Here is a 57,671-nt window from a genome sequence, read left to right on the forward strand (position 1 = left end):
ACCAAGCACCCACAGGAGAGCCGGCGACACAGCGCCGGAAACCAACCACGGTCAAACACCCCCGGCCACCAGACAAGCTCAGACACCCCGTTCCGAGCTCACTCACGAAAGATCGAGGCTAGAGCAGCTCGGCCAATCGCGCGGCCTGCGTCGTCCATTGCCAGTTGTCGACCACCCAGCGCCGGCCCGCCGCACCCATCCGCGTCGCCCGGTCCGGGTCGGCGAGCAGGTCGCCGACGGCCGCCGCGATGTCGCCGACGTCCCAGCCGTCGACCACCAGGCCGGTCTCGTTCTCCAGCACGGTTTCCGGGGCCCCACCGGAGCGTCCGGCCACCACCGGCACTCCCGAGGCGGACGCTTCCAGGTAGACGATGCCCAGCCCTTCGACGTCGAGGCCCGCGCCACGGGTTCGGCACGGCATCGCGAACACGTCGGCCATCGCGTGGTGGGCGGGCAGTTCGTCGCCCGGCACACCGTCGGTGAACACCACGTCGTCGGACACCCCGAAGCTGTGCGCCAGGCGATGTAACGACGATCGGTAGGGGCCGCCGCCGACGATCACCAGCGCGGCGCCCGGGACGCGTTCCCGTATCGCGGGCAGCGCGCGGATCAACATGTCCTGGCCCTTGCGTGGCACCAGGCGGGACAGGCACACCACGACCGGCCGACTCCCCAGCCCGTAGCGGGCGCGCATCGCCGCGCGTGCCACCTCGTCCGGCGCGAACCTGTCGGTGTCGACGCCGGGCGGCAGGTGTTCGAGCGCGGCGCGCGGACCGAACGCCGACGCGAACCGCCCTCTGGTGTAGCGGCTGACGTACGTCACCGCGTCCGTACCGGTTCCGATGCGGCGCAAGGCAGTTCGCGCCAGCGGCAGCATCGACCAGCCCACCTCGTGGCCGTGTGTACTCGCGATCACCCGGCCGGCGCCGGCCTTGCGCGCCAGCGGCGCCATCAGCGCCAACGGTGCGGCCGCCCCGAACCACACGGTCTCGGCATTGTGGCGTTCGATGAGCTCTCGCATCCGCCCGGCGACGGACGGTTCGGGCAGCATCAGCGTGCCAGGGTGCCGCACCACCTCGTATTTGGCGGCCCGGTCGAACTCTTCGGCCCCCTTCCACTTCGGCGCGTACACCGTCAGCGTGTGGGCGCCCGCTTCGACCAGATGGTCCACCAGCTCCTGCAGATATGACTGGATGCCACCGCGTCGCGGCGGAAAATCGTTGGTGACCAACAGGACCCGAGTCATCGCCCGCCAGCCTCCGCCCACTGCCGCCATGCGGCCAGCAGATTGTCGACATCGGTTCCCAGGGTGTCCCGCACCGCGAGGCCGAGATCGGGATGGCCGTGTCCGCACGCCCGAAGGTAGAGCGCGCGCAGAGCGGGCTTCCCGTACGTGTCGGCCACGAATCGACTGAACCACCAGGCGCGGTCGTAGGCCAGCGAGCGCTCGGGTCCACTCAACTCGGCGTCGGTGGGAAGTCCCCGCTTGATCAACGCGGCCGCGTTCTCCGGCAGCGGTGTCGGCGGGCGAGCGACGAAGTCGGCGACCGCTTCGGTGAGCCACTGCGGCGCATCGGATGCGGTCTCGGCGCGCGCGCCGTAGTGGAAAAGCTCGTGGCGCAGGACGATTCGCAGCGCGGCGTCGTCCATTTGTGAGGCTCCGGGGGCGAACATGATGCGCTCGCCGGTGGTCGTGGCGGCGGTGTGGGCGTCGCCGCCGCCCACCGCAGCGAACTGGGCGTCCGTGCCCGCGGCCACGATGACGATCTCGCGCGGCCAGTCAGCGCCCCAGAACGCGGTGACGGCGTCGGCGGCATCGTCGAGTTGCCGCGAGATCCGGTGCAGCAGCGGCGCCGTGTGCCCGCCGAGACCGATCAGCCGCACAGTCCGACCGTCCCGCAGCGTCTGCGAGGTCGACGCCGACGTGGGTATGGTCAGCGATGCAGGCGTGGCGATCGGCGGGCCGGAGGGCGCGGATCCGGTGCCGCCCACGAGAAAGAGGGCGGTGATGAGTTCGGCGATCAACAACGCGGCGAGCGTGGTTCTGCTCTTCGCGCGCGAGCGTCGGTCCACTCCCCGCAGGCGCGGTTGCTGGACGGTCAGTAGCGGCGAACGTTGTAGATCGGCGCGTTGTCCACGGGGGCGACGCGCACCGGAGTGCCGTATGTCGACGCGTGCACCATCATTCCGTTGCCGATGTAGATGGCGGAGTGCGATGCGTCGGAGTAGTAGTTGACGACGTCACCGGGCTGCATCTGGTCGAGCGACACCGGAGATCCGCCGCTGGCCAGCGCCTGGCTGGAGTGCGGCAGTGAGATGCCGGCCTGCTGGAACGCCCACATCACGAGGCCGGAGCAGTCGAATGCGTTCGGGCCTGAGCCGCCCCACGAGTACGGCGAGCCGATGCGGCTCAGCGCGGCCTGGATGACGGTGGGGCCGTGACCGCCGGGCGCGGGAGCCATATCGCCTGGCGGTATGGCACCGGGAGGCTGCGGCGGCTGACCGACCCCGGGAGGTGCGGCCGCCAGGATCGCGGGGTCGTTCGGCTGCGGAGCACCCGGCGGGGGTGGCGGGGCCGCTGCCGGAACCGGCGGGACGGGTGGGATGGCGGCAAGCGCTTCGCGCTGCTGGGGCGTGAGGGCCTCGTACTGCGACTTGACGATCGCGATCTCGACCTGCAGCTTGCTCTGCTTGGACTGCAGGTCCGCGCGCACCGCGGCGGCCTGCTCGGCCGCGGTCTTCGCCTCGGCCGCCGACTTGGCAGACGCCGCCTCGGCAGCGGCGGCCTGCGCCCCGGCCTCGCGGTAGCTCTTCATCTGCGCCGATATCTGAGCGCCCATCACCCGCTGGATCGACATCCGCTCGATCAGGCCCTGCGGCGACGAGGCGGTCAGCAGCGCACTGAAGCCGTCCGGCCGGCCACCCATATATTGCGCGGCGGCGATGTTGTTGACCTGGGACTGGAACGACTCCAGTTTCGATTTGGCAGCTTCCAGCGCGCGGGCGTCGTCGGCGTGCTTGGCCTCGGCGGCCTTTTGAACGCCCAGCTTCTTGTCGAGATCCAGCTGCGCGGAATGCATGGCCTCGGTGGTTTGTTCGGCCTGCCGTGACAATTCATTGAGCTTCGCAAGCGCGTCGTCGGCGGGATCGGCCTGCACGTTCGCCGCGAGAAGTCCCCCGAACAGCAAAACTCCAGCTATCGCACTGATCGCGGGTCGCTTAAGGACACGAATGAACCAATGCGTGCGGTCGAGCCTCAAGATTTTGCGTCCTTACAACTGCCGAAACGAAGCCGTGTCGAGCTGCTTTAGGTCTCAGATAGGTTACGAAACGGCATCGCCCTTGTCCAACAGGAGACGTAAATTTAACAGTCGGCCCGAAAGTCGATAACGACCGCCCTCACCGGGGCGTGTCCTCACGCGACGCCGGAGTTATTGCCGCGGTGGATCGGAACGAGACGAAGCCGCGGTGCCAAGCCCACGTCAGCGAGCACCTCGAGCGCTCGGCGCTCATCGTCCAGCAAAGTTTCCGGCACGCCGAGCAACACGCTGACAACACAGTCTTCACAGCCGGGCCCCCGCACGGCGCAGTCGTCGCAGTCGATGGTGACCGTGCCCGAGTCGGGCGGTTCGTCGTATGTCATTTCGCAGTCCTCCTGCTTGATGTTGTCCGCACGGTATCGAGAGCCACCGACAAGTCATTTCCCTCGGCGTGGCAACCCATCGCCTGCCGCTGGTTGTCGGTCCAGTTCCCTACGGTCAGCGCATGGGCCAGCTGAGCTTCGCTGATGTCGATCCGCTGGCCGACCTCACATTGCGGGAGACCACCTTCGTCGTCGTCGACCTGGAGACCACGGGCGGCCGGGCCAGCGGCGAGAACCACGACGCCATCACCGAGATCGGCGCCGTCAAGGTGCGCGGCGGCGAGGTATTGGGAGAGCTGGCCACCCTGGTGGATCCCGGGCGCAGCATTCCGCCGCAGATCGTCGCGCTGACCGGCATCACCACCGCAATGGTGTGCGATGCGCCCAGGATCGAGTCGGTGCTGCCGTCGTTCCTCGAGTTCGCCCGCGGCGCCGTGCTGGTCGCCCACAACGCGGGTTTCGACATCGGGTTCCTGCGGGCGGCCGCCGAACGCGCGGACATCGCGTGGCCGCGACCGCCTGTGCTGTGCACCGTGCGCCTGGCGCGTCGGGTTCTCACCCGCGACGAGGCGCCCAGCGTGCGGCTGTCGGCGCTGGCCCGGCTGTTCGACGCGTCGACCACCCCCACCCACCGCGCCCTCGACGACGCCCGCGCGACCGTCGACGTACTGCACGGGCTCATCGAGCGCGTCGGCAACCAGGGTGTGCACACCTATCCCGAGCTGCGCGCGTACCTGCCCGACGTGTCCCCCGCCCAGCGCCGCAACCGGCAGCTCGCCGCCTCGCTTCCCCACCGGCCCGGCGTCTACCTGTTTCGTGGACCCGCGTCGGAGGTGCTCTACGTCGGGACCGCTGTCGACCTGCGTCGTCGCGTCAATCAGTACTTCAACGGTGCCGACCCGCGCACCCGGATCAAGGAGATGGCCTCGCTGGCCACCGCGGTCGACCACGTCGAGTGCGCCCATGACCTGGAGGCCGGCGTGCGGGAACTGCGGCTGCTCGCCGCGCACGCCCCGCCGTACAACCGCCGCTCGAAGTTTCCCCACCGGTGGTGGTGGGTGGTGTTGACCGACGAGCCGTTTCCGCGATTCTCCGCGGTGCGGTCACCGAAACACGACCACGCGATCGGGCCGTTTCGGTCCCGCGCCGACGCCGTGCAGACGGCGGAGCTGTTGGCCCGGTTCACCGGGGTGCGGACGTGTGCAGCGCGGCTCGGCCGGTCCGCGCTGCACGGTCCGCGGTGCCCTGAGCGCGAAGTCTCGCCGTGCCCCGCCCCGCGCGACATCGGCGCCGTCGAGTACGCCTCGGCGCCGCAACGCGCCAGGGACCTGATCGCGGGCGCCGACAGCCGGGTCCTCTCGGATGTGTTGTCGCACATCACCGATCTGGCGGACCGCGGCCGCTACGAAACCGCGGCGCGGTTGCGCGATCACGCCACCACCGCCATCGACGTGCTGTGGCGCGGTCAGCGGTTACGCGCGCTGGCCGACGTCAGCGAGTTGGTTGCGGCCCGCCCTGACGGGTCGGGCGGTTGGTCTCTCGCGGTGATCCGCCACGGGCAGCTGGCGGCCGCGGGGAACGCACCGCGAGGCGTTCCGCCGATGCCGGTGGTCGATGCGATATGCGCTGGCGCACAAGCGGTTCTGCCTTCGGAGGCGCCGCTCGGCGGTGCACTCGTCGAAGAGACCGCGCTCATTGCGCGCTGGCTCGCTCAGCCGGGCGTGCGGATCGTGCGCGCCGAATCCGGCTACGCCTCACCGGCGGGCGCTGCGGGCCGGTTCGCAGACTGGGCCTCGGCGGCGCGCTCGGCGCGGGTCGCAGCCGAACAACTCGCCGAGATCCGGTCCGACTCAGAGCTTCTGGCCGAACCCCACCCAACGCGCGAGCAACTTTTCCGCGGCACCGGAGTCGATGGTCTCGGCGGCCTTGGCCAGACCCGATTCCCACGCAGGCACCCACTTGGCGTCGCTGGCTAGCCCGGCGTGGGCCACCAGCGCCCCGGCCGCGTTGAGCACCACCGCGTCCCGCACGGCTCCCTTTGCCCCACCGAGCACTTCGCGCACCGATGCGGCGTTCGCCTCCGCGTCGCCGCCGACCAGTTCCGACAGTTCGGCGCGGGCGAACCCGAACGCCAACGGGTCGAAGGTCAACTTTTCGACGGTGCCCGCCTGAACGCGCCAGATGGTGCTCGTCGTGGTGGTCGTGAGTTCGTCGAGGCCGTCATCGCCATGCACCACCAGGACGCTGGACCGGCGCGAGGCGAACACACCCGCCATCACCTCGGCCAGCTCCGCCCATGCACAACCGATCAGACCGGCCCGCGGCGACGCCGGATTCGTCAGCGGGCCAAGCAGATTGAACACCGTCGGGACGCCGATCTCGCGACGCACCGCCCCGGCATGCCGATACGACGGGTGGAACTGCGGCGCGAAGCAGAAGCCGATGCCGACCTCGGCCACACAGCGCGCGACGTCCTCGGGGCCGAGGTCGATACGCACCCCGAGCGCCTCGAGCGTGTCGGCGCCACCCGACAGCGACGACGCGGCCCGGTTGCCGTGTTTGACCACCGGCACCCCGGCGGCGGCCACCACGATCGCCGCCATCGTGGACAGGTTCACGGTGTTGGAACCGTCGCCCCCGGTGCCGACCACGTCGACGGTCTCGATGCCGATCGTCTCGGTCGGGACGCGCCGCGCATGTTTGAGCATGGTGTCGGCCAACTCGGCGACCTCTGCGGGCGTCGGGCGCTTCATCTTCATCGACACGCCGAAGGCGGCGATCTGTGCCGGCGTGGCCGTGCCGGTCATGATCTGGTCCATCGCCCAGCTGGCTTGTCCCGGCGCAAGCGCCTGACCTGTGGTTAAGCGGCCGAGGATCTGCGGCCACGTGGGCGAGTCACCGGAAGTCACGCGCTGATTATGACTAATTGCTCACCCGGGTGGAGTTCAACAACTACAAAGCGTCATACTTGCTCCTGTGACGAGCGCTGTAGGCACCTCGGGGACCGCTATCACGTCGCGAGTTCATTCACTGAACCGACCCAACATGGTCAGTGTTGGCACGATCGTGTGGCTCTCCAGCGAGTTGATGTTCTTTGCCGGACTGTTCGCGATGTATTTCACGGCCCGCTCGCAGGCCGGTGGCGACTGGCCGCCCCATCCCACCGAGCTGAACCTGGTACAGGCGGTTCCGGTCACGCTGGTGCTGATCGCCTCGTCGTTCACCTGCCAGATGGGCGTGTTCGCCGCCGAGCGCGGAGACGTGTTCGGGCTGCGCCGCTGGTACGTCATCACCTTCCTGATGGGCCTGTTCTTCGTGCTCGGGCAGGGCTACGAGTACATCCAGCTCGTGCACGAGGGCACCACGCTGTCCAGCAGCGCTTACGGGTCGGTGTTCTACCTGGCCACCGGCTTCCACGGCCTGCACGTCATCGGCGGTCTCGTCGCCTTCGTCCTGCTGCTTGCACGCACGCGGATGAGTAAGTTCACCCCCGCTCAGGCCACGGCTGCGATCGTCGTGTCGTACTACTGGCACTTCGTCGACATCGTGTGGATCGCCCTGTTCGCCGTTATTTACTTCGTCCGATGATCGGTTCACCGATGCGTTCGATGACCGGCTCACCGATGCGTCCGAAGAGAAGGGGTTCGATGACCGAGAAGGCCACCGAAACCGGCAAAGCGACAGTGAAGCGTCGTCGCCTGCGCCGCCGACTGTCAGCAGCCATGCTCCTGCTCCTCGGGCTGGGGCTTGCCGGCGGCCTGGCCGCCACGCTGACGCCGACGCCCCAGGTCGCTGTTGCCGACGAGTCCCAGTCGGCGTTGTTGCGCACCGGCAAGGAGCTGTTCGACACGTCGTGCGTCACCTGCCACGGCGCGAACCTGCAGGGTGTGGCCGATCGCGGGCCCAGCCTCATCGGCGTCGGCGAGGCCGCCGTGTACTTCCAGGTGTCCACCGGCCGCATGCCCGCCATGCGCGGTGAGGCCCAGGCCCCGCAGAAGCCCCCGCAGTTCGACGAGGCGCAGATCGACGCGATCGGCGCGTACGTGCAGGCCAACGGCGGCGGACCCGTCGTCCCGCGCGACGAGAACGGCGCCATCGCCAACGAATCCCTGCTGGGCAATGACGTCGCCCGCGGCGGCGATCTGTTCCGGCTCAACTGCTCGTCATGCCACAACTTCACCGGCAAGGGTGGCGCATTGTCGTCCGGCAAGTACGCACCCGACCTGTCCGGGGCCAACCCGGCGCAGATCTACACCGCGATGCTGACCGGACCGCAGAACATGCCCAAGTTCTCCGACCGGCAGCTGACGCCGGAAGAGAAGAAGGACATCGTCGCCTACGTCCGGATGGCCACCACGGCCCCTGACCCCGGCGGCTACGGCCTTGGCGGCTTCGGACCGACGTCCGAGGGCATGGCGATCTGGATTATCGGCATAGTGGCCGTGGTCGTCGTGGCCCTGTGGATCGGAGCACGAGCATGAGCGACGGTGAAGTGAAGGGAACCGACACCCCGGGCCAGCAGGGCGTGCCTGGACAGCCGACCGACGCCGAACTCGCCGCGATGTCGCGTGAGGAGCTCCTGGAACTCGGCGGCAAGCTCGACGGTGTCGAGATCGTCTACAAGGACGACCGGTGGCCCGTCGCCGGCACCAAGGCCGAGAAGCGCGCCGAGCGGCTCGTCGCGTACTGGCTTATGCTGGGCGGCCTTTCGGGCCTGGCCCTGCTCGTGGTCTTCATCTTCTGGCCGTGGGAGTACAGGAGCGGAGCCGACCCCGACCATCTCTGGTACGACCTCGCCACACCGCTGTACGGGTTGACGTTCGGGCTCTCGATCCTGGCCATCGGCGTCGGGGCGGTGCTGTATCAGAAGAAGTTCATCCCCCAGGAGATTTCGATCCAGGAGCGCCATGACGGCAGCTCCCCCGAGATCCAGCGGAAAACGGTCGTCGCGAACCTCTCCGATGCGCTGGAGTCATCGACCATCAAGCGGCGCAAGCTGATTGGTCTGTCGCTCGGGGCGGGGCTCGGCGCGTTCGGTCTCGGCACGCTGGTGGCGTTCGCGGGTGGCCTCGTCAAGAACCCGTGGAAGCCGGTCGTGCAGACCGCCGAGGGCAAGAAGGCCGTGCTGTGGACCTCCGGATGGACTCCGCGCTACCCCGGCGAGACCATCTACCTCGCCCGTGCCACCGGCAACGGCACCTACGCCAAGATGCGCCCCGAGGACATCGATGCCGGTGGCATGGAAACGGTCTTCCCGTGGCGGGAGTCCGACGGCGACGGCACGACCGTCGAGTCACACCACCGGCTCTCCGAGATCACGATGGGCGTGCGTAACCCCGTCATGCTGATCCGTATCAAGCCGGTCGACATGCCGCGGGTGGTCAAGCGGAAGAACCAGGAGAGCTTCAACTTCGGCGACCTGTTCGCGTACACCAAGGTGTGCTCGCACCTCGGTTGCCCGTCGTCGCTCTACGAGCAGCAGACCTACCGCATCCTCTGCCCGTGCCACCAGTCGCAGTTCGATGCGCTGCATTTTGCGAAACCCATATTCGGTCCGGCTGCGCGCGCGCTGGCGCAGTTGCCCATCACCATTGATCAGGATGGATACCTGGTCGCCAACGGCGACTTCATCCAGCCCGTCGGCCCGGCATTCTGGGAGCAAACAAATTGAGTCCGAAACTGCCAAAACCCCCGAGCCTGGCCGAGATTGCGGCGGGTCAGGGCAACGCAATCGATTCGCGCTACCACCCGTCGGCGGCGGTACGCCGGCAGCTGAACAAGGTGTTCCCCACCCACTGGTCGTTCCTGCTGGGTGAGATCGCGCTGTACAGCTTCATCGTGCTGTTGATCACCGGCGTGTATCTCAGCTTGTTCTTCGACCCGTCGATGGCCGAGATCGTCTACGACGGCGTGTATCAGCCGTTGCGCGGCATCGAGATGTCCAAGGCGTACGCGTCCACCCTCGACATCAGCTTCGAGGTGCGCGGCGGCCTGTTCGTCCGCCAGGTCCACCACTGGGCGGCACTGTTGTTCGCCGCGTCGATCATGGTGCACCTCGCCCGCATCTTCTTCACGGGCGCGTTCCGCCGCCCACGCGAGGCGAACTGGGTCATCGGCTCCCTGCTGCTGATTCTGGCGATGTTCGAGGGCTACTTCGGCTACTCGCTGCCCGACGACCTGCTCTCGGGTATCGGCCTGCGGGCGGCGTTGAGCTCCATCACGCTGGGCATGCCGGTGATCGGCACATGGCTGCACTGGGCGCTGTTCGGCGGTGACTTCCCCTGCGGCGGCGTGGGATACCAGTGCGCCCAGGACGGCTACTGGCTCCCCCGGATGTACTCACTGCACATCCTGCTTATTCCGGGAATCATCCTGGCGCTCATCGGTATTCACCTCGCGCTGGTGTGGTTCCAGAAGCACACCCAGTTCCCCGGCCCCGGACGTACCGAGACCAACGTCGTCGGTGTGCGGGTCATGCCGGTGTTCGCCGTCAAGTCGGGCGCGTTCTTCGCGATGACGACCGGCATCCTCGGCCTGATGGGCGGTCTGCTGCAGATCAACCCAATTTGGCAACTGGGACCGTACAAGCCGTCACACGTGTCGGCAGGCAGCCAGCCGGACTTCTACATGATGTGGACAGAAGGCCTGGCCCGTATCTTCCCCGCCTGGGAGTTGTACTTCCTCGGCCACACCGTGCCTGCACCGGTCTGGGTCGCGCTGATCATGGGCCTGGTGTTCATGCTGCTGCCCGCGTGGCCGTTCCTGGAGAAGAAGTTCACCGGCGACGACGCACACCACAATCTGCTGCAGCGTCCGCGAGATGCACCGGTGCGCACCGCAATCGGCGCCATGGCGATCGCGTTCTACATGGTGCTGACGCTGTCGGCGATGAACGACGTCATCGCGCTGAAGTTCCACATCTCGCTGAACGCGACGACGTGGATCGGACGTATCGGCATGGTCATCGTGCCGGCGATCGTCTACTACATCGCCTACCGGTGGGCCATCGGACTGCAGCGCAGCGACCGCGCGGTGCTCGAGCACGGCATCGAGACCGGCATCATCAAGCGACTGCCGCACGGTGCCTACATCGAGCTGCACCAGCCGCTCGGCCCGGTCGACGAGCACGGTCACCCAATTCCGTTGGAATACCAGGGTGCAGCGGTGCCCAAGCGGATGAACAAGCTCGGCTCCGCGGGCGCTCCCGGCTCGGGCAGCTTCCTCACCGCCGACCCGCTGTCGGAGCACGAGGCACTCGCCGAGGCCGCGCATTCCGCGGAACGCAAGGCGCTCACCGCGCTGCGCGAGCACCAGGACCGCAACGTCACCTCAAACGGCGAGACGAACGGGCATCACTGAGCGAAGCCGGACGCCGCCCCACCGGGGCGGCTCCGGCTTACGCATATCCGCCTTCACGTTCGTTTCCAGTGGTCGTTGTGCGTCCGACCCGTTCTCGCGGTGGGACACAGCGGGTTACGCCCGAACGTAGAACATCACCGGCCGGCCAAGGAGATCGCCCTGCCGGCGCCCGAAAGCAGCTCTCGCCACGCCTTCCCGCCGTACAAGCCTCTCTGCTACGCGGCACCCGGCCCGTCTTAGAGGCTTTCCTGGTCTTCCAGCAGGGTGCGCAACTCACGTAGGAAGAACCATGGGATGGCCGGCATCGCCACTGTGACGAGTCCCGCCAAGACCAGGAAAACCCATGCGGCAGTGTCGCTTTCGACGGCCAACAGATAGGTCGCCACGCCGACCGCCACCACGGCGATGCCGATCGCGCACGCGATCAACACGGCGCAGCGCAGCCATACCTGGTCGATGGCCGCCACCAGCGGGGCGGGCAGCGACGTGCTGTGCGTGACCGCTGCCGCATAGCCGGGCCCGGAGTGGATGCGGCCCGACGTCGTCTCCGAGATCCGCAACTTCTCGGTCGGCAACTGGTCACCGTGGCCGCTCTCCTGCCATCGCCCCGGCGCCTGCCGTGGCGCAGGGCGGCCGGCTGCTTCGGCATCGGCCATCGCGTCACGGCGCGCCCGAATCAAAAGGGGCACTGCGCCGATGATCACCGCGGCGGACACCGCGATCACGACGTAGAGCAACCAGGGAGTGCCCGCCTCACCCGACGACTCCTGATGGGCGGTGCCCAGATCGACCAAGGCCACGATGGCCGCGGCGATGGCACCCAGCGCCGCGAGCCAGATCGCCGCGCAGGCGCCGAGGAGGATGCGGTCGGTGCGATCGAGCTCGCCGGGATCCAGGCCAGGGCGCACCCTCAGTCCCCCCAAGGTATCGGTGCCGTAGGGCATCTAGCAGGCCGTCTGTGCGGAGTTGTTGGTGTTGGAGGACAGCACGGTGCCATCGCTGGTGGTGATCGAGCAGTTCAGCCTGCTCACCAGGAACAGGCTGGACGCCTGCACCGAACCCACTTCGGACTGCGAGATGGGCGTCACCGTCAGCGACCACGGGATGTAGACGTTGCGCTGTGTCCGGCTCCGGCCCGACGCGTCGATGTAGGTGACCGTGATGATGTCGCCGGGCGCCTTCGTCCCGGTCACCGAGTAGGTCACCTGACGTGGGCCGGCGCGCGTCGTGGTCGGTGGGGGCGGCGGCGGGGTCTCCGGCGGCGGAGGCGGCGCCTCCGTGGGTGGCGGCGGAGGCGGCTCCGGCTCCTGCGTGACCGTCACGGTCTCCGGCGGCGGCGGGGGTGGTTCCTCCGTGGTCGGAGGCGGCGGAGGCGGCGGTGGCGGCGTCGTCGTGGTGATCTCGTCCTGCACCGGTGGCGGTGGGGGCGGAGTGCTCGTCGTGGTGTCCGGCTTCGCCAGGTTGCTGGTGTCGGAGCGGGTCACCAGGACCGACACGGAGACCACCAGCGCGATGGCGGCGATGATGGCGACCACCCCGACGACCCACGGCCACCGCGGCGGCTCGGGCTGTACATAGTTGTCGCGGTCGTAGGGCTCGTACTTGTCGTAGTCGTACAGACCGGCGTCCGCGGGCACGTAGGGACCGCTGGTGAAGTGCTCGGATTCCGGTGCCGAGTAGGCCTGCGAGAAGGTGCCGGGTTCGCTGCTCTCCGGCCCGCCGAGGCTGTCGCCCGGTTCCTGACCCGGCAGATCGGCCCCTTCAGGGCCCGGGGGGTTCGGCCCGCTCATTTACGCCTATCCTTCTTGACTCCATGCCCCGGCAACACTACCTAAACACCTGGTCCGGATGAATATCGGCGCACGTGTTGCGGGCGAAGTAGTGCCCCTATTGTGACCTTGCGCCGGGCCGTGTCGCCAACGGCAGGCGTCAGTGCTTCTCGGGGCCGGTGTAGTACTCGAACACCAGGCCGCCGACCGTCGTCAGGACGAAGCAGCCACCGGCCACGATGAGCCACGGGAGCCAGAGGGCCACGCCGACCGCGGTGACCGACGCCGACAGCGCGATGAAGATCGGCCACCAGCTGTGCGGGCTGAAAAAGCCCAGCTCGCCGGCGCCGTCACTGATCTCGGCGTCCTCGTAGTCCTCGGGGCGGGTGTCCAGGCGCCGGGCCACGAACCGGAAGAACGTGCCCGTGATCAACGTCAGACCCGCGGTGAGGACCAAGGCCGTCGTACCGGCCCACTCCACGCCGCCGTACTGGAACATCTGTGTCAGCACGGCGTAGACCACCGCAGACAGGATGAAGAACGCGGTCAGGAACTCGAACAACCTGGCTTCGATATGCATGTGGTGTCCCTACTTGCTGGCCTGCGTTACCTGGGGCGCCTGCTCGCCGCGCCGGGTGTCGAACGGCTTCGTGGTGACGGCCAGCGGCGGCTGGTTGATGGCCTGCAGCGCCTCTGCGTTGGTCTTGCCGTCGATGCGCTGCTCCAGATACGCCTTGAAGTCGTTGGGCGACACCACTCGCAGCTCGAAGTTCATCATCGCGTGATACGTGCCACACATCTCCGTGCACCGTCCGACGAACGCGCCGTTCTGGTTGATCTCGGTGATCTGGAAGCGGTTGTCGGAGTTGTTCGGCTCGGGGTTCGGCAGCACGTCGCGCTTGAACAGGAACTCCGGCACCCAAAATCCGTGAATGACGTCTGCTGAGGCGATCTGGAATTCGATGCGCTTACCCGACGGCACCACCAGGACCGGGATCTCGGTGGACGTGCCGAGCGTCTCGACCTTGTCGAAGTTCAGGTACGAGCGGTCCTCGGGGTTCTTGCCCGCGATGGCCCCGAACTCGCCGCCGTGCTCACCCTCGACGCCCTCCGGCCCGGATGCCACGGCCTCTTTGCGCTCGGGGTCGGCGCCCTCGAAGCTGAACGTGCCGTCGGCGTAGTTCACGTTCTGGTAGCCGAACTTCCAGTTCCACTGGAATGCGGTGACGTCGATGGTCACCTCGGGATTGGGCTCCTTGTGCAGCATCTTCTCCTGCACCACGACGGTGAAGTAGAAGAGCACGGAGATGATCAGGAACGGCACGACCGTGAGAACCAGCTCCAGCGGCATGTTGTAGCCGAACTGGCGCGGCAGCTCCGTGTCGCCCTTCTTGTGGCGGTGAAACGCCGAGGTCCAGAAGATCAGGCCCCACACGATCGCACCAACGACCAGCGAGGCGATCACCGAGCCGATCCACAGCTCACGGTTTAGATGCGCCTCCGGGGTGATGCCGCGGGGCCAGCCCAGGCCCAGTACCTCGGACCAGTCACACCCGCTGAGCAGCACCGTCATGCTGCCGAGTACGACTGATAACGCCACCACCTTCACACCGCGAGGTGTCACGCTGGCGCCTCCTAGAAGTCGGAACAGAAAGCCGAATACTACGCAGCGTAGACCACCCCCGGACGCAGGTCGCGACACACTCCCACATACGGGTGTTCCTGCCCTCCGCGACCGCCCTCCGCGACGAATTGGGCATACTGGCGCGGTGTGCGGACTACTGGCTCTGGTTACCGACCCGTCCGCTGAGAACTCCACGGATCTCGTAGCGGCGGTGTCGGGCGCGTCGCACCTGATGCGCCACCGCGGGCCCGATGAACCGGGCACGTGGGCGGACGACACGGTGCGCCCGACCACGGTGCTGGGGTTCAACCGGCTGTCCATCATCGACATCGCACACAGCCACCAGCCGCTGCGCTGGGGCCCGCCGGAGTCCCCCGACCGCTACGCCCTGGTGTTCAACGGCGAGATCTACAACTACCTCGAGCTGCGCGAGCAACTTCGCGTCGACCATGGCGCCGTGTTCGCCACCGACGGTGACGGCGAGGCGATCGTCGCCGCCTACCACTACTGGGGCACCGCGGCGCTGACCCGGCTGCGCGGCATGTTCGCGTTCGCCTTGTGGGACACCGTCGAGGGTGAATTGTTCTGCGCCCGTGACCCTTTCGGCATCAAGCCGCTCTACATGGCCACCGGCGCCGGCGGCACCGTCTTCGGCAGCGAGAAGAAGTGCCTGCTGGATCTCGCGGCGATCGTCGGGATCGACCTCGGCATCGACGAACGCGCGGTGCAGCACTACACGGTGCTGCAGTACGTGCCCGAACCCGAGACCCTGCACCGCGGCATCCGTAGGCTCGAATCCGGCAGTTACGCGCGGGTGCGGCCAGGAAAACCGCCCGAGGTGACGCGGTATTTCACACCGCGGTTCGCCGCCGTGCCCTTCCCCGCCCGATCGGACACCGCCGGTGAACGCGCCCGCTACGACGAGATCACCGCGGTATTGGAAGACTCGGTGGCCAAGCACATGCGCGCCGACGTCACCGTGGGCGCGTTCCTGTCCGGCGGCATCGACTCGACCGCGATCGCGGCGCTCGCCATGCGGCACAACCCGCGGTTGATCACGTTCACCACCGGCTTCGAACGCGAGGGCTACTCCGAGGTCGACGTGGCCGTCGCATCGGCCGAAGCCATCGGCGCGCGGCACGTGACGAAGGTGGTCAGCCAGGCGGAGTTCGTCGACGCGCTGCCCGAAATCGTCTGGTATCTCGACGAACCCGTTGCCGACCCGGCGTTGGTCCCGCTCTTCTTCATCGCCCGCGAAGCCCGTAAGCATGTCAAGGTGGTGCTCTCCGGTGAGGGCGCCGACGAACTCTTCGGCGGCTACACGATCTACCGGGAGCCGTTGTCCCTGCGCCCCTTTGACTATCTGCCTCGGCCGGTGCGGCGTTCGCTGGGCCGGGCGTCCCGGCCGCTGCCCGAAGGTCTGCGCGGCAAGAGCCTGCTGCACCGCGGATCGCTGACCCTCGAGGAGCGCTACTACGGCAATGCGCGCAGCTTCTCCGACGCACAGCTGCGCGCGGTACTGCCCGGCTTCCGCCAGGAATGGACCCACACCGACGTCACTGCGCCGGTCTACGCCGCCTCTCAGGGCTGGGACCCCGTGGCCCGGATGCAGCACATCGACCTGTTCACCTGGCTGCGCGGAGACATCCTGGTCAAGGCCGACAAGATGACGATGGCCAACTCGCTGGAGCTGCGTGTGCCGTTCCTGGATCCCGAAGTGTTCGCGGTGGCGTCACGTCTTCCGCTGGACCAGAAGATCACCAGGACCACGACGAAGTTCGCGCTGCGCCGCGCGTTGGAGCCCATCGTGCCCGCGCACGTGCTCAACCGGCCGAAGCTGGGCTTCCCGGTTCCGATCCGTCACTGGCTGCAGGCCGGCGAACTCCAGGATTGGGCGTACCGGACGGTCGCCAACTCGCAGGCGGGCGAGCTGATCGATCTCACCGCGGTCACCCGGATGCTCGACGAACACCGAAGCGGCGTAAGCGATCACAGCCGACGGCTGTGGACGGTACTGATCTTCATGCTGTGGCACGCCATCTTCGTCGAGCGCAGCGTGACCCCACAGATCAGCGAGCCGACGTACCCCGTCCAGCTGTAATCACTTGAGCGCGTTGGCGATTTCCGCGCCCGCCTCGGCACCGTAGGCGTCGGTCAGCCGCTGCACCGCCTCCTCGCGGTCCCAGCTCCACTCCTGCGGTCCGGGTGCCTCGAAGACGAGAACGGCGACCAGCGACGCCAGCTGAGCCGAGCGCTCGTAACTCAATCCTGCGCTGCGGCCCGTGAGGAAACCTGCGCGGAATGCGTCGCCGATACCGGTCGGGTCGGCCTGATGCTTCTCCGGGACGACGTCGACGTGGATGAACGTGCCGTCCTTGCTGACCAGGTCGACGCCCTTGGGGCCCAACGTCGTGACACGCAGCCCGATCTGGCTCATCACCTGCGCCTCGGACCAACCGGACTTCTGCAGCAGCAGGTCCCACTCGTAGTCATTGGTGAACAGATATGTCGCGCCGTCGATGAGCTTGCGGATCTCCTCACCCGACAGCCGGGCCAGCTGCTGGCTGGGGTCGGCGGCGAACGCCAGGCCGAGCTTGCGGCACTCCTCGGTGTGCAGGAACATCGCCTCGGGGTCGTTGGCGCCGACGATCACCAATTCCGGTGTGCCAACCCGCTTTACGACATCGGCGAGGCTGATGGTGCGCGCCTCCGACATGGCTCCGGGATAGAAGGAGGCGATCTGCGCCATGGCGTCGTCGGTGGTGCACACGAACCGGGCCGTGTATGCGGAATCGGAGACGAGCACGCTCTCGGTGTCCACGCCCGCCGACTCGAGCCACGAGCGGTAGTCGTCGAAATCCTTTCCGACGGCGCCGACCAGCGTCACGTCTCCACCGAGAACTCCGATCGCGTAGGCCATGTTGCCCGCGACGCCTCCACGATGGATGACCAGATCGTCGACCAGAAAGCTCAGCGACACCTTCTGCAGGTGTTCGGGCAGCAGTTGTTCGGAGAATTTTCCGGGGAACCGCATCAGATGGTCGGTCGCAATTGATCCGGTCACCGCAATCGTCACGGAACGTCACCCTTCATTATTTAAGCCGTCTAGGTAAATCTTACCGATCGGGCCACGCGCGCGAGGTGCGCTAACCTGCGTACGAGTACCCGCTGGGTCACTGTAGACAGACCACTTCTGACACACACTTTTGGGGAGCAAATACATGTCCGGTCCGTACCCGCCCGAATATGGCGCCGGACCGGTCGCCCCGCAAATGTATCCGGAGACAGGTCCGCAGCCGTTCCCGCAAGAGCCCTACCCGCAGACCTATCCGGGGATGCTCCCGCCGCCGGTGCCGTACCCGAAAAAGCGACGCTGGCCCTTGCTCGTGGGCCTGCTCGCGATCGTGGCGGTCGCGGCGGTAGTGGCGGGGATCGTGTTCGCCACTCGCGGCAACGATGGCACCTCGGCCGGATCGGCCACGCTGACCGACGCGTCGGCCAAGGCGGCGATCCAGGAGTACCTGGACGCGATGACGAACGGCGACGACGAGACGGTCGCCCGGCACACGTTGTGCGGCCTGTTCGATGCGGTCAAGGAACGCCGCTCCGATATGGCGCTGGCCAACCTGGCCAGTGACGCCTTTCGCCAGCAGTACGGGCGCGCGGAAGTGACCTCGATCGACAAGATCGTGATGTGGTCGCCGAATCAGGCGCAGGTGCTGTTCACCATGCAGGTCGAGCCGTCGAACAGCTCACGCCGCGGTCAGCCGCGACCCAAGGGCGAACAGCAGGCCGTCGCGCAACTGCTCACGCAGGGTGACGAGGTGCTGGTCTGCTCGTATCTGCCGCGGACCGCGGGTCAGTACTGACTCAGTTGAACGAATCGCCGCAGGCGCAGGACCCGGTGGCGTTCGGGTTGTCGATCGTGAAGCCCTGCTTCTCGATGGTGTCGACGAAATCGATGACGGCGCCCTCGACATACGGTGCGCTCATCCGGTCGATCGTCAACGTCACGCCACCGAACTCGGCGGTCACGTCGCCGTCCAGAGTGCGGTCGTCGAAGAACAGGTTGTAGCGCAGTCCGGCGCAGCCACCCGGCTGCACGGCGATACGCAGGGCCAGATCGTCACGGCCCTCTTGATCGAGCAACGCCTTGGCCTTGGCGGCGGCGGCATCGGTCAGCCTCGCGCCATGGGTGGCGGTTGCCGTCTCATTTTGCAGGGCCGACTCTCCCTGAACAGTCATTACGTCTCCTGTATGGCCTCATCAACGTGCGGCGTACTACGTCAACGGTACCTTGTCCCGGCCCTATTCCCGAGTTTGTCCCCAGGTCCCGGCGGGGCCGCCGACGGCCGGAAGTAACCTGACAGGCGTGAACTTGCTGGGCCGAAAGAAAGACACCGCGCGGACACCGGATTCGGATGTGGCCGAAGACACCGCCGAGACCGGCCGCGAGGGCGCTGAGAACGCGGCTGGAGAGGCTCGGACCACCGCCCCCAAGGGCCGGCCGACTCCCAAGCGCAAGGAGGCCGCCCGCAAGCGCGGCCCGGTGGCGCCTGCCCCGATGACTGCTGCGGAGGCGCGCAAACGTCGCAAGGAGATGCGCTCGAAGCTGACCCGCGAGGAGCGCAAGGCCGACAAGCTGGCCCGCCGCGCGGAGATGTCGGAACGCCGCGAGAAGATGATGGCCGGCGAGGACGCCTACCTGCTGCCGCGGGACAAAGGACCGGTTCGCCGCTACGTCCGCGACATCGTCGACTCCCGCCGTAACGTCCTGGGCCTGTTCATGCCCGCGGCGCTGGTGCTGATCTTCGTGATGCTCTCGGTGCCGTCGGTCGCGGTGCAACAGCTCATCTCCCCCGCGATGCTGGTGCTGGTCCTCATCATGGTGATCGACGGGTTCATCCTGGGTCGCAAGGTCAATCGCATGGTCGATGCGAAGTTCCCCGACAACACCGAAACCGGTTGGAAGCTGGGCTTTTACGCATCCAGCCGCGCATCGCAGCTGCGTCGGATGCGCGCACCCCGGCCGCAGGTGGAACGCGGCGCCAAGGTCGACTGACCCCAGTGCGCATCCTGGTGCTCGGCGGCATCCGGTCAGGCAAGTCCCAATGGGCGGAGACGGCGATCGCCGAATTGGTAGACGACACGGCAGCTGTCCGTTATCTCGCCACCGGCCCGGTCCCAGACGCCGACGCCGAGTGGTCGGCGCGGGTGGAGGCGCATCGTCGACGCCGGCCCGCCGGCTGGACCACCGTCGAAACCGCAGACGTCGCAACGCAGTTGCGCGCTGATGGCACCACGGCAACCGTCGTCGACGACGTCGGCGCCTGGCTGACCGCGGCGATGGATCGGGCCGGCGCATGGACCGGCGGTTCCGTATCGGCGGACGTCGATGACCTGGTCGAGGCTGTGGCGTCGTTCGGTTCCCCGCTGGCGCTCGTCTCGCCCGAGGTCGGGCTCACGGTGGTACCCGCGACGGAGTCGGGTCGACGGTTCGCCGACGAACTCGGCACGCTCAACCAACGGCTGGCCGCGGTGTGCGATCGTGTGGTGCTCGTCATCGCAGGCCAGCCCGTCACCGTCAAGGACGCCGCCCGGTGACCGACTTCGCACCCGTCTCCCCGCCCGACCCGGATGTCGCGGTCGCGGCCCGGGCCCGTCACGACCGGCTGACGAAACCGTCGCGGTCACTGGGCAGACTCGAGGACCTGTCGGTATGGGTGGCGTCGTGTCAGGGCGTCTGTCCGCCGCGCCAGTTCGAGCGGGCGCGGGTCGTGGTGTTCGCCGGCGATCACGGCGTCGCGGCCGCGGGGGTCTCCGCATATCCGGCGGAGGTCACCGCCGCCATGGTGGCCAATTTCGATGCCGGCGGCGCCGCCATCAACGTCCTCGCCGAGGCGGCGGGCGCGACCGTGCGGGTGATCGACATCGCCGTGGACGTCGACGAACCCCTCACCCCGTCGATCGGCACCCACAAGGTCCGCCGCAGCAGCGGCGACATCTCCGTCGAGGACGCGCTTAACGACGACGAGGTCGCCGCGGCCATCGACGCGGGACGCCGAATCGCCGACGAGGAGGTCGATTCGGGCGCGGACCTCCTGATCGCCGGTGACATGGGTATCGGAAACACCACGCCCGCAACGACTCTGATCGCCGCACTGACGGATTCGGAGCCGGTGGCCGTGATCGGTCGCGGCACCGGCGTCGACGACGCGGGCTGGGCCCGCAAGACCGCCGCGATCAGGGACGCACTGTTCCGCAGCCGCGCCGCGTCGGGCGATCCCGTTGCGCTGCTGCGGATCTGCGGCGGCGCCGACCTCGCGGCGATCGCGGGGTTCTGCGCGCAGGCTGCGGTGCGGCACACACCGCTGCTTCTCGACGGCGTGGTGGTGACGGCGGCGGCACTGGTGGCCGAGCAACTCGCGCCGGGTGCCCGGCAGTGGTGGCAGGCCGGCCATCGGTCTACGGAACCGGCGCATGCACAGGCGCTGAGCTGGCTGGACCTCGAGCCCATCGTCGATCTGCAGATGCGACTCGGCGAGGGCACCGGCGCGGCGATAGCGCTGCCGATCGTGCGTGCCGCGGTGGCCACCCTGTCGTCGATGGCGACGTTCGACGAGGCCGGTGTCCCCCACCCCACCGAAGAACGGTGACCCCGCGGTGATCCGCTCGCTGGCCGCGGCGTTGGCGTTCGGGACCGTGCTGCCGGTGCGCTCGTCTGCACCGTTGGGACGGGGCGCGTTGACGGCACTTCCGCTGGTCGGGCTGGCGCTCGGGGCCGCGGCGGCCGCGACCCTGTGGGCTTCTCAGTGGGCATTCGGGCCGTCGAATCCGTTGGGTGGCGTGCTCGCGGTCGCCGTGTTGCTGCTCGCCACCCGCGGCCTGCACGCCGACGGACTGTCGGACACCGTCGACGGACTGGGCTGCTACGGCCCGCCGGCACGCGCGCTGGAGGTGATGCGCGACGGGTCGGCGGGCCCGTTCGGCGTCGCGGCGCTGGTGGTCGCGCTGCTGGCGCAGTCGTTCGCGTTCACGGGCGGCACCGCGATCGGCGTCATCGTCGCGGTGGCGGCGGGGCGGGTGGCGGCGGTGCTGGCGTGTCGCCGCTCGGTACCCGCGGCGGCAGGCAGCTCGCTCGGGGCGGGCGTCGCGGGCACCCAGCCGATCGCAGTCGTGGCGGTGTGGGTGATCGCGGTCGCAGGCGTAGCGGTGGCGGCGGGGCCGAGGCCGTGGCAGGGACCGCTGGCGGTGCTCGTCGCGTTGGCTTGCGGTGCCGCGCTGGTCGCGCACTGTGTGCGCCGGTTCGGTGGTATCACCGGGGATGCGCTTGGCGCGGCGGTCGAGATCACGACGACGGTGGCGGCGGTCGGTTTGGCGATCGGGCCCCACTGAAGGGCGCCTGACCTGGGCGGGAACGTCCCAAGAATCTGACAAGGATTCGTCAAGCGCGGTGTTGGAGTCTCTTCTCACCCACCAGGGAGACCCACCACCGAAAGGATCCCGAAATGCCGACCTACCGCCACCTCACCGCTGTCATCGGCGCCGCCGCCGTCGCTTCCAGCCTGGGCATCGCTGCTCTGGTCAGCACGAGCATCGCGGGCGCCACCACCACCGACGACATGTTCGTCAGCGTGCTGGAAGACGAAGGCATCCAGCCGCCCTCGACCAAGGAAGCGGTCAGCCTCGCCGCCGACGTTTGCAAGATGTTCGACAAAGGCCAGTCGCTCTACGACGCGGTCGGCTCCGTCGCCTCGACCACGAAGCTGACCGAGGAGGACTCGGCGTTCTTCGTCGGTGCGTCCGTCGCCACCTACTGCCCCGAGCACGACCCATCGCTCGGCTGACACACACATCAATAGCCGGGGACCCCACCGCTGCGGTGGGGTCCTCGTGCATTTCAGTTCAGCCGCGCCATCCAGCCGTGCGTGTCGGCGAACGTACCGCGCTGAATTCCCGTCAACGTGTCACGCAGGGCCATGGTGATTTCGCCGGGGCCGCCGTCGGCGATGGTGAATTCGCCCTCGGCGTGTTTGACGTGGGCGACCGGGGTGATGACCGCCGCGGTGCCGCAGGCGAACACCTCGGTGATCTCGCCTGCTGCCGCCTTCTTCTGCCACTCGTCGACGTCGATCTTGCGTTCCTCGACCGTGAATCCGGCGTCAGTGGCCAACTGCAACAAGGAATCTCGGGTGACGCCCGGCAGGATCGAACCACTGAGTTCCGGCGTCACCAACCGTGCCGATCCGCCGCTGCCGAACACGAAGAACAGGTTCATGCCGCCCATCTCCTCGACGTAGCGGCGTTCGGCGGCGTCGAGCCACACCACTTGATCGCACCCGTTGTCCGCGGCCTGTTTCTGCGCCAGCAGTGAGGCGGCGTAGTTGCCGCCGAACTTGGCCGCGCCGGTGCCACCCGGGCAGGCGCGCACGTACTCGGTCGACAGCCACACACTCACCGGCTTGATGCCGCCCTTGAAGTACGCGCCCGCCGGCGAGGCGATCACGAGATAGCGGTATTCGGTGGCTGGCCGAACACCGAGCCCCGGTTCGGTCGCGAATATGAAGGGCCGCAGGTACAGCGACTCCTCGCCGCCGGCAGGCGGCACCCACGGCTCGTCGACCGCGATTAACTGGCGCAGCGACTCGATGAAGTCTTCCTCGGAGAGCTCGGGGATGGCGAGGCGCCTGGCCGAGGTGCGCAGTCGGGCGGCGTTGGCCTCCGGCCGGAACGACACGATCGACCCGTCGGCCCAGCGGTAGGCCTTGAGGCCCTCGAAGACCTCCTGCGCGTAGTGCAGCACGATCGCCGACGGGTCGAGTTCGATAGGGCCGTACGGGACCACCTGTGCGTTGTGCCAGCCCTTGCCCTCGACGTAGTCGATCGACACCATGTGGTCCGTGTGGAACTGGCCGAACCCGGGGTTCGCCAGGATGCCAGCCCGTACCTCGTCGCTCGCCGGATTCGCGTTGCGCGTGGCGGTGAATTCGAGGGGGCCGTCAGTCATGAGGCGATTGTATCTCCGCTGACTACCGAGTTTTCGCCTCCACGAACGGTGGCTTGACCACCTCACATTCGAGCGGGCGACCCCGAACGTCGACCGAAACGTGCTGTCCGTCGGCGACATCTGCGGCGCTGTCGATCAGAGCCAATGCGATTCCGACTTTCAACCCAGGCGAGAAGGTGCCGGACGTCGTCACACCGACCGGGGTATCGCCGTCGAGCACGGTGAGATCGGCACGCAGCACCCCACGACCGACGGCCTTGAGCCCGCGCAGCAGCCGCTTCGGCCCCGCCTCCTTCTCGGCCAGCAGCGCGTCGCGACCCCAGAATGCGTCCTTCTTCCAGCCGATCGCCCAGCCGCACCGCGCCTGCAGAGGTGATATCTCAAGCGACAGCTCGTGGCCGTGCAGCGGATAACCCATCTCGGTGCGCAGCGTGTCGCGGGCACCCAGACCCGCCAGCTCTCCCCCGGCCGAACCGACCGCGTCCACGAGCGCGTCGAACACCACACCGGCCTGATCCCACGGCGGCAGCAGTTCGTAGCCGTGCTCACCGGTGTAACCGGTGCGACACACCCGAACTGGGACACCGCTGAACTCGGCGTCGACATATCCCATGTAGTCCATGCCCGTCGGCAGTCCGAGCGCGCCGAGCACCTCAGGCGACTTCGGCCCCTGCACTGCCAGCACCGCGTATGACCGGTGCTCGTCGGTGATGGTGAGACCGGCCGGTGCATGTTCTTTCAGCGCGGCGACCACTGCGGCGGTGTTGGCGGCGTTGGGGACGAGAAAGATCTCGTCGTCGGAGACGTAGTAGGCGATCAGATCGTCGATCACGCCGCCAGATTCGGTGCAGCACAACGTGTATTGCGCCTTGCCCGGACCAATGCGACGGAGGTCGTTGGTCAGCGCGGAGTTCACGTACTCGGCGGCGCCGGGGCCGCGCACCAGCGCCTTGCCCAGGTGGCTGACGTCGAACAGCCCGACGGTGGTGCGCGTCGCGTTGTGCTCGGTGACGGTGCCCGCATAGGAGACGGGCATTAGCCAGCCGCCGAATTCGGCGAAACTGGCGCCAAGCTGGCGATGACGTTCCTCTAATGGGCCGGAAAGGACTTCGCTCACGGCAGTCCACAGTACGGCTGCGACTGGCACACTCACACCTGTGGTCGATTTCGACGCGCTAGAAGCCGCTGGAATCGCCAACGCGCGCGGGCGGGCGGGGCTGATCGAATACCTCGTCGGTTTGGGCTTCACCGTCGAGGAGATGGTCGAGGCCGAACGCCAGGGCCGGTTGTTCGGCCTGGCCGGCGACGCGCTGCAGGGGCCGGGGCGTCCGATCTACAGCATGCGTACGGCGGCGGAGAAGCTCGGCGTGACACTGACCGAGCTGGTGACCGTCTGGAAAGCGATGGGGCTGACGGCCACCGACCCGGACACGATTTCGCTGAGTCAGTTGGACATCGACGGGCTCGCGAAGTGGGTGGCCATCAAGGAACTCGTCGGTGACGACCCGGCGCTCGGGTTCCTGCGGATCATGGGCAATGCGCTGGCCCGCATTGCCGAGGCGGCCGGGACGATGGTGCGGATGTCACAACCCGATGTGCTGATGGCCATCAGCGGCGACGAGCTCACCACCGCGAAGGCGTATCGGTCCGTCACGGAGATCACCCACACCTTCGGTGTGTTGATGGACGTGGTGTTCAGGCACCACACCATCAGCGCCCGAACCCATTTCGAGAATGTCATCACCGACGCGTCGGCCACCGTGATATGCGGGGTGGGATTCGCGGACCTCACCGGCTTCACGCAACTGACGCAGGTGCTGAACCCCACCGACCTGTTCGAACTGCTCACCGATTTCGGCGGCTCGGTGTCGGACCTGGTGCACGCCGACGGCGGCCGTCTGGTGAAGTTCATCGGCGACGAGGTGATGTGGGTGACCACGACGCCCGACCTATTGGTCAAGGTGGCGATGGATCTGGTGGAGCATCCGCGGGCCCGCGAGACCGGCCTGAACGTACGCGCGGGGCTGGGCTACGGTCCGGTGTTGGCCATCGGCGGCGACTATTTCGGGACTCCGGTGAACCTGGCCGCCCGTCTGGTCGCGGCGGCGGCGCCCGGCCAGATCCTGGCGTCCACCGATGTCCGCGACGAGCTGTCGGCCTGGCCCGCGATCCCGCAGGAACCATTGATACTCAAGGGGTTCGACAAGCCGGTCGCAGCCTACGACCTGCACCTTTCCCGGTGAGCGATATGGTTATCGCTCGTGAGCCCAGCTAGCACCGGTTACCAGGCCCCCACCGTCACCGTCAGCTCGTCGCTGCCCAAGCGCAAGGTCGACGGCTCCGTACTGATCGTCGCCGTGGTCAGCGGGGAGGGGGACGACGCCAAGGCGACTGTCGTCGGCAACCCGTTCCTCGATGCCGAGGCCGTCGGCGAGATCGAGGTGGCGCTGGAGGCGCTGGGCGCCAAGGGCGGGCCTGACCAGGTCACCCGGGTGATCGCACCGTCGCTGCCGGTGGGCAGCGTGCTGGCGGTCGGGCTGGGTAAGGACCGCGAGAGCTGGCCGTCGGAGGTGATCCGCCGCGCCGCCGGGGTGGCCGCGCGGTCCCTCAACGGCACCGAGGCGGTGATCACCACGCTGTCGGACATCGATCTCGCCGCCGCGATCGAAGGCCTGATCCTCGGCGCCTACCGGTTCAGTGACTTCCGCAGCGAGAAGACCGCGCCCAAGGACAACGGGTTGCGCACCATCACCGCCCTGACGGCCGACACGAAGACGAAGACCAAAGAGGCGGCGACGCGTGCGACGGACATCGCGACAGCCGTGGCGACCGCGCGCGACTTCGTGAACACGCCGCCCAGTCACCTCTATCCCGCCGAATTCGCCGACCGTGCAAAGGCTTTGGGTGAGTCCGCCGGTCTCCAGGTCGAGGTGCTCGACGAGAAAGCGTTGGCCAAGGGCGGCTACGGCGGGATCACCGGCGTCGGCAAGGGGTCATCGCGCCCGCCCCGGCTGGTCCGGCTGGCGTACCGCGGCGGTAAGAGCAGGAAAGCCAAGACGGTCGCGCTGGTCGGCAAGGGCATCACGTTCGACACGGGTGGCATCTCGATCAAGCCGGCCGCCAACATGCACCACATGACCTCGGATATGGGCGGGGCGGCCGCGGTCATCGCGACCGTGGTTCTGGCGGCCAGGCAGAAGCTGCCGATCGACGTCATCGCCACGGTACCGATGGCGGAGAACATGCCGTCGGCGACGGCGCAGCGGCCCGGCGACGTGCTCACCCAGTACGGCGGCATCACCGTCGAGGTGCTCAACACCGACGCGGAGGGCAGGCTGATCCTGGCCGACGCAATCGTGCGGGCCTGCGAGGACAGCCCCGACTACCTGATCGAGACGTCGACGCTGACCGGCGCCCAGACCGTGGCACTCGGCTCGCGCACGCCGGGCGTGATGGGTAGCGACGAGTTCCGCGACCGGGTGGCCGCGCGCTCGCAGGAGGTGGGCGAGAACGGGTGGCCGATGCCGCTGCCGGAGGAACTCAAGGACGACCTCAAGTCCACCGTGGCCGACCTGGCGAACGTCAGCGGATCGCGCTTCGCCGGAATGCTGGTCGCAGGCACATATCTGCGCGAGTTCGTCGCCGACGGCGTCCAGTGGGCACACATCGACATCGCGGCGCCGGCGTACAACACCGGTGGGCCGTGGGGTTACACGGTCAAGGGCGGCACCGGGGTGCCGACGCGGACGATGTTCGCGGTGCTGGAGGACATCTCGCAGAACGGCTAGCCCGGCCTGCGCGGGTGCCACGGGTGTCGTGGGCGTGGGCGTCCCAGACGCGGTCGGCGTCCCAAACGCGGTCGGCGTCCCAGGCCAACATGCCTTCGTGCCAGCCTCTTAGCGACTTTGTCGCTCAATTACTACCGTCGAGGCCGACTTCAGCGACAAAGTCGCTACGAGGCTGGCACAACGTACATATCCCCCCCGGCCGGGTCGCGCCCCGCGAGATCGGCTGGCTACAGCACCTTTCCACGGGCGGTACTGCGCATCGCCTGCGGGAACAGGTGCGCCGCGCCGTAGACGAAGTACGCCTCGGGTGCCACCGGGCGAACGGCCTTGTTCTTCTTGACCGACGACAGAATCGCCTTGGCCACCTTGTCGGGGCCGTACCGCCGTGCAGCGAAAGCCTTTTCGATCTGCGCTCGGCGGGCATCGACCTTGTCGGCCTTGTCGGCAGGCACGTCGAACCTCGTCGTACGCACGATGTCGGTGTCGATCACACCGGGACAGATCGTCGTCAATCCAACACCGGCCTGGTCCAACTCGGCACGCAGGCAATCGCTGAACATGAATACCGCCGCCTTGCTCGTCGCGTAGGCGTTCATCGATTGCTGCGGCGAGTAGGCGGCCATCGACGACACATTGACGATATGTCCACCCGCGCCCCGCTCGACGAGTCGACGGCCAAAGGACCTGCAGCCGTTGACGACTCCACCGAAATTGATGTCGAGCACCCTGTCGTACTCCTCGGCCGGCGTATCGAGGAACATCCCGGTGTGGCCGACGCCCGCATTGTTGACGACGATGTCCGGCACGCCGTGCTCGGCACAGATCTGTTCGGCGAACCGCTCGACCGCCTCCGCGTCGGCGACATCGAGGGTGTACGCGTGAGCGACGCCGCCGCGTGCGGCGATCGCCGCCGCGGTCTCCTTGACCCCCGCCTCGTTCACGTCGCTCACCACGACCTCGGCGCCCTCTTGAGCGAAAGCCAGAGCCGTCGCGCGGCCGATGCCGCTACCCGCTCCCGTGACGGAAACCAATGTGTCGCCGAAGTATTCGCGCTTTCGCCCGACCTGCGCACGCAGCAGACCGCGGGCCGCGGGCTTTCCCTCGAGATGGTCGACCAGTTCCCGCACCGAATCCGCGATCATCGGTGCATGCGACATCGGCGCCCAGTGACCGGATTTGATGTCACGACGCCACAACCGGGGCACCCACGTCTTGATCTTGTCGTAGATGAACGGCCGCACGAATTGATCTCGGGTATTGACGATGACCTGCACCGGCACATCGACATAGTGATCTTTGCGCGCCGACCGCAGAGTGCGGAAATAGTTGGCGCCGTACACCTTCAAACTGTTGACGGCATCGGACTTGTAGGTTGCCGAGTGGTGGATCCGGTCGGCGGGAATGCCGTCGCGCACCGTCAGCGTGCGCTTGACGCCGTCGGCGATGAAGAGACGCACCGCGAGCGGCGCCAGCACGGGTATCGAGAAGAAGATCATGTACGAGAGCCGCAAGAGTTGGCTCAGCCCGCGGAGAAACTGGCGCGGACGATACGGCCGCATGAGGCTACCGATGATGAATCGGTTCATGTGATCGGCGCTCGGCCCCGAAATCGACGTGAACGACGCGACGTGATCGCTTGCGTTCGAACGGGACAGGTACTCCCACATGCCAGCCGAACCCCAGTCGTGTGCGAGCACATGCACCCGCTCGCCCGGCGTCACCGCGTCGATCACCGCGGCAAAGTCATCGGCGTAGGAGGCCATCGTGTACGACGAAACGGACTTGGGCACCGATGAGCGCCCCACCCCACGGTTGTCGTAGCGCACGATGTGGAACCGGTCGGCCAACAACGGAACGACGCCGTCCCACAGCGCATGGGAATCGGGCCAGCCGTGCACCAGAACCAGCGGAGGCCCGTCGGGGTTGCCCTCCTCGTACACCGCGATCCGGACTCCGTCGCTGCTGTCGACCAGCCGCTCGGTAACCTCCGCCGTCGCTGCCATGGCGCCTCCGCAAGTTAGTGGGACCGCTGGTACCGTATCAGCCTTCTTCCAGCTCCTGGCGGGCCGCACGTTTGCGTTCGAGCCGGCGGCGCGCGTCGTAGTCACGCATCCGCTGGGGATATCCGACCTTCTGGACGTCGTAGACCGGGATCTTGAGGTTCTCCGACAGCCGGCGAGCCCCGGCTTCTCCCCCTGCGCGCCGCCTGGTCCATTCGCCGTCGTGGGCGACCAGCACGACCGTGAGGTCGGTGACGGTGGTTCGCGGTTCGACGAAGGCCTCGACGCCGTGGTGGTCGGCCACCCATTGGCGGAGGTACCTCAGATCCGCGGCCGGGTCGTTCCCGCCGCTGTTCCGTTTGCGCGCACCGCGCGTGAACCTGTCGAACAAACCCACCGTGGGTGTTATCCCTTCTTCCCCCTCGGCTAACTCTTTCGATAGTGCCAGAGCAACGGGTCGTCGAGTCCGCGACGAACTGTTGGTACGAACGTGACAGGATGGGAACAGTTACATCGACCACCTGCGACAGACCGTTCGAGGGAGCCCAACCACATGGCCATCTCCGTTCAGATGCCCGCACTCGGCGAGAGCGTTACAGAGGGGACTGTGACCCGCTGGCTCAAGCAAGAGGGAGACACTGTCGAACAGGATGAGCCACTGCTCGAGGTCTCCACCGACAAGGTCGACACCGAGATCCCCTCGCCCGCGGCCGGTGTGCTGCAGAAAATCGTCGCCCAGGAGGACGACACCGTCGAGGTCGGCGGCGAGCTGGCGATCATCGGTGAGGCGGGTGAGTCCAGCGGAGGCGACTCCGGGGCGGACGAGGAGCCGGCCGAAGAACCCGCCGAGGAACCGGTCGAAGAGGAGAAGCCCGCCGAGGAACCTGCCGCGCAGGAGGCACCCGCCGCCGAGGAGCAGGAAGCAGCGCCCGAACCCGCCGCCAAGCCGGCGGCCAAGTCGTCGGGCTCGGCGACCCCGGTGCTGATGCCCGAGCTGGGCGAATCGGTGACCGAGGGCACGGTGACCCGGTGGCTGAAGAAGGTCGGCGACTCGGTCGAGGTGGACGAGCCGCTGGTCGAGGTATCGACGGACAAGGTCGACACCGAGATCCCGTCGCCGGTGGCCGGAACGCTGGTGTCGATCACCGCCGAGGAGGACGACACCGTCGAGGTCGGTGGCGAGCTGGCCAAGATCGGCGACGCGGACGCCGCTGCCGAGGCCGCACCGGCGCCCGAACCCGAACCGGAGCCGGAGCCGGAGAAGAAGCCCGAGCCGAAACCCGAACCCGCCCAGGAAGCTAAGCCGGAACCCGAACCCAAGCCAGAACCCAAACCGGAACCCAAACCGGAACCCAAACCCGAGCCCAAGCCGGAACCGAAAGCCGAGCCGGCCGCGGAGGCACCGTCGGGTGACGGATCGCCGTACGTCACCCCGCTGGTGCGAAAGCTCGCCGCGGAGAACGACATCGACCTGGCGTCGGTGAAGGGCACCGGCGTCGGCGGACGGATCCGCAAGCAGGACGTCCTCGCAGCGGCCGAGGCCAAGAAGGCTCCGGCTGCCGCGCCTGCGGCCCAGGCACCGTCGAGCGCACCCGCGCCGAAGGAGGCGCCCGCACCCGCGCCCGCCCTGGCGCATCTGCGCGGCACCACCCAGAAGGCCAACCGGATCCGTCAGCTCACCGCGAAGAAGACCCGCGAATCCCTGCAGGCCACAGCGCAATTGACGCAAACCCACGAGGTCGACATGACCAAGATCGTGGCGCTGCGTGCGCGCGCGAAGAACGAGTTCGCGGAGCGGGAAGGCGTCAACCTGACGTACTTGCCGTTCATCGCCCGCGCGGTGATCGACGCGTTGAAGGCCCATCCGAACATCAACGCCAGCTACAACGAAGAGACCAAGGAGATCACCTACTACGACGCCGAACACCTCGGGTTCGCCGTCGACACGGAGCAGGGTCTGCTCTCCCCCGTGGTCAAGAACGCCGGCGATCTGTCGCTGGCCGGGCTGGCACGCGCGATCGTCGACATCGCGGAGCGCGCGCGCTCGGGCAACCTCAAGCCCGACGAGCTGTCCGGCGGCACGTTCACCATCACCAACATCGGCAGCCAGGGCGCACTGTTCGACACGCCGATCCTGGTGCCGCCGCAGGCGGCGATGCTGGGCACCGGCGCGATCGTCAAGCGGCCTCGGGTGATCGTCGACGATTCCGGCAACGAGTCGATCGGTGTGCGGTCCATCTGCTACCTGCCGCTGACCTACGACCACCGCCTGATCGACGGTGCCGATGCCGGACGTTTCCTGACCACCGTCAAGCGCCGCCTCGAGGAAGGCGCATTCGAGGCCGACCTGGGCCTGTAAAGCACAAGGAAGGACTGGCGCCCGTCGTGTCCGACGCCGTCATCGCGATCGCCGGATCATCCGGTCTGATCGGCTCCGCACTGGTCTATGCCCTCAGAGCCACCGACCGGCGAGTGTTGCGAATCGTGCGCCGCGCGCCGTCCAACGCCGACGAGCTGTTCTGGAACCCCGACACCGGCGAGTTCGACCCAAGCGCGTTGGAAGGGGTCGACGCCGTGGTGAACCTGTGCGGCGTCAACGTCGGGGAGAAGCGATGGTCGGGTGCGTTCAAGCAGAGCCTGCGCGACAGCCGGATCGGGCCGACCGAAGTGCTGTCCTCGGCAGTCGTCGACGCCGGTGTTCCCGTGCTGATCAACGCCAGCGCGGTCGGCTACTACGGCGACACCGGCAGCCGCGTCGTCGACGAGGCCGCTCCTCCGGGGACCGGCTTTTTGGCGCAGCTCTGCCGGGACTGGGAGGCCGCGACCGCACCGGCCGAGAGCGACGGCGCCCGCGTGGTGCTGCTGCGCACCGGCCTGGTGCTGACCGAGGCCGGCGGTGTGCTCGGCCGCCTGAAGAGGCTGTTCTCCCTTGGCCTCGGCGCGCGGCTGGGCAGCGGACGCCAGTACATGCCGTGGATCAGCCTGGAGGACCAGGTGCGCGCGGTGCTCTTCGCGATCACGCACGACGAGTTGGCGGGCCCGGTGAACGTGACCGGCCCGGCGCCGGTCACCAATGCGGAGTTCACCGCCGCGATGGGCCGCGCCGTGAATCGGCCGACACCGCTGATGGTGCCCGGCTTCGCGCTGCGGGCCGCGTTCGGCGAATTCGCCGACGAGGGCCTGCTCGGCGGTCAGCGCGCGATCCCCGCCGCCCTGGAACGGGCCGGGTTCGAGTTCCACCACAACACAATCGGCGAGGCGCTGGCATTCGCGACCGCGCCCAAAGCCAGCTAGCGCGTAACGTCACAGATATGGCGCCAGTGTCCATTCGGTCGGTGAACACACCTGTCGACGTACGCCGCCTGGGCACCCTCGACTACGAGCAGGCCTGGCAGCTACAGCGCGAACTGGCCGAAAAACGCATCGCCGGTGGCCCCGACACCCTGCTGCTGCTCGAACACCCGCCGGTGTACACCGCGGGCAAGCGCACACTGCCCAGCGAAAGGCCGGGCGCGCCCGACATCCCCGTCATCGACACCGACCGCGGCGGCAAGATCACCTGGCACGGCCCGGGACAGCTGGTCGGCTATCCCGTGATCGGACTGGCCGAACCTTTGGATGTGGTGAATTTCGTTCGGCGCCTTGAGGAATCGCTTATCAAGGTATGCGCGGACCTCGGCGTGGAGACCCGTAGGGTCGAGGGCCGCTCCGGGGTGTGGGTGCCTGCCGACTCACGCGGCCCGGCGCGCAAGGTGGCCGCGATCGGCATCCGGGTGTCGCGGGCGACGACGCTGCACGGGTTCGCGATCAACTGCGACTGCGACCTCTCGGCGTTCTCCGCGATCGTGCCGTGCGGCATCTCCGACGCCGGGGTCACGTCGTTGACCGCCGAACTGGGCCGATCGGTGAGCGTCTCCGACGTCATCGAACCGGTGGCCGCAGCTGTCTGTGACGCTCTCGACGGCCGCCTGTCGGTAGCATTGACGCAGTGACAGTCGCGCCTGAAGGTCGGAAACTGCTGCGTCTCGAGGTCCGTAATGCCGAGACGCCGATCGAGCGCAAGCCACCGTGGATCAAGACCAGGGCCAAGATGGGCCCCGAGTACCAGGAACTCAAGGCCTTGGTGCGGCGTGAAGGTCTGCACACCGTCTGCGAAGAGGCCGGTTGCCCGAACATCTTCGAATGCTGGGAGGACCGCGAGGCCACCTTCCTCATCGGCGGCGAACAGTGCACCCGTCGTTGCGACTTCTGCCAGATCGACACCGGCAAGCCCGCCGAACTCGACCGTGACGAGCCGCGCCGTGTCGCGGAAAGCGTGCAGGCGATGGGGCTGCGCTATTCGACGGTGACCGGAGTCGCCCGCGACGACCTTCCCGACGGCGGCGCGTGGCTGTACGCCGAGACGGTGCGTGCGATCAAGGAACTCAACCCCAACACCGGAGTCGAGTTGCTGATCCCCGACTTCAACGCCGACCCGAAGCTGTTGGCCGAGGTTTTCGCCTCACGCCCAGAAGTGTTGGCGCACAACGTCGAAACGGTGCCGCGCATCTTCAAACGGATCCGGCCCGCGTTCCGTTATGAACGCAGCCTCTCGGTGCTGACCGCCGCTCGCGCCGACGGTCTGGTCACCAAGTCCAACCTCATTCTCGGCATGGGCGAAACGCCCGACGAGGTTCGCGCCGCGCTGACCGATCTGCACGCCGCGGGCTGCGACCTCGTCACCATCACGCAGTATCTGCGGCCGTCGGTGCGACACCATCCGGTGGAGCGCTGGGTCAAGCCCGAGGAGTTCGTCGAGCACGAACGCTTCGCCCAGGAACTCGGCTTCGCCGGTGTGCTGGCGGGGCCGCTGGTGCGCTCGTCGTACCGGGCGGGGCGACTGTACGCGCAGGCGGTCCGTTCGCGGCAGCCGGAAGCCGACGCAGCCGCAATTTCCGACTCCGTATCCTGAACCAATGGCGAAATCCCGCAACCCTGCCGAGGTCAAGGCCGCCAAGGCTGAGGCAAAGGCGGCCCGCAAGGCGGCATCCAAGGAGCGACGCAGCCAGCTCTGGCAGGCGTTCCAGATACAGCGCAAAGAGGACAAGCGGCTGCTGCCCTACATGATCGGCGCGTTCGTGCTGATCGTGGCGGGCTCGGTGGCGCTCGGAATCTTCGCGGGCGGCTTCACCACATACATGATGATTCCGCTGGGCGTGGTCCTGGGCGCGCTGGTGGCGTTCATCATCTTCGGCCGTCGCGCCCAGAAGTCGGTGTACCGCAAGGCCGAGGGCCAGACCGGCGCCGCGGCGTGGGCGCTGGAGAACCTGCGCGGTAAGTGGCGCGTCACCCCCGGCGTCGCGGCCACCGGCCACTTCGACGCGGTGCACCGGGTGATCGGCCGTCCCGGCGTGATCTTCGTGGGTGAGGGATCGCCCAGCCGGGTCAAGCCGCTGCTGGCCCAGGAGAAGAAGCGCACCGCGCGGCTGGTCGGCGACACCCCGATCTACGACATCGTCATCGGCAACGGCGAGGGCGAGGTTCCGCTGGCCAAGCTGGAACGCCACCTGAACAAGCTGCCGGCCAACATCACCGTCAAGCAGATGGACGCGGTCGAATCGAAGCTGGCCGCGCTCGGCACCAAGATCGGCCCCGCGGCGATGCCGAAGGGTCCGTTGCCCACCCAGGCCAAGATGCGCGGCGTCCAACGCACCGTACGCCGCAGATAACGGCACTCGGTGTGCACTGCATGCGAATGGGCGCCTCATTTCGCCGCATTCGGTAACCGCACGCACCTCACGCGTCGCACGCTGCTGACGGCGGCCGCGATCACGGCCGCGGTGACGGCCGCCAGTGCCTGTTCGATGCAGCCCGACCCCGGGACGCCGGACACCTCCGCCGGCCTCGCCGACGAGCCCGACCGCGCCGACTTCGTGTTCCGCAACGGCCCGATCTACACGGTCTCCCCCGCGACACCGTGGGCCGAAGCCGTCGCCGTCACGGGGAACACGATCACGTACGTGGGCGACGAGGCGGGGGCGATGGCACTCGCCGGACCGTCGACCAAGGTCATCGACCTGGGCGGTCGGCTGCTGATGCCCGGGTTCGTCGAGGGCCACATCCATCCGTTCCTCGGCGCGTTCCTGACCACCGGCGTCGACCTGCAGGTCCCCACGGGCGCCGACGCGCTGGCCGCGATCGAGAAGTACGCCAAGGAGAATCCCGACGGTCCCGTCCGCGGATTCGGTTGGCGGGTGGACATGTTCGGCCCGGAGGGGCCCACCCGCGCCGACCTGGACCGCGTCCTGCCCGACCGGCCCGGCTTCTTCTTCGCCATCGACGGCCACAGCCTGTGGGCCAACAGCAAGGCACTCGAGATCGCCGGGGTCAGCCGCGAATCCGAAGACCCCATCCCCGGGTTCAGCTATTACGTCCGCGACGAGAACGGTGAACCCACCGGCTACGTGCTCGAGGTGGACGCCGTCCTCGGCATCGTCAACGTCATCGAGCCGATCGGCCCCGACACCATGGAAACCCTGCTGCGCGCCTGGCTGCCCAAGGCGTCCGAGGCGGGGATCACGTCGGTCTTCGACGCCGGGGTGCCGCCCATCGGCAACGACCAGGGCGCGTTGATCAGCCTGTACACCGACGTCGAGAAGGCCGGCGATCTGCCGTTCCGGGTCGTCGCGTCCTACAGCGTGAAGTCGCCACCGGTCGACGACGCGGTCGCGAAGCTGACCGGCATCCGCGACCGGATCTCGACCGAACTGGTCCAGGTCGGTGTGGTGAAGATCATCGGCGATGGCACCCAGGAGGGCTACACGGCCTGGTTGATCGAGCCCTACGCCGACAAACCCGACTCCATCGGCGGGTCACCGTTCACCGAAGACCAATGGCGCCAACTCATCCGGGAGGTCGACGCCGCGGGGTTCGACGTGCACGTGCACGCATGCGGTGAGCGCACCGCCCGCACCGCGCTGGACTCGATCGAGGCGGCTATCGCCGCGAACCCGGCCCGGGACCGGCGACACACGGTGGCGCATCTGGTCTACGTCGAGGACCCCGACGCCCGACGGTTCGGCGAGCTCGGCGTCATCGCCCAGTTCTCGGCGAACTGGATCTCGGCTGACCCCGATACCGTCGAGAACCTGGCCGCGCGGTACGGCCGGCCGCGGCAGGACCTCCTTTATCGCACCCAGGACGTCCTCAAGTCGGGCGGACGGATCTCGCTGGGCACCGACTGGCCGGCGGCGGGCTACTTCTCCACCTACAAGCCGCTGGACTCGATCCAGATCGGGGTGACGCGCCAACTCATCGGGTCAGCGGACGAGCCGGTGCTGGCGCCCGCCGATCAGCGGTTGTCGGTCGCCGAGGCGGTGCATGCGAACACCCTCGGAGCCGCCTACCAGATCCGACTTGACGACAAGGTGGGCTCGCTGGAGACCGGCAAGCTCGCCGACATGATCGTCCTGGACAAGAACATCCTGGAGATCGATCCGCACGAGATCCACCAGGCGAAGGTGACGATGACCATGATGAACGGCCAGATTCGCCACGAGGCCTGACGGATCAGCGTCTGACGACGGCCGTGTTGGTGAAGCGGTCCTGATAGCCACGCAGATCGCTGTCGGTGAACAGAGCCGGGATGACGAAGAACACCAGAATCCCCCGCACCGTCGCGCGGCCAAGGCCCACGTGCATGCGGTTGTCCACGGAGGCCACGCGCAATCCCAGTGCCAGCTGACCGGGCGTGAATCCGAACAGCCGTACCGAAATGATGCCGAGCACCAGCCAGACCACCGCGATCGACGTCGAACCCAGCGGGGTGTAGAGGAAGTTCTCCTGGCTCATCAGGCCAAGCGCGACGACCAGCCCGACGAGGCCGTACGCGATGAACCAGTCGATCAACAGCGCCGCGATACGCCTGCCGAACCCGGCAATCGAGCCAGGGCCGGACGGGGGAAGGCCGAGGCGTTGACCGGGATAATCGTTGGGTCCTGATTGGCCACCGGGTTCGGACCCCGACAGCCAGGACCCCAGTGGGCGGGCCATACTGTCAGGATATGCGGGGCCCGATTGCGTAACTTCGGCGCAACATGCGGTTGACGGTGGTGCAACATCGTGTCCTTAGCGTCAACGCGCGGGTTACCAGATATAAGGAGAGTTATCAGTGGCAGAAAAGACGGCCGACGACGTCATTAAGTTGATCAAGGATGAGGAAGTCGAGTACGTCGACATCCGGTTCTGCGATCTGCCCGGCGTGGTCCAGCACTTCTCGATCCCGGCATCCGCATTCGACGAGAGTGTCTTCGAAGACGGTTTGGCGTTCGACGGTTCCTCGGTGCGTGGCTTCCAGTCGATCCACGAGTCCGACATGATGCTCTTGCCCGACCCGGAGACCGCGCGCATCGACCCGTTCCGCTCGGCGAAGACGGTCAACATCAACTTCTTCGTGCACGATCCGTTCACCCGCGAGGCCTACTCGCGCGACCCGCGCAACGTGGCCCGCAAGGCGGAGAACTACCTCGCCAGCACCGGCATCGCCGACACCGCCTACTTCGGTGCCGAGGCCGAGTTCTACATCTTCGACTCGGTGAGCTTCGACTCGAAGATGAACGGCACGTTCTACGAGATCGACTCCGAAGCCGGCTGGTGGAACACCGGCGAGCCGGTCGAGGCCGACGGCAGCGCCAACCGTGGTTACAAGGTGCGCCCCAAGGGCGGGTACTTCCCCGTCGCACCGTATGACCACTTCGTCGACCTGCGCGACCAGATCACCACGAACCTGCAGAACGCCGGCTTCGAGATCGAGCGCGGCCACCATGAGGTGGGTACGGCCGGCCAGGCGGAGATCAACTACAAGTTCAACACGCTGTTGCACGCGGCCGATGACCTGCTGCTGTTCAAGTACATCGTGAAGAACACCGCATGGGCGGCGGGCAAGACGGTGACGTTCATGCCCAAGCCCCTGTTCGGCGACAACGGCTCCGGCATGCACGCCCATCAATCGCTGTGGAAGGACGGCGAGCCGCTGTTCCACGACGAGTCCGGATACGCCGGCCTGTCGGACACCGCGCGCCACTACATCGGCGGCATCCTGCACCACGCGCCGTCGCTGCTGGCGTTCACCAACCCGACGGTGAATTCCTACAAGCGCCTGGTGCCGGGCTACGAGGCCCCGATCAACCTGGTGTACAGCCAGCGCAACCGGTCGGCCGCGGTGCGTATCCCGATCACCGGCAACAACCCGAAGGCCAAGCGCCTCGAGTTCCGTGCGCCGGACAGCTCGGGTAACCCGTACCTGGCGTTCGCGGCCATGATGATGGCCGGGCTCGACGGCATCAAGAAGAAGATCGAGCCGCTGGCCCCGGTCGACAAGGACCTCTACGAGTTGCCGCCGGACGAGGCCGCCAACATCCCGCAGGCCCCGACCTCGCTGTCCGCGGTGATCGACAAGCTCGAGGAGGATCACGAATACCTCACCGAGGGTGGCGTTTTCACCGAGGACCTGATCGAGACCTGGATCTCCTACAAGCGGGAGAACGAGATCATGCCGGTGCAGATCCGTCCTCACCCCTACGAGGTTGCGCTGTATTTCGACGTGTAACGAGTGATTTCGGCGTAGTTGGTAACAGTCAGTGTGGCCAACTACGCCTCGATCGCTGATCGCCGCCCGGTGATCGTTTGACGATGACCCAGAACCTCGACGCGAGGCCAGCTGGTTTGTCTTCTCCCGACACAGTCGGACTCTTCACTGCGCATCGCAGCGTTGATCGCCTCCGGCCAGACGGCGGTTTCCCACGTCTGGGAGTTTGCGTTCTGCTGGTGGCCGCCCTGGGTTGCTCGATGTGGTCTCATGAATGAGGCCGTCGGCCCTCCATCGGATCGCGTTCAGCCCTAGGAGTTTGCGGTGAGAGTCTTGGTGACGGGTGGAGCAGGATACATTGGAGCACACGTAGTCAGGGCGCTGCAGCAGGCGGGGCATAACGTCGCCGCCCTCGACGACCTCTCCACCGGAAGTCGTAGCCGCCTCGCTTCCGACATTGCGCTGTTCGTTGGTTCTGTGCTCGATGACGGCTTCGTCGAATCGTCATTGCGTGCACATTCCGCGGAGGCCGTCGTGCACATCGCAGCAAAGAAGGCCGTGGAAGAGTCCATTGCCGATCCACTGAAGTACTACAACGAAAACGTAATCGGCATGCATAGGGTGCTGTCCGCAATGGTCGCCGCCGGAACAACGCGCATTCTGTTCTCCTCTAGCGCAGCGGTTTACGGAGTCGTTTCGGACAGTCCGGTGATCGAGACCTCGCCGACCGTTCCATCGTCGCCGTACGGTTGGACGAAATTGATGGGCGAGCAGATGATTCGCGACGTCGCGGCGGCGCATCGGATCAGCTGGTCGGCGCTGCGATATTTCAATGTGGCCGGTACCGCCGAACCGAGGATGGCCGACCGAGGCGAGAACAATTTGATTCCAAGGGTATTCAGGGCGATCACCTCGGGTGTGCGTCCCAAGATCTACGGCAATACCTATCCGACTCCAGACGGAACGTGCATCCGCGACTACGTCCATGTCGAGGACGTCGCGGATGCGCACGTAGCCGTCATCAACCATATGGTGACCACCGACTTAGCCGACACATATAACGTCGGTACCGGTACCGGCACTAGCGTCCTCGAGGTCATGACCGCGACACGACAGGTGACAGGCATCGAATTCTCGTGCGACATCACCGCGCCGAGGCCTGGTGACCCCGCCCAAGTAGTTGCCGACCCGGGGCTGATACGTGACGAACTAGGTTGGGAATCAAGACATGATCTAGCCAGCGCCGTCGAGAGCGCTTGGCGCGCATGGTCAGATGCGGACTAGCTGAGCTTCCAAGAGGCGCTCCGCCAGCTCGCCGGCGCGCCTCACGTGCGCTTCGTCCATACCCCTCCAAACGCGACGAACAGTGGTCAGGTCAGCGCGCCGGAGGTCAGCAACCGGAAGCGGGCGAACGACAGGTCGCTGCCAATGCCCAGCCTCGGCAGGGCTAGCGGATCGCTGTCGCGGTCGGCGAAGCCCTCGACGGTCGACAGCGCCCACCGCACGCCGCGGCGGCGCAGCGCCTGCTTGGCGCGGTCGTCGAAATCCTGTACGCGGCCGTTGGGATAGGCGAAAACTCTTGGCGCGCGGCCGGTCTCCTCCTGCAGCGCATCGCAGGAGTCGTCAATCTCGCGCTGTACCTTCTCGTCCGGGCACCGCGCGAGGATCGGGTGGGTCACGGTGTGCGGGTACAGGGTGACCCGCCCGTCGGCAGCAAGCGCGCGGGCCTGCGACCAGGAGAGCATCTCAAACGGCCCGGGATCGTTGTCGGCCTGCTGCCCGAGGGTGCCGATCAGCCACTCGGTCCGCTCGATCCGCTGGTTGTCGGGCAGTGCTTTGAGCCGATTCACCGCCGCGGCGTACACCTTTCCGCGGCGGGCGGCGCTGCCGAGAGGGTGTGCGCCCAAGCCCAGGGTGGTCAGATCAACCTCGGTGTGTTCCGTGCGGGCGAACGCCAGCCACAACCGGTCGGGCCACAGCGTCTCACAGGTGCCCATCGGCCCGGTGGCCAAGAAAACTGCTGCCGGTAGCCCGAGGCTGCGCAGGATGGGCGCGGCCTGTGTGGCGAGGTTACGGGTTCCGTCGTCGAACGTCAGCGTTGCTGCCCGGTCCGGAAGAGTCCCCGTTTCAAGCTGCCCCAGCGCCTCCTCGAGCGGAAGGACCCGATAAACCTGTCGGACGTACTCGAGTTGCCGGCGAAAGGCGGTGGCATCGAGAACATGCCAGCATGGCGGTATCAACGTTGTGGGCTCGACACCGTGATACATCAGAATCGCCAGCTGACCTCGACGGTGCCGCCGCGCGATTGCCGGCACTCCAGTCGCGCACAGCAGCCGCGCCACCGCTTCTTTTGCCAACGTCATCCCCTTCGGCCAGAGATGTCGAAATCTGCAAAACATACCAAACGCCACCTGCGCACATACGCGTGCGATAGACAGGGATTTGGCGTATCCGCCATCCGGGGAGATGCAACCAGATGACCCATGAACAGAGTTCGACGCCCGATTCCGACCTGCCGATCCGCGTGATGATGGTGCTCGACTCGTTCAGCTTCGGGGGCGCAGAGAACCTGGTCGCCGAACTGGGCCGGCACGCGTCTGCTTCACTGGATATCTCGGTCGCCAGCCTACAACCTGCTGGCCAGGGCAGTAACCAGCTGCTGGACCGCCTTACCGAGTCGGGCCTGAAACCGACGTTTCTGGGTATGCGCCGGCTGCTTGACCCGGTGGGCTTCATGCGGGTCGTTCGCGCGATTCGGCAGGCGCCCGTCGACGTCGTGCACGCGCATCTTGGCTACGCCGCGATCGTCGTTCCAATAGCCGCGCGCCTGGCCGGCAAGCCGGCCGTCGCCACCCTGCACGTCAATCCTCCGCACCGGCTGCGGGGTGGTGAGTGGCTCAAGGAGCGGCTGTCCATCCGGGTGCCCGCGCGTCTGGGGCGGCTTGTCCTGATCTCCCAGCACGCCCGCGAGGAGTTCGCCCAACGACACGGCCCGGCACGCGACACCTGGCGAGTGATCCCCAACGGCGTCGACACGACGAGCTATGCGCCGCGGCCGAGGGCCCAATCGGTCGATGCCCCGGTGTGGGCGTGCGTCGCCGCGATGCGTCCGGACAAGAACCATGTCGGTCTGGTGCGGGCCTGGGCAGCCGTGGTGGCCGCACACCCGCGCGCGACCTTGCTCATCGTCGGGGACGGCCCGAGCCGGGAGGCCACAGAAGCCGCGATCGAAGAGCTCGGCCTGATCGCCAACGTGCGCATGCTGGGACGCCGCGAGGACGTGGTCGACATCCTGCACGGCGTGGACGGGGTGGTATCGGCATCCATCGACGAGGCGCTGCCCACGGCATTGATCGAAGCTGCCGCGTGCGGACTGCCAGTAGTGGCGGCCGACGCCGGCGGCACCCGCGAGATCGTGATCGATGGGGTTACCGGGCGGCTGGTGCCGATCAGCGACGACGAGGCGCTGACCGCGGCGCTACTGGACGTGATCGACCACCCGGAGCGAGCCGAGGAGTTCGGCAGGGCGGGACGCGATCTCATCGAGAACCGGTATGCGTTGTCGACATGGGTCGACAACCTGACGGACCTGTATGCCGAAGTGATTGCCGAGCGGGGGAAGCGCCGATACCCGCGGCGACGGTGCGCGGGGGTGGCGGGGATGACAAAACGCGATGGTCCGGGACGATCCTGCCCTACTTAGAGGATGACTCCCTCCGGCACGGCTCAGCGTCAAACCCATCCGCCCGGCGGTTTGACGACAGCCAACGGCCTGACTATTCGCGCCGATAAATCTGCGCGACCCCACTCGATGTTGGCGTGGTAAAGAACGGCCGGGTCATCCACATTGTGCTGGTAGATCCCCCAATGGGGATATGCGAGGGGGCCGTCGTCGTTGTAGTAGCCGATTGCAGTGTCAACATCAACGATCCGTTTGCCGTCCAACCATACATCCAGGTGACCGTCTCTACCAAGCAGGCCCGCTACCACCACATTGTGCGCGACGCCATCGGTGGGGCGACTCTTCGAATAGTGGATCACATTGCGGCTGGGGTCGTCGTCGGATCGTGTCGACACGATGAAATCGCCGTCCCGCAACTCGATGGCGAATAGTGGTGAGCGACCCGCTACGGTGTCCACGGAATGCCATTGGTGAATGATGTGGTGGTAGGGACTGGGAATTTCGCCGTCGGCGTCGAACGGTAGGTGGTCGGGCCCGACCACGAAGGAGAATGAGGACCATAGGGTTTCGCCGGAATTGTATTTCTCACCTTTCGAAACGAGTTCAGATCGGCGATTATTATTCGCTTCATCACCACTCCAGCCGAAATCATTATTACGCACCTCAAACCGATAGACGTCGCGGGCTGGAATGGAAAAGGCATAGTCCTTTTCCACCGCTGATACGCTCATCGGCTGCGAATCAATGACCAAATTTTCCGTAGCATTACGCGGAAGCCCTGTGCCAGAATTCACACTGACCTCCGCAGGGGTCCCCATGGGAGGGTTGCTAGGCATTACAGTCGCGACAAGGGCGAGTGCGAACACCCCTATCGTAGGGGCCAGCGCCCGACCAGCGAGGATTTTTCCCCTCACCCGCTTGATGGTAGTTCCAGTCTGGGAAATTGCCCAGACGGATTCGCGCAAGAATGGCAACGAGCGGTCATGCAACTGCTTGGCTACGCTAAGCGCTTGACGTCTACGGTTCGGACCGCTTTCAGCGAGTACTCAGCAGCTGTACCTCGGGTGTCGATTACCAAATCCCATTCACCACTCTCCGCTTCCGCTTGATCCACGAGAAGTTGCCGTATGAACGGTGAATTGGACAACACTCCTAGGTTCTGCCCCATGAGGTTCTCTGGCGCAACGTGTGGATCAAAAATCGACAACTGATATCCGGCCGTGATCAGCATGCGGGCCAGGTCGACATTCGGGCTTTCGCGTAAGTCGTCAGTATTGTCCTTAAAGGCGATCCCGACCATCAATACACGCGATCCATGGTTCAGCCCGCGGGTCGCGTACTCGAATATAAACGACTTGTGAGCTTCATTTGACGCGGTAAGAGAGTCGATGAGATGGGTGAATCCGCCCGACATCCGGGAGATGTGCTGCAACGCCCGAACGTCTTTCGGCAGGCATGACCCACCGAAGGCGCCTCCTGGTCTGAGATAGAGCGGTGAGATATTCAGCTTGGTATCCGAGATAAAGATCTTATGAATTTCGGATGCACTGATGCCCAATTGGATACACAAGCGCCCGATCTCGTTGGCAAAGGCCGTCTTGACCGCGTGGAATGTATTGTCGACGAACTTCGTGATCTCGCTCTCCCGGTACTTCACATAGAAGACAGGCGCATCGATGGTTTCATTGACCCTGTCGAGCACGACACAACGACCCCCAGTCGCTGTTCCAATCACGATCTTGGGAGGGTGGAAGAAATCCTCGACAGCGGACGACTCGCGCAGGAATTCTGGGTTGTATACGAGCTCGATGCGTGAAGTCTCCTCGTCGAGCACACTTGTGATAATCGGCCGTATCAGTTCCTCGATGGTCCCCGGACGGATTGTCGACCGATACGCAACGGTGAGCTTGCTGCCCGGGTGTGCCTTCACTAGATCGGCTAGTTGGCGCGAGACTTCGGCGATGTGGGTCATGTTGTGCGATCCGTCCGCTGCGCTCGGCGTTCCCACGCAAACGATGACGAGTTCGCACTCGGCGACTTCCGGGACGAGAGTTGTAGAGGCCGTGATCAACCCATCGGTGCGCGCGCGCGAAACCAGGTCGTCCACCCCCGGCTCGGTAATCGGTGAGCGACCGTCGAGAATCGCCTTCACCTTCGTCTCATTCGGATCTATGCCGATCACGTCATGCCCCTGGCTTGCCAGGCACGCGGCAGCAGTGGTGCCGACGTACCCAAGGCCCAAGACGGCGATCTTCACGGCTCCCCCTCACCCAGGTCGCGTCGAGGATAGCGCCGGTCGTTTCCACCAAGGTGCCGTACGAGCAGAAAGGCGGTGTACGAGTCGGGTCTTGATCGTTTGACCACAATCGAATTCGAAGCAATCATGACCACACCGGCCAATCGGGCGGGGTGACCGAGACTGTCACCTGATCGTCCAGCGGACCCAGCCTGAGAGGAGGCATCGTGGGCGACGGCCAATTGCCGAAAGTGATGGACTGCGAATCCGCACCGCAATCCCTGCGAATCGCGTTGGTCTACAGCCGCATTCCGTTCCCCATGATGCGGGGCGATCAGATGACCGTGGCGCACCTCATCAGCTTTCTTGCTCAGCGCGGCCACGCCGTCGACCTGTACACCCTAGCCGTCGACGGTCAGTTGGACGAAAAGCAGGCGCAGTGGTTGAAGCAAGCATGCCGCAAGATTCACATCTATCCTCAGCCTTGGTACGCGAAGCTGGCCGGGCTCACGCTCGGATCATTCTCTCTGTTGCCTCTCCAGGTGAGCATGTTCCGCAATCACAGCCTGAAGCGTGATCTTGCCCGGGCAATCGAATCCGGCAACTACGACATCGTGTACTGCTATTACCCTCGCACGGCGCCGGCGATTCCCACCGCCGTGAAGACGATGCCGGCCACCGCGTCGTTCCTTGCGCTCCAACTGTCGCAGACGCTCAACACGAAACGGATGGCCGATAATGAGCGCAGTCTGCTGATGCGGTGGGTCTATCGCCTTGAGACCGTCGTGATGGGGCGATACGAGGCCAGAGTTTGGCAGGATTTCAACAAGGTGGTCCTCATCGGACCTGCCGACGTCACGGCGATCAAGGAGCAATGTCGCAAACACGGTCAACCGGAAATCGACAACTGGATCTACGGAGCGCACGGTACCGACACCAGCAAGTTTGTCGCCGCTCGTCCGAACGAGGTCGTGCCGGGCCGCGTGATCTTTTCCGGGTCAATGCTTTACCCGCCAAACATCCAGGCAGTCCTCTGGTTCGTCCAGAACGTGTGGCCGACAGTACGCGCTGAAGTACCTGATGCGACCTTCGTGATCCAAGGCCGTGATCCAGCACCGGCGTTGCTGAAGTTGGACGGAAGAAAAGGCATTTGGGTGACCGGCACGGTACCTGACGTGGGTGTGCTCATTCGATCGGCACAGGTCTGCGTCAACCCGATGCGCGCCGCCGGTGGCATGCAGAACAAGTTGATCGAGTACATGGCATCTGGCAAAGCCGTAGTCGCCTCGTCCGTGGCGAACGAGGGTATCCGGGCGCCCCAGGAGACGGTGGTCATCGCCGATGATCCAGATCCGTTCGCTGATGCTGTGATTCGACTATTGAGAGATCCCGAGTCAGCTGAGAGGTTGGGCACTGCAGCACGCCAGTATGTGCTTTCCGAATGGACCTGGGAGAAGCACTTCTTGGATCTGGAACTCGCGTTCTACGCAGCGTGCGCTGAACCGCCGGACCTGCTTGACACAAGAAGCAGCAATCTATGAGCACGACATCCTAGAAGCACGCTGCACACTGTCGGCGGCGGACAGACGGACCACGAAAGGCGTCGGCACAATGTCCAAGCGACCCATCCTACTGGTGGAATTCTCGCCGTCCGGTGGGCTATTCCAGTTCGCCATGCAACTTGGAGACGCGCTCGCGGCCACGGGGGAGCAGGTTGAGTTACTAACCGGTCCCGAACCCGAGCTGTCCGCGACCCAACCCGGGTTCACAGTGCGTCCGGTATTGCCGACGTGGCACCCTAAGGACGGTGCGGATGGTGCACCGACATCACGGGTGCTTCGCGTCACTCGAAGGGGTTGGCGGGCTGCGAAGTTGATGCTCGCCTGGGTGGTCCTGGGCTGGTATCTGGTCCGGATTCGACCTCTCGCGGTGCTTTGGTCGCATTGGCGATTCAGCTTCGAGCCGCTGTTCGTCGTCTTGATCGCTGCCGTTCTTCGCAACGTGACGCTGGGAATAGTCGCACACGAGCCACTCCCACGTTCGGACGCGAAGAACACCAGTCGACCGAAATCCGGGAGGTTCTTCTCGTTCGCCTTCGGTGCGGCGTGGCGTCGAATGGATGTCGCCTTCACGCTGGGGCCCCAAACCAGGAATCTGGTGCTGGAGCACTGGCGTCCTCGCGGGGAGGTGGTAGTGATCCCGCACGGCGACGAGAGAGTGCTGGGCGTAGGGCCAGCCGCTGCCCGAGTCGCCGATACCGCTCCGGTCGCGTTGTTCTTCGGTACGTGGTCCACCCGCAAAGGAATCCATGTGCTTCTTGAAGCTTTTGCGCTGGTGCTCAAGAGCCTGCCCGAAGCTCGCCTGATCCTCGCTGGAGCGGTCGACGCCGCAGTTGACCTTGATGCTTTGCTGGCCCGCGCCGATGAGATCGGAAACATCGACGCTCGCCCTGGTTACGTTGCGGTCGATGAAGTCTCAAGCCTCTTTTCCAGCGTGCGCCTCGTCGTGACGCCCTATCTCCAGGCTGCCCAAAGTGGTGTCGCACATCTGGCGTACACCTTCGCCCGACCGGTGGTGGCGACTGCGATCGGGGACATTCCGCAGGTGGTCAAAGACGGCAAGACGGGTCTCTTGGTGCGCCCGAATAATCGTGAGGAACTGGCCGACGCGATGCTGGTGCTTCTGCGTGACGCGCAGCGCGCGGACGACATGGGCGCTGCCGGGCAGCGGAGCGTCGCCGGAGCTTGGGAAACGGCCGCGATGCGGGTGTCCGAGGCACTCGGCCGCTGTCGCCCATCGGTTCCGGAATCGAAATAGTGGCATCCTAGAAGCGCTGGCATGATCGCGCAGGTGACGCGGATACGGCGATCTGGTCGCAAACCTGATGCCCCATCCATCAGCCTGCCGTGTCAAGGACTGGGGCGCGTGCCGACTCGCGGGCCTGGGTTTGCGGATTCCGAAAAGGCTCGCTCGCACGAAATACCCGGGCCGAGTCGTTCGGCGCGGTCAACGATCTGGACGGGGACCGGGTGGGTGGTTCCGGCGCCCGATCGGGGGCTGCCAGACTTGCCGGGTGGAATCGACCGTAGATGCTTGGGTGATGGCATGCTTGCGGGCCCTGCCCCTGATCGATGTGTTCAGGTTCGGTGGCGCTGAATCGCTGCTCGCGGTTGTTCGGGGGCGTCGGTGAGCGCCGCTCGGATCGATTACCTGGTCTCCCGGTTTCCCCAGCCCTCCGAGACGTTCATCGTTCGCGAACTCGACGCTTTGGCGTCGAGCACGCCTTACACGTTCGGGCTGCGATCGCTGTTTCCGGCGCACGCCTCGGCGGTACACGCCATAGCGCGCAAGTGGGTCGCGCAACTACGTCGCCCATCAGCGGCTGAGGCGTTGCTAGGGCTCGGATGGGCGACGGCGCGCAACCCACGAGTCCTCGCGTCCGTGATTGCCACGGTCACGTGGGAATACGTCGCACATCCGAGCCGGCTCGCGCGAGCCCTGGTAACGGTTGCCCTTGCCTGTGCGCATGCCAGGGAACTGCAACGTTCGAAGGTTGCAGTGCACCTCCACGCTCACTACGCGACGTATCCGGCGCTTGCCGCGTGGGTTTGTCACCGACTTCTCGGGGTCGGCTACAGCTTCACCGCCCACGCCCACGATCTTTACATCGACCAGTCCATGCTGGCCATCAAGATTGCAGAGGCGGACTTCGCCGTCACGATCTCGGAGTACAACCGCCGATTCCTGGATCGTTTCGCCCCCGGTGCGGCCGTGACCGTCGTGCACTGCGGCATCGACCTGGACAAGTATCCGTTCCGTGAGCGGGAGATGCCGGCAGAGGGACCCATACGTGCGCTGTGCGTCGCGTATTTGGGAGAAAAGAAGGGACATCAGGTGCTGTTCCGTGCGCTTGCGATCGGAGGGCCCGGTGTCGACCGAATCCAGCTGGATCTCATTGGCTCGGGTCCGCTCCGTGACTGTCTTGGCAGGCTGGCGGAAGAACTCGGGATCAACGATCGGATCACGTTCCACGGCAGCCGCACCGAAACCGAGGTCCGCGACGCTCTCGCTGTGGCGGACATGTTTATCCTGCCCAGCGTGATTGCAACCGACGGACAAATGGAAGGGTTGCCGGTTGCCCTCATGGAGGCATTGGCCTGCGGGCTACCGTCAGTTTCCACGGCGCTTTCCGGGATCCCAGAAATCGTCATCGATGGCGAGACGGGATTGCTGGCTATTCCGGGAGATGCCAAAAGTCTCCGCGATGCAATGGAGTCGATCATCGGTGACCCCTCCGCCGCGAAGCAATATGCTCGGGCTGGAAGGAAGCTGGTGGAGCAACAGTTCGATCTTCGTACCGCGACGGCGGCGCTGTCTCAGCTTTTCGAACAGCACTCGACGTGGGGCGCGGACCCCATTGAAGGTCCGGCGAGCGGCTAGCGAAGAGGTCGTCTGAACATGAAGTTGTTTGCGTATGAAGAGGTTCGAGGCTGTTGCTGCAGTTGATCTCGCTCGAGGTCGAATTCTGCGATCGGATGCATTGCCCCGTGTTGCCGAAACTGCACGTCCGCGTAACCCAGGTCAGCTAACCATGCGAGAATCCGCGAGAGACCGCCCGGATTATGGCGTTCCTCGATCTCGATGTAGACGCACGCGCTGCTTCTGCGGAGAGTTTCTTCCGCACCGTGCAGAAGCGGTTCCTCGTGACCTTCCACGTCGACCTTGAAGAACCCGACGTCGGCAAGCCCGAAGGAGTCGAGGGTAGTCACTGGCACTTGAATGGTTTCGACTTCCACGTCGAGGTTTCTCAGGCTGGCTTCGCCGTGGGCGCGAGGCACGTGAAGCTCCGCGACTCCGACCCAGTCGGAAAGGGCCACATTATGCACGGTAAGGCCTTTGATTCCGCTGGCGGCGAGTCGCTTTGCCAGGCGCGGCTGCGGCTCAAACGCCACCAGTTCGCTCGCCGAGCGCGCGATCCAGTATGAATAGACGCCGACGTTAGCGCCGGCATCGATCGCGATCTTCCCTTTGGGCACAAGCGCCGACAATTCCTGGCCCGGCGCGTAGAACCCCCCGAGACCACGCCTGCTCCTCGCGACACGTAGCAGCAATTCGCTCCGAGCTGGCAGGTAACCGGCTGCGCGGCGAGCGACATCCCGTAGCAACGTGACTCTCCCCCAACCAACCCGTAATAGCCTGAGTGATGATAGCCGGATCGGGCGCGAGAGCCCACGAGCGTAGTCATTGAGGCCGGCCTCGCGATCCGCCTCGATTCGGCTTGCCGATCGGGTTCGGTGCGGCACCTGCGCCGTCGACTATGATCAGCTCCCGCACGTGGTCACGGCCGCCCCGGCATACTTCGGCCCAACCGGCTCGGCCTGTGACAACAACACCGGACGACGGCGAAAGAGACACCATGATCAAGCGGCGCTTCGTCATTCTTCTTTTCGCTCTGATCGGCGCTGGTCTCGGGGCAGCAGTGGGAGCGCTTGCGGCGCCGACGTCGCAGCGCTACACGGCGTCGGTCAACATTGCGCTGACTCCCCGACCGGATTTGACGACCGCGGAATCATCCAGTTTCTGGGAAGTTCTGACCCGCGGCCAAGTCAGTCGAACGGCAGCTATCGTCTACGAAGACTCTCGCTGGCTAACATCAGCGGCCGAGGCCGCAAATGTCCGGCCGAGCGAACTTACCCTCAGCGCCAATGCGTTACCGGAGACCTCGGCACTTTCCGTCAGTGTGACAGCGAACTCGTCGGCTGCCGCCGAGGCGGCGCTGAGCGACGTGTTGACTACTGCGTCCGCGGAAGTAGCGTCGGTGACCGCACCATTCCTGGCGAAGGCGCTGTCGCCGACGGAGGGCAGTGCGCGTCTGGTTCCCGTTCCCGGCAGGGCACAGTTCGCGGCGGCAGGTGCACTCGCAGGGCTTCTGGGCGGCGGTAGTGTTGGATGGTATTTCCTGCGGCGACGCGGTGGTTCGCGGCTCGCCGACGATCAGCCTACTGACATCGTCGAGACCGACGCCGTCGACCAAGGCTATGCCGCCCACCAACATGATCCCCTCGGCCAGAATGATGCTGCCGTCGGGAATCGCGCTAAACATTCGGCATGACGAGTTTGAACCGGACCGCTGCGCCCGCGAACGAACTTCCCGGGTTCATCCTGGCGGCAGCGGTCGCGACTTTCGGTGCACTTGTCATTTTGGGACCGCGGAACCCGGTGCTTTTGCTTGCGGCGCCGATCGGCGGGATCGGATTGATCTTCGCGGCTCGGCGTCCGCTTCTGGCGGTGACCATCATGGTTGTCGTCGAGGTCACCAATGTGTCCGGGGTGCTGGCCCCACGCTTGGGAATCCCGTTTTTTCCAGCATCCTTGCTGATGGGCCTGATGGCAGTCGCCTTCGCGCTACGCGATCCAAAAGCCAGGAGTCGACTCAACGGGTGGACGATGGCGTGCGCCGGCTTCCTGGTCGTGTTTCTGGCCACCCAGGCGGTAGCCACGATCGGCAGCGTGGATATGTCGGCATCACTGACCACCATGCGCAGGGCAATAATCGACTGTCTTTTCGTCATGTTGATGTTGCTACTCGTTCAGCTGACCGCACGGCCATGGGTGCTAGCCGTAGCCTTCGTCGTGCCGCTGGCTTTGCTGAGTTCACTGACTGTCATCAATGAGCTGATCTTCGGCGGCACCATGCCGTTCGGCGGTTTCGCCGCCGTGGCTGCTGTGACGGCAGCGGACCAGAATTTCGCTACGCTGCGCTACGGTGGTCCGTTGCCGGACTCGAACTTCTGGGGTCGTTACCTGGTCATGGCATTACCCCTGGCGGCTGCTCTACTGACCAGGGCGCTGCGCTCCGGGCGGCGGTACGCAGTGGCGATGTGGATGCCGGTGCTCGCAGCCCTTTTCGCTGGAATCTATCTGACCCAGTCCCGCGGGACGTACGCGACCGCCGGCATCGCGATGGCCGTGTGGTTTCTCGCCTGCGAGCGATCGGTTCGACGGCGCGGCATGGCGGTGCTGCCGCTGGCCCTACTGGCTTTCGCGGTGCCGGGCGTCGGAGATCGGCTGGTACAGACAGTCGTTGACCTTTCGCAGGCCCAGGAGTATTACAACATCGACTCTTCGACACTGAACCGAGTCGCGGCCGTCGAGATGGCTTGGAAGATGTTCGAGGACCGCCCGTATTTCGGATTCGGTCCCGGCTCATTCGTCAGTGAGACGATCAATTACGCCGGGGGGGTGTCCACCGCTACCCGGGGTTCGGCCGGCGCCCCGCACAACATGTACGCCGAATTTGCCGGCGAGTCCGGCATTTTCGGGTTACTTGGCTTGGCGGTGCTCATCCTGGGATTTCTGACCGTGGTGGTACTGCGGATCATCGCAAAGCCCGCCTCGAGCGACCGGGTGCTGGCCGCGGCGGTGTGCGCGGCGATCATCGCATATTCAGTAGCCAGCATCGCGTTGCACATGGCGTATTTCCGCGCCTTCGGAGTGGTGCTGGCCCTAGCGGCAGGACTTGCGCCGGCGTTGCCGTTGTCGGTTGATGTGGTGCCCCGATTCCTGCGTGGTGTCGCTGTCTGGCTACTGGCGGGGATACTCGGATGCTTCGCATTCTGGCTGTGCCTATCGGTGAGCAGCTCCCCGAGCGTCACCGCGACCCAACGGGCGACGTTGGTCCCGGAAGGGCCTATCGACGGCTGGTACGCGTATGCGCTGGACATCCGCTCTCGGATGGAGCTTCTGCCCACATTCGCGACCATATTGCAGGACACAGCCTCGCCGGTCAGCGTCACCGCCGACCCGGTGCGGGGAGTGCTGAAGCTCACCACTACCGCAGACACAGCGAGTGCCGCCCGCGACGAGATCCAACTCGCCGCCGCACATGCCGGATCAGCGTTGAATGCCTCAATCGGTTACCTGCAATACTCTTTGCGGACGGTCGGTGGCATGCAGATCGTCCCTTCCCAGAAGCGCGCGCCATTCGCTCCGGTGGTGGCCGGCGCCGTCGGCGCCAGCACCGGACTGGGGGCTGGGCTGGCACTGTCCCGCATGTTGGCAAGGCTGCCAAAGTACACCCCGTCCGGCCGATCGCCAACCGAGGATCTGGTAAAGGTGTGACGCGCAAGTCCATCGTGCCGACCGTCGAATCCTGGTAGTCCGGAGCGCCGAAATGACGAAGTCACCTACGCACCGAGTGCTCAGCGCTTCACTGCCCGTGCGCACACTTCCACTGCGAAGCGTGGGTCGTGATGATTCAACTGTCGTCTTGTGAACTCGTGGGCCGCGAGGCCTCGAATCTCACCTGCAGCAGTCAGCGAGTTCCCGTAGGCCCGCGTAACGATGTTCTCGTCTTCGAAAGCGCCGGCAAGTGCGAACCGAAGTCCCTCCTGCGTGAAGCGAAATAGTTCGCCGTACTCCGGACAGCACATGCTCACCTGCGGCACTGCAATCAGCACGATCCCACCCGGTCGGAGAATGCGGTGCAGCTCTGCAATCGCCTTCTCGAAGCCAGGGATTACGTGCAGCACGTGAGTGCAGATTATGCAGTCGAATTGGTCGCTGGGGATGTCGTTTGCCGTTGTAAGATCGGCTTGTATCGTGGTATGTGGATTACCCGCCTCAAGGTTCAGTATGTCAATTTTCGTGATCCGAGAATCTTCGCCAAACCTAGACGTATAGTCATTTGCGGAAAATTCGAGACAATTGCCCCGGATATCTTCGGAGAACTCGGGAAGAAAAAGCTCCTCAAGGTAGTACCGGGCAATTTCCTGGCCACGATCTCGCCCCCACCAAAAACTTAATGGCTGCACACCAACTGACAGGCGTACTCTCGCATAGGGCGAGACAAGCCCACGAAATATCTTCTTGCCGGAGTCTTTGACAGCTCGCGGAGATTTATCGAGGAGACGCTTTGCGATCTGTTTCACTTGGTTGAATCCCATCTATCAAGTCGACTTGCCAAGGGGCCCATCTGTCAAGCTGTCAGATGCGCGCACGAGAACCAACTGAATTTGCCAATTAGCCTCGTTTTCTCCTCCCCATCATGGGCCGTTACCGAATTCAGATATTGATCCTCGCAATCGCGAAGCCACGTAGGCGCCGTGCCGTCCATCTATGCGCCAGCCTTCCGCTGCCCGGAAATCGCCTTTTTCACAATCGCGCCAAGTTCTCTGATTGTCTCGCGCGCGAAAAGCGACAGCATGATGGATGCTCCGAGAACGCCCGCACAGGCGGTCAAGGCCAGACTCAATAAGCCGGGCGGCAGAAAAATGTTCGGCCAAACTCCTAGGGCAACGATTCCTAGCGCGGCGATGAACCCGGGCCGGAGCGCCCGAATCGCCGGCCCGAGCGTCAGGCCGACCAAGCGTGCAGCGAGAATCGTCAGAAGCGTGCCGAAAATGAATTCGCTAACGACGAGAACTCCCGCTATGTAGGTGAGGCCGCGGCTTGACACCGCCACCATTGCCGACAAAATCAACGCTGTCTCGGGAACAAGCACGAACAGCAGTGTGCGCGGGCTGCCTAGTGCCGGAAATACATCCGACACACCATATCGCACCGAGCCCAAACCCAGGGCGACGCCTACGAGAACCATCGGTGCAGCCGCAGGTAGCCAATTCTCGCCGAAGACAAGCACTATTATGTTTTCGGCAGACAGGGCAATCAAAGTTCCAGTCGAAAATCCCCACAATGTGATCACCCGCAACGAACGTACGACGGCCGACCGCAATGTTGCGGCGTCAACGGCTCGAGCGGCTGAATATGCTGGAAACACGACGGAGGAAAATACCCAATACACATTGTCGAGCAACAACTGTGGGACTTTGTAGGCGATTGTGTAAAAGCCGAGCGCGGTTGCGCCCAGCGCGCCCAGAACGACGAAGTAGTCACCGTAGCCTGCGAGCGCGTAGACGATAGCGACACCGAACATGTTGACCGAATACGCCAGGATCGACTTCAGGATTGGAAGGTCGAATACGAATCTGGGCAGGAAGCGAAGCAGGCCCCACGCCACGGGTACGCGAACGATCTCACCTGCGACGTAGCCGACTGCGAGTGCCCAAACGTCGAAGCCAGCCACCGCGAGCGAAATGGAAACGGCGGCGCGCACCGCGGCTGGCACCAGCTCTATCCAGATGCGACGTCGGAAATCCAGGTTCCGCTCGAGCACCTTTGTCGGCACCAGGGCACACGCTGTGACGATCACCGATAGTGACAACAGTCTGAATACGTTCGCTTGATCGGAGACTCCGAAAAAGTTTGCGAGAAACGGGGCAAAGATCACCCCGACGACACCGAAGACAACGGCAAGCACGACGTTCAACGTCCAGGCGACTTGGACGCGGCGTCCGATACCTTCGCCCTGCTCGTAGATTACCGAGGCGCCAACACCAAGATCCGCCAACACCTGCAGGTATGCGATGTAAGCCAATCCAGCCGCGATGACACCGAACGCCTCGGGCGTCAGCACCCTAGCCAGTACAAGCGTGCTACCAAAGGTGATCGCCTTTCCGCTGCCGAAGCTGAGCAGGGCCCAAAGGAAACCACGCACGCTGCGCCCAGTCAGGCTCGGCGCAGCGGCGGATTCGTAGTCGCCGTCCGAATCCTTACCGTCGGGCAGGCGCATCACGAATAACCAGCACTCAACGACCGGTCCGGCGACCGGCGCGTCAGGCTCGCTGAGTTGAGCATGCTGTCAACGTGGCGTCGATTACCGTGCCATAGGGTTTCCTCGTCAGGACTGCACGTCATCATCGCCCGCCGGCTGGCCGCTGCCCGACCGCGACCTTCGACCGCCCATCCAGAATGCAACGATGCCGACCGCGACCGCTCCGCCGACCCCGACCAAAGCCCACCACGGCGAGATGCCATCGGAACTGCCAGAGGACTCCTGCGCCGTCGACGACATCGATGGCCCGTAGACACTGAAAGCTCCGCTATCTGGAACTATCTCCGGCTCTCGGCCGGCAACAGCGACCAGCGCATTTCCACGCAGGCTCGACCATCGCGCGGGGTCGCTGGCCAGCCACCTCAGCAACTCGTCGAGTTGCGCGGCCGCGCCATTGGACGTCGCTATCAGCAGGGAGCGTTGGCCGTCGAACACTGTTTGCAGGGATCCGAACTGAATCCCTGGGTCAAGGCTGAGAGTCGTGTCCGCCGTATTCTCGCCACCATCAATCGCACCCGTCAGTTTCAGGCGCCCGTCCTCGGAGCTCACCGGCAGCGAAATCGACGACTCTGTCCAGCCGTCCGCACTGATGAGGACAGCCGGATCGTCGCTGTTCATCGCCTGCCCAAGAGATGACACGTCAAACGAGAGCGGCACCGCGCTGAGCCGCTGGAGTCCCACCGCAATCTGCGTCGCGCGGGCAGTGTCGGCGAACCTGTTCGCACCAATGCCGACCAGCATTCGTGGCATCAAAGCCTGTGGCAGGGATTGAAAACCGGACGGGATCGGCGGCTGGGCTGGAGCTTTCTCCACCACGGTGTTGCCACTGATCTCCAGCCTAATCGCTCTGAAATCGCCACAGTATCCGGTTTCGCCACTGGTCTCGACTCTCACGTCCAGGTTGGTGAAACGCTGCACGAGGCGGTCGGGAACCTCCACCCACTGATCGATTACACCGTTTGATTCAGTCGGCCAGGATCCGACGATTTCTCCTCCGACGGAGGCCGTCATCTGTGAACCCAAGGCGGCTGGAACCGGCGTGTACGTCCCCAACAAATGCACCCGGATCCCCTGCGTGGGATGACCGAACCGGGTCTGGTCCAATCCGATGCTCACCCTCGGAGCCACACCCACTGCAGAAAGTTTCGACGCGCCCAACTCGGTCAGCGTCGCGAGGTTGCCTGGCAGTGGGGGAATAACGGACGGTAGATCGCCCGGAATCACCTTCGTACTCAGCGCCATTTTCACAGAGCCGTGGGTAAGCAGCCGGGCGTTATTGGTGAGCTTGTCCGCCGGCCCGGAGATGAGTAGGTCAGGCGGTCCCGCACCTACTAACGCAACACCTTCGTCCGGACCCTCTTTGATGATGATTCGGCGTTCAAATGGTAGCGAGGGGCTGCCGGGAATGGTCGCGTCGTCGGCCAGCGGCACGAGGACTACCTGCGGGTTCTGGCTCCGATAGCGTGCCGACAGGGCGGCTGCGAGCTGCACCGCCGCTTCAGATTCGTCTTCTGATGGCGTAGCAGGCACCCCGATTGTCAGGGTGCGCAACAGGGGCGGAAGAAAGTCGGCGACCGTGGTCGGGGCGAATGCCTCTCCGGCGTAACTGACCGAACCATTGACGAATCTGACCGGGTTCTCTGTATCTAGACAGTATCCGTCTTCGGCGAGCGCGGTCAGTGTCAGATTCACAGATGCAGACTCGTCGACAATCTGGACACCATTAAGGGGAATGACGAGCGGGGCAAGGTCTGTCAGTGGCAACCCGATCTGTCCGATGAGACGGTCATCCTGCGTAACGGTCAAGGTTCCGGACCTCATATTGAACGGAAGATCGACGGTGACATTCAGCGATGTCGGGTATAAGCCCGCTGGCACGGGGATGTACAAGGAGAGGGTGGCCGTGGTCCCGTAGAACACCAGCATGCCATCCTCACCCAGATCGTTCAGCGGCAGAGTAAGGGCAGCGCCGGGATCAGGGGCCGGTGGTGGCTGGGCGTTGACCACTGGCGCCGAACAGATGGGAATTGCAATGACCGCGGTGAGCGCTGCGAGCCGTCCGAGCAATCGGGCACCCAGGGCCGGAATCGTGGGCAGTTGAGTTCTCCTCGTCATCGCATGACGCCAGAAACGTCGCCGGAGGCACTTTACAAGAATTTTCAAGAATTGCCGTGCGATCGTGATTCGCCGCAAAGCCAATCGTCACTATTGGAACTATTGGACGACGCTAGCGCCCTTCGAACGAGTTATGACCCTTATCTGCTACCACCGGGTCTCGTTCACACGTAGTAATGTCACGCGAATCCGACGTCGGCCCGGACGGCAG

General features: G+C 65.6%; 50 protein-coding genes and 1 pseudogene. 28 read left to right on the forward strand and 23 right to left on the reverse strand.

Annotation, left to right across the window (positions count from 1 at the left end):
- Positions 1-118: 118 nt before the first annotated feature.
- From H7J93_RS25885 to H7J93_RS25900, 4 genes are all read right to left on the reverse strand, one after another.
- Positions 119-1,246: a glycosyltransferase family 4 protein gene (locus tag H7J93_RS25885; RefSeq protein ID WP_267309140.1), complete on the reverse strand. Its 1,128-nt coding sequence runs from the start codon at positions 1,244-1,246 to the stop codon at positions 119-121.
- Positions 1,243-2,073, reverse strand: a complete 831-nt coding sequence (locus tag H7J93_RS25890; protein ID WP_267309141.1) for an eCIS core domain-containing protein — start codon at positions 2,071-2,073, stop codon at positions 1,243-1,245. The genes H7J93_RS25885 and H7J93_RS25890 overlap by 4 nt, the downstream gene beginning before the upstream one ends.
- 26 nt (positions 2,074-2,099) lie before the next feature.
- Positions 2,100-3,260 (reverse strand): peptidoglycan hydrolase RipC, encoded by a 1,161-nt coding sequence (gene ripC, locus H7J93_RS25895; RefSeq protein ID WP_267309142.1) that lies wholly within the window; start codon positions 3,258-3,260, stop codon positions 2,100-2,102.
- A gap of 155 nt (positions 3,261-3,415) precedes the next feature.
- On the reverse strand, positions 3,416-3,643 hold the full coding sequence (locus H7J93_RS25900) for a hypothetical protein (protein ID WP_267309143.1): 228 nt from the start codon (positions 3,641-3,643) through the stop codon (positions 3,416-3,418).
- Between the two features lie 122 nt (positions 3,644-3,765).
- On the opposite strand from H7J93_RS25900, the pseudogene H7J93_RS25905 reads away from it, so the two are divergent.
- Positions 3,766-5,556: pseudogene (locus tag H7J93_RS25905) on the forward strand (DEDD exonuclease domain-containing protein); the annotation flags it as partial.
- On the opposite strand, the gene trpD reads toward H7J93_RS25905, so the two are convergent.
- Positions 5,494-6,570 carry an anthranilate phosphoribosyltransferase gene (gene trpD, locus H7J93_RS25910; RefSeq protein WP_267309208.1) on the reverse strand — a complete coding sequence of 359 codons (1,077 nt, stop codon included), beginning with the start codon at positions 6,568-6,570 and terminating at the stop codon, positions 5,494-5,496. The pseudogene H7J93_RS25905 and the gene trpD overlap by 63 nt on opposite strands.
- Before the next feature lie 49 nt (positions 6,571-6,619).
- On the opposite strand from trpD, the gene ctaE reads away from it, so the two are divergent.
- The 4 genes from ctaE to qcrB are packed head-to-tail and all read left to right on the forward strand — an operon-like array spanning position 6,620 to position 11,002.
- On the forward strand, positions 6,620-7,231 hold the full coding sequence (gene ctaE, locus H7J93_RS25915) for an aa3-type cytochrome oxidase subunit III (protein WP_267309144.1): 612 nt from the start codon (positions 6,620-6,622) through the stop codon (positions 7,229-7,231).
- A 59-nt stretch (positions 7,232-7,290) separates the two neighbouring features.
- Positions 7,291-8,124 (forward strand): cytochrome bc1 complex diheme cytochrome c subunit, encoded by an 834-nt coding sequence (gene qcrC, locus H7J93_RS25920; protein WP_267309145.1) that lies wholly within the window; start codon positions 7,291-7,293, stop codon positions 8,122-8,124.
- On the forward strand, positions 8,121-9,314 hold the full coding sequence (gene qcrA, locus H7J93_RS25925) for a cytochrome bc1 complex Rieske iron-sulfur subunit (RefSeq protein ID WP_267309146.1): 1,194 nt from the start codon (positions 8,121-8,123) through the stop codon (positions 9,312-9,314). The genes qcrC and qcrA overlap by 4 nt, the downstream gene beginning before the upstream one ends.
- Positions 9,311-11,002, forward strand: a complete 1,692-nt coding sequence (gene qcrB / locus H7J93_RS25930; RefSeq protein WP_267309147.1) for a cytochrome bc1 complex cytochrome b subunit — start codon at positions 9,311-9,313, stop codon at positions 11,000-11,002. Before qcrA ends, qcrB begins: the two co-directional genes overlap by 4 nt.
- 236 nt (positions 11,003-11,238) lie before the next feature.
- Here the strand turns inward: qcrB and H7J93_RS25935 are convergent, their stop codons facing one another.
- The 4 genes from H7J93_RS25935 to ctaC all read right to left on the reverse strand — a co-directional run bounded on the left by H7J93_RS25935 (position 11,239) and on the right by ctaC (position 14,422).
- Complete coding sequence (locus H7J93_RS25935; RefSeq protein WP_267309148.1) at positions 11,239-11,946, reverse strand: DUF2561 family protein; 708 nt, start codon at positions 11,944-11,946, stop codon at positions 11,239-11,241.
- On the reverse strand, positions 11,947-12,792 hold the full coding sequence (locus H7J93_RS25940) for an MmpS family transport accessory protein (RefSeq protein WP_267309149.1): 846 nt from the start codon (positions 12,790-12,792) through the stop codon (positions 11,947-11,949).
- 139 nt (positions 12,793-12,931) lie between these two features.
- Positions 12,932-13,351 carry a cytochrome c oxidase subunit 4 gene (locus H7J93_RS25945; protein ID WP_267309150.1) on the reverse strand — a complete coding sequence of 140 codons (420 nt, stop codon included), beginning with the start codon at positions 13,349-13,351 and terminating at the stop codon, positions 12,932-12,934.
- A 9-nt stretch (positions 13,352-13,360) separates the two neighbouring features.
- Positions 13,361-14,422, reverse strand: a complete 1,062-nt coding sequence (ctaC, locus tag H7J93_RS25950) for an aa3-type cytochrome oxidase subunit II (protein WP_443677674.1) — start codon at positions 14,420-14,422, stop codon at positions 13,361-13,363.
- A gap of 118 nt (positions 14,423-14,540) precedes the next feature.
- Here ctaC and asnB point away from each other — a divergent pair, with 118 nt between their 5' ends.
- Positions 14,541-16,496: an asparagine synthase (glutamine-hydrolyzing) gene (asnB, locus tag H7J93_RS25955; RefSeq protein ID WP_267309151.1), complete on the forward strand. Its 1,956-nt coding sequence runs from the start codon at positions 14,541-14,543 to the stop codon at positions 16,494-16,496.
- Here the strand turns inward: asnB and H7J93_RS25960 are convergent, their stop codons facing one another.
- Positions 16,497-17,471 (reverse strand): carbohydrate kinase family protein, encoded by a 975-nt coding sequence (locus H7J93_RS25960; RefSeq protein WP_267309152.1) that lies wholly within the window; start codon positions 17,469-17,471, stop codon positions 16,497-16,499. It lies immediately after the preceding gene.
- A gap of 145 nt (positions 17,472-17,616) precedes the next feature.
- On the opposite strand from H7J93_RS25960, the gene H7J93_RS25965 reads away from it, so the two are divergent.
- A complete protein-coding gene (locus H7J93_RS25965; RefSeq protein WP_267309153.1) occupies positions 17,617-18,264 on the forward strand; it encodes an Rv0361 family membrane protein in 648 nt (215 codons plus the stop codon).
- A gap of 1 nt (position 18,265) precedes the next feature.
- Here H7J93_RS25965 and H7J93_RS25970 read toward each other — a convergent pair whose 3' ends face one another.
- Positions 18,266-18,640: an iron-sulfur cluster assembly accessory protein gene (locus H7J93_RS25970; RefSeq protein WP_083157329.1), complete on the reverse strand. Its 375-nt coding sequence runs from the start codon at positions 18,638-18,640 to the stop codon at positions 18,266-18,268.
- Between the two features lie 127 nt (positions 18,641-18,767).
- On the opposite strand from H7J93_RS25970, the gene H7J93_RS25975 reads away from it, so the two are divergent.
- The 5 genes from H7J93_RS25975 (at position 18,768) to H7J93_RS25995 (ending at position 22,242) form a co-directional block, all read left to right on the forward strand.
- Positions 18,768-19,457, forward strand: a complete 690-nt coding sequence (locus H7J93_RS25975; RefSeq protein ID WP_267309154.1) for a DUF3043 domain-containing protein — start codon at positions 18,768-18,770, stop codon at positions 19,455-19,457.
- A 5-nt stretch (positions 19,458-19,462) separates the two neighbouring features.
- Positions 19,463-19,999 (forward strand): bifunctional adenosylcobinamide kinase/adenosylcobinamide-phosphate guanylyltransferase, encoded by a 537-nt coding sequence (locus tag H7J93_RS25980; RefSeq protein ID WP_267309155.1) that lies wholly within the window; start codon positions 19,463-19,465, stop codon positions 19,997-19,999.
- Positions 19,996-21,051 carry a nicotinate-nucleotide--dimethylbenzimidazole phosphoribosyltransferase gene (gene cobT / locus H7J93_RS25985; protein WP_267309156.1) on the forward strand — a complete coding sequence of 352 codons (1,056 nt, stop codon included), beginning with the start codon at positions 19,996-19,998 and terminating at the stop codon, positions 21,049-21,051. Before H7J93_RS25980 ends, cobT begins: the two co-directional genes overlap by 4 nt.
- A 7-nt stretch (positions 21,052-21,058) precedes the next feature.
- Positions 21,059-21,790 (forward strand): adenosylcobinamide-GDP ribazoletransferase, encoded by a 732-nt coding sequence (locus H7J93_RS25990; RefSeq protein ID WP_267309210.1) that lies wholly within the window; start codon positions 21,059-21,061, stop codon positions 21,788-21,790.
- A 113-nt stretch (positions 21,791-21,903) separates the two neighbouring features.
- Positions 21,904-22,242 (forward strand): DUF732 domain-containing protein, encoded by a 339-nt coding sequence (locus tag H7J93_RS25995; protein ID WP_267309157.1) that lies wholly within the window; start codon positions 21,904-21,906, stop codon positions 22,240-22,242.
- Between the two features lie 53 nt (positions 22,243-22,295).
- Here H7J93_RS25995 and H7J93_RS26000 read toward each other — a convergent pair whose 3' ends face one another.
- Both H7J93_RS26000 and gcvT read right to left on the reverse strand, forming a co-directional pair.
- Positions 22,296-23,402: a branched-chain amino acid aminotransferase gene (locus H7J93_RS26000; RefSeq protein WP_267309158.1), complete on the reverse strand. Its 1,107-nt coding sequence runs from the start codon at positions 23,400-23,402 to the stop codon at positions 22,296-22,298.
- A gap of 22 nt (positions 23,403-23,424) precedes the next feature.
- On the reverse strand, positions 23,425-24,519 hold the full coding sequence (gcvT, locus tag H7J93_RS26005) for a glycine cleavage system aminomethyltransferase GcvT (protein ID WP_267309159.1): 1,095 nt from the start codon (positions 24,517-24,519) through the stop codon (positions 23,425-23,427).
- A gap of 40 nt (positions 24,520-24,559) precedes the next feature.
- Here gcvT and H7J93_RS26010 point away from each other — a divergent pair, with 40 nt between their 5' ends.
- Together H7J93_RS26010 and H7J93_RS26015 are read left to right on the forward strand one after the other, a co-directional pair.
- Positions 24,560-25,645, forward strand: a complete 1,086-nt coding sequence (locus tag H7J93_RS26010; protein WP_267309160.1) for an adenylate/guanylate cyclase domain-containing protein — start codon at positions 24,560-24,562, stop codon at positions 25,643-25,645.
- An 18-nt stretch (positions 25,646-25,663) separates the two neighbouring features.
- Positions 25,664-27,190 (forward strand): leucyl aminopeptidase, encoded by a 1,527-nt coding sequence (locus H7J93_RS26015; RefSeq protein WP_267309161.1) that lies wholly within the window; start codon positions 25,664-25,666, stop codon positions 27,188-27,190.
- Positions 27,191-27,417: 227 nt separating this feature from the next.
- Here H7J93_RS26015 and H7J93_RS26020 read toward each other — a convergent pair whose 3' ends face one another.
- Positions 27,418-29,193, reverse strand: coding sequence for an SDR family oxidoreductase (locus H7J93_RS26020; RefSeq protein ID WP_267309162.1), 1,776 nt, complete (start codon positions 29,191-29,193; stop codon positions 27,418-27,420).
- Positions 29,194-29,230: 37 nt separating this feature from the next.
- Positions 29,231-29,587: an oxidoreductase gene (locus H7J93_RS26025; protein WP_267309163.1), complete on the reverse strand. Its 357-nt coding sequence runs from the start codon at positions 29,585-29,587 to the stop codon at positions 29,231-29,233.
- A 156-nt stretch (positions 29,588-29,743) separates the two neighbouring features.
- Between H7J93_RS26025 and sucB the strand changes: the two genes are divergently transcribed.
- Genes sucB through H7J93_RS26055 form a run of 6 tightly spaced genes read left to right on the forward strand, consistent with a single transcriptional unit; the run spans position 29,744 to position 36,734 of the window.
- Entirely contained in the window at positions 29,744-31,549 is a 1,806-nt protein-coding gene (gene sucB, locus H7J93_RS26030) for a 2-oxoglutarate dehydrogenase, E2 component, dihydrolipoamide succinyltransferase (RefSeq protein WP_267309164.1), read from the forward strand.
- Between the two features lie 26 nt (positions 31,550-31,575).
- Positions 31,576-32,484, forward strand: coding sequence for a TIGR01777 family oxidoreductase (locus tag H7J93_RS26035; protein ID WP_267309165.1), 909 nt, complete (start codon positions 31,576-31,578; stop codon positions 32,482-32,484).
- A gap of 17 nt (positions 32,485-32,501) precedes the next feature.
- The gene (gene lipB, locus H7J93_RS26040) at positions 32,502-33,182 is read left to right on the forward strand and encodes a lipoyl(octanoyl) transferase LipB (RefSeq protein WP_267309166.1); all 681 of its coding nucleotides are present in this window, start codon (positions 32,502-32,504) and stop codon (positions 33,180-33,182) included.
- A complete protein-coding gene (gene lipA / locus H7J93_RS26045) occupies positions 33,179-34,141 on the forward strand; it encodes a lipoyl synthase (protein ID WP_267309167.1) in 963 nt (320 codons plus the stop codon). Before lipB ends, lipA begins: the two co-directional genes overlap by 4 nt.
- A gap of 4 nt (positions 34,142-34,145) precedes the next feature.
- Positions 34,146-34,898: a DUF4191 domain-containing protein gene (locus tag H7J93_RS26050; RefSeq protein ID WP_267309168.1), complete on the forward strand. Its 753-nt coding sequence runs from the start codon at positions 34,146-34,148 to the stop codon at positions 34,896-34,898.
- A 9-nt stretch (positions 34,899-34,907) separates the two neighbouring features.
- Positions 34,908-36,734 carry an amidohydrolase gene (locus H7J93_RS26055; RefSeq protein WP_267309169.1) on the forward strand — a complete coding sequence of 609 codons (1,827 nt, stop codon included), beginning with the start codon at positions 34,908-34,910 and terminating at the stop codon, positions 36,732-36,734.
- Between the two features lie 4 nt (positions 36,735-36,738).
- Here the strand turns inward: H7J93_RS26055 and H7J93_RS26060 are convergent, their stop codons facing one another.
- Positions 36,739-37,221, reverse strand: coding sequence for an RDD family protein (locus tag H7J93_RS26060; RefSeq protein ID WP_267309170.1), 483 nt, complete (start codon positions 37,219-37,221; stop codon positions 36,739-36,741).
- A 118-nt stretch (positions 37,222-37,339) separates the two neighbouring features.
- On the opposite strand from H7J93_RS26060, the gene glnA reads away from it, so the two are divergent.
- Both glnA and galE read left to right on the forward strand, forming a co-directional pair.
- Positions 37,340-38,776: a type I glutamate--ammonia ligase gene (glnA, locus tag H7J93_RS26065; protein WP_267309171.1), complete on the forward strand. Its 1,437-nt coding sequence runs from the start codon at positions 37,340-37,342 to the stop codon at positions 38,774-38,776.
- Between the two features lie 303 nt (positions 38,777-39,079).
- The gene (gene galE / locus H7J93_RS26070; protein WP_267309172.1) at positions 39,080-40,039 is read left to right on the forward strand and encodes a UDP-glucose 4-epimerase GalE; all 960 of its coding nucleotides are present in this window, start codon (positions 39,080-39,082) and stop codon (positions 40,037-40,039) included.
- 86 nt (positions 40,040-40,125) lie between these two features.
- Here galE and H7J93_RS26075 read toward each other — a convergent pair whose 3' ends face one another.
- Positions 40,126-41,112 (reverse strand): polysaccharide deacetylase family protein, encoded by a 987-nt coding sequence (locus tag H7J93_RS26075; protein ID WP_267309173.1) that lies wholly within the window; start codon positions 41,110-41,112, stop codon positions 40,126-40,128.
- A 119-nt stretch (positions 41,113-41,231) separates the two neighbouring features.
- Between H7J93_RS26075 and H7J93_RS26080 the strand changes: the two genes are divergently transcribed.
- A complete protein-coding gene (locus tag H7J93_RS26080) occupies positions 41,232-42,458 on the forward strand; it encodes a glycosyltransferase (RefSeq protein WP_267309174.1) in 1,227 nt (408 codons plus the stop codon).
- Positions 42,459-42,487: 29 nt separating this feature from the next.
- Here the strand turns inward: H7J93_RS26080 and H7J93_RS26085 are convergent, their stop codons facing one another.
- Together H7J93_RS26085 and H7J93_RS26090 are read right to left on the reverse strand one after the other, a co-directional pair.
- The gene (locus H7J93_RS26085; RefSeq protein WP_267309175.1) at positions 42,488-43,255 is read right to left on the reverse strand and encodes a heparin lyase I family protein; all 768 of its coding nucleotides are present in this window, start codon (positions 43,253-43,255) and stop codon (positions 42,488-42,490) included.
- A gap of 179 nt (positions 43,256-43,434) precedes the next feature.
- A complete protein-coding gene (locus H7J93_RS26090; protein WP_267309176.1) occupies positions 43,435-44,694 on the reverse strand; it encodes a nucleotide sugar dehydrogenase in 1,260 nt (419 codons plus the stop codon).
- Between the two features lie 206 nt (positions 44,695-44,900).
- Between H7J93_RS26090 and H7J93_RS26095 the strand changes: the two genes are divergently transcribed.
- The 3 genes from H7J93_RS26095 to H7J93_RS26105 all read left to right on the forward strand — a co-directional run bounded on the left by H7J93_RS26095 (position 44,901) and on the right by H7J93_RS26105 (position 49,113).
- Positions 44,901-46,214 carry a glycosyltransferase family 4 protein gene (locus H7J93_RS26095; protein ID WP_267309177.1) on the forward strand — a complete coding sequence of 438 codons (1,314 nt, stop codon included), beginning with the start codon at positions 44,901-44,903 and terminating at the stop codon, positions 46,212-46,214.
- A 70-nt stretch (positions 46,215-46,284) separates the two neighbouring features.
- Entirely contained in the window at positions 46,285-47,490 is a 1,206-nt protein-coding gene (locus H7J93_RS29500) for a glycosyltransferase family 4 protein (RefSeq protein WP_372508046.1), read from the forward strand.
- Positions 47,491-47,859: 369 nt separating this feature from the next.
- Entirely contained in the window at positions 47,860-49,113 is a 1,254-nt protein-coding gene (locus H7J93_RS26105; RefSeq protein WP_267309179.1) for a glycosyltransferase family 4 protein, read from the forward strand.
- Here H7J93_RS26105 and H7J93_RS26110 read toward each other — a convergent pair.
- Entirely contained in the window at positions 49,110-49,709 is a 600-nt protein-coding gene (locus tag H7J93_RS26110) for an FkbM family methyltransferase (protein WP_267309180.1), read from the reverse strand. The genes H7J93_RS26105 and H7J93_RS26110 overlap by 4 nt on opposite strands.
- A gap of 344 nt (positions 49,710-50,053) precedes the next feature.
- Here H7J93_RS26110 and H7J93_RS26115 point away from each other — a divergent pair, with 344 nt between their 5' ends.
- Positions 50,054-50,785: a hypothetical protein gene (locus H7J93_RS26115; protein ID WP_267309181.1), complete on the forward strand. Its 732-nt coding sequence runs from the start codon at positions 50,054-50,056 to the stop codon at positions 50,783-50,785.
- A complete protein-coding gene (locus H7J93_RS26120; protein ID WP_267309182.1) occupies positions 50,782-52,794 on the forward strand; it encodes an O-antigen ligase family protein in 2,013 nt (670 codons plus the stop codon). The genes H7J93_RS26115 and H7J93_RS26120 overlap by 4 nt, the downstream gene beginning before the upstream one ends.
- A gap of 80 nt (positions 52,795-52,874) precedes the next feature.
- Here the strand turns inward: H7J93_RS26120 and H7J93_RS26125 are convergent, their stop codons facing one another.
- The 3 genes from H7J93_RS26125 to H7J93_RS26135 form a co-directional block, all read right to left on the reverse strand.
- Positions 52,875-53,618, reverse strand: coding sequence for a class I SAM-dependent methyltransferase (locus H7J93_RS26125; protein ID WP_267309183.1), 744 nt, complete (start codon positions 53,616-53,618; stop codon positions 52,875-52,877).
- Between the two features lie 170 nt (positions 53,619-53,788).
- Entirely contained in the window at positions 53,789-55,303 is a 1,515-nt protein-coding gene (locus tag H7J93_RS26130; RefSeq protein ID WP_267309184.1) for an oligosaccharide flippase family protein, read from the reverse strand.
- 108 nt (positions 55,304-55,411) lie between these two features.
- Positions 55,412-57,460: a cellulose biosynthesis cyclic di-GMP-binding regulatory protein BcsB gene (locus H7J93_RS26135; protein WP_267309185.1), complete on the reverse strand. Its 2,049-nt coding sequence runs from the start codon at positions 57,458-57,460 to the stop codon at positions 55,412-55,414.
- Positions 57,461-57,671 lie beyond the last annotated feature (211 nt).

The sequence above is a fragment of the Mycobacterium barrassiae genome (genome assembly GCF_025822765.1).
GTDB lineage: Bacteria > Actinomycetota > Actinomycetes > Mycobacteriales > Mycobacteriaceae > Mycobacterium > Mycobacterium barrassiae.

Excerpts from the sequence above, each read along its gene's own strand:
- H7J93_RS25885 (WP_267309140.1), bottom strand. The coding sequence starts at position 1,246 with ATGACTCGGGTCCTGTTGGTCACCAACGATTTTCCGCCGCGACGCGGT.
- H7J93_RS25900 (WP_267309143.1), bottom strand. The coding sequence starts at position 3,643 with ATGACATACGACGAACCGCCCGACTCGGGCACGGTCACCATCGACTGC.
- qcrC (WP_267309145.1), top strand. The coding sequence starts at position 7,291 with ATGACCGAGAAGGCCACCGAAACCGGCAAAGCGACAGTGAAGCGTCGT.
- qcrA (WP_267309146.1), top strand. The coding sequence starts at position 8,121 with ATGAGCGACGGTGAAGTGAAGGGAACCGACACCCCGGGCCAGCAGGGC.
- H7J93_RS25935 (WP_267309148.1), bottom strand. The coding sequence starts at position 11,946 with ATGCCCTACGGCACCGATACCTTGGGGGGACTGAGGGTGCGCCCTGGC.
- H7J93_RS25940 (WP_267309149.1), bottom strand. The coding sequence starts at position 12,792 with ATGAGCGGGCCGAACCCCCCGGGCCCTGAAGGGGCCGATCTGCCGGGT.
- H7J93_RS25945 (WP_267309150.1), bottom strand. The coding sequence starts at position 13,351 with ATGCATATCGAAGCCAGGTTGTTCGAGTTCCTGACCGCGTTCTTCATC.
- H7J93_RS25965 (WP_267309153.1), top strand. The coding sequence starts at position 17,617 with ATGTCCGGTCCGTACCCGCCCGAATATGGCGCCGGACCGGTCGCCCCG.
- H7J93_RS25970 (WP_083157329.1), bottom strand. The coding sequence starts at position 18,640 with ATGACTGTTCAGGGAGAGTCGGCCCTGCAAAATGAGACGGCAACCGCC.
- H7J93_RS25995 (WP_267309157.1), top strand. The coding sequence starts at position 21,904 with ATGCCGACCTACCGCCACCTCACCGCTGTCATCGGCGCCGCCGCCGTC.
- H7J93_RS26000 (WP_267309158.1), bottom strand. The coding sequence starts at position 23,402 with ATGACTGACGGCCCCCTCGAATTCACCGCCACGCGCAACGCGAATCCG.
- H7J93_RS26020 (WP_267309162.1), bottom strand. The coding sequence starts at position 29,193 with ATGGCAGCGACGGCGGAGGTTACCGAGCGGCTGGTCGACAGCAGCGAC.
- sucB (WP_267309164.1), top strand. The coding sequence starts at position 29,744 with ATGGCCATCTCCGTTCAGATGCCCGCACTCGGCGAGAGCGTTACAGAG.
- lipB (WP_267309166.1), top strand. The coding sequence starts at position 32,502 with ATGGCGCCAGTGTCCATTCGGTCGGTGAACACACCTGTCGACGTACGC.
- H7J93_RS26050 (WP_267309168.1), top strand. The coding sequence starts at position 34,146 with ATGGCGAAATCCCGCAACCCTGCCGAGGTCAAGGCCGCCAAGGCTGAG.
- H7J93_RS26060 (WP_267309170.1), bottom strand. The coding sequence starts at position 37,221 with ATGGCCCGCCCACTGGGGTCCTGGCTGTCGGGGTCCGAACCCGGTGGC.
- H7J93_RS26080 (WP_267309174.1), top strand. The coding sequence starts at position 41,232 with ATGACCCATGAACAGAGTTCGACGCCCGATTCCGACCTGCCGATCCGC.
- H7J93_RS26085 (WP_267309175.1), bottom strand. The coding sequence starts at position 43,255 with ATGGGGACCCCTGCGGAGGTCAGTGTGAATTCTGGCACAGGGCTTCCG.
- H7J93_RS29500 (WP_372508046.1), top strand. The coding sequence starts at position 46,285 with ATGTCCAAGCGACCCATCCTACTGGTGGAATTCTCGCCGTCCGGTGGG.
- H7J93_RS26120 (WP_267309182.1), top strand. The coding sequence starts at position 50,782 with ATGACGAGTTTGAACCGGACCGCTGCGCCCGCGAACGAACTTCCCGGG.
- H7J93_RS26125 (WP_267309183.1), bottom strand. The coding sequence starts at position 53,618 with ATGGGATTCAACCAAGTGAAACAGATCGCAAAGCGTCTCCTCGATAAA.
- H7J93_RS26130 (WP_267309184.1), bottom strand. The coding sequence starts at position 55,303 with ATGCGCCTGCCCGACGGTAAGGATTCGGACGGCGACTACGAATCCGCC.
- H7J93_RS26135 (WP_267309185.1), bottom strand. The coding sequence starts at position 57,460 with ATGACGAGGAGAACTCAACTGCCCACGATTCCGGCCCTGGGTGCCCGA.